The organism is Symbiobacterium turbinis (genome assembly GCF_055383075.1).
Genome location: NZ_AP042433.1, coordinates 3,317,239 through 3,372,538 on the forward strand (window position 1 = coordinate 3,317,239; position 55,300 = coordinate 3,372,538).

At 67.8% G+C, this 55,300-nt stretch carries 60 protein-coding genes, 1 pseudogene and 1 other annotated feature (1 of these 62 cut by a window edge); of the genes and pseudogenes, 37 read left to right on the forward strand and 24 right to left on the reverse strand.

Translation table 11 applies throughout. From position 1 onward, the window contains the following. Nucleotides 1–366, forward strand: the 3' portion of a protein-coding gene (locus ACZ45O_RS16015) for a DUF302 domain-containing protein (protein ID WP_464854354.1). Its footprint begins 24 nt before the window's first position; the window shows 366 of its 390 coding nt (coding positions 25–390); its start codon lies off the left edge, out of view; the stop codon is at nt 364–366. Nucleotides 367–438: 72 nt separating this feature from the next. Continuing rightward, on the forward strand, nt 439–810 hold the full coding sequence (locus ACZ45O_RS16020) for a hypothetical protein (protein ID WP_464854356.1): 372 nt from the start codon (nt 439–441) through the stop codon (nt 808–810). Here ACZ45O_RS16020 and ACZ45O_RS16025 read toward each other — a convergent pair. Further along, nucleotides 807–1,724 (reverse strand): tetratricopeptide repeat protein, encoded by a 918-nt coding sequence (locus ACZ45O_RS16025; RefSeq protein ID WP_464854358.1) that lies wholly within the window; start codon nt 1,722–1,724, stop codon nt 807–809. The two genes, ACZ45O_RS16020 and ACZ45O_RS16025, sit on opposite strands and share 4 nt — an antisense overlap. Before the next feature lie 254 nt (nt 1,725–1,978). Here ACZ45O_RS16025 and ACZ45O_RS16030 point away from each other — a divergent pair, with 254 nt between their 5' ends. Then, nucleotides 1,979–2,524 carry an NADPH-dependent FMN reductase gene (locus ACZ45O_RS16030; RefSeq protein ID WP_464854360.1) on the forward strand — a complete coding sequence of 182 codons (546 nt, stop codon included), beginning with the start codon at nt 1,979–1,981 and terminating at the stop codon, nt 2,522–2,524. A gap of 65 nt (nt 2,525–2,589) precedes the next feature. Here ACZ45O_RS16030 and lgt read toward each other — a convergent pair whose 3' ends face one another. Together lgt and ACZ45O_RS16040 are read right to left on the reverse strand one after the other, a co-directional pair. Next, nucleotides 2,590–3,414 carry a prolipoprotein diacylglyceryl transferase gene (lgt, locus tag ACZ45O_RS16035; RefSeq protein WP_464854362.1) on the reverse strand — a complete coding sequence of 275 codons (825 nt, stop codon included), beginning with the start codon at nt 3,412–3,414 and terminating at the stop codon, nt 2,590–2,592. 116 nt (nt 3,415–3,530) lie between these two features. Further along, nucleotides 3,531–3,857, reverse strand: a complete 327-nt coding sequence (locus ACZ45O_RS16040) for an ArsR/SmtB family transcription factor (RefSeq protein WP_464854364.1) — start codon at nt 3,855–3,857, stop codon at nt 3,531–3,533. Nucleotides 3,858–4,152: 295 nt separating this feature from the next. Between ACZ45O_RS16040 and pdhA the strand changes: the two genes are divergently transcribed. From pdhA to ACZ45O_RS16105, 13 genes are all read left to right on the forward strand, one after another. Next, nucleotides 4,153–5,259, forward strand: coding sequence for a pyruvate dehydrogenase (acetyl-transferring) E1 component subunit alpha (gene pdhA / locus ACZ45O_RS16045; RefSeq protein ID WP_464854365.1), 1,107 nt, complete (start codon nt 4,153–4,155; stop codon nt 5,257–5,259). Next, a complete protein-coding gene (locus tag ACZ45O_RS16050) occupies nt 5,252–6,232 on the forward strand; it encodes an alpha-ketoacid dehydrogenase subunit beta (protein WP_464854367.1) in 981 nt (326 codons plus the stop codon). The genes pdhA and ACZ45O_RS16050 overlap by 8 nt, the downstream gene beginning before the upstream one ends. 23 nt (nt 6,233–6,255) lie before the next feature. After that, complete coding sequence (locus ACZ45O_RS16055) at nt 6,256–7,584, forward strand: dihydrolipoamide acetyltransferase family protein (RefSeq protein WP_464854369.1); 1,329 nt, start codon at nt 6,256–6,258, stop codon at nt 7,582–7,584. Between the two features lie 9 nt (nt 7,585–7,593). Continuing rightward, complete coding sequence (gene lpdA / locus ACZ45O_RS16060) at nt 7,594–9,006, forward strand: dihydrolipoyl dehydrogenase (RefSeq protein ID WP_464854371.1); 1,413 nt, start codon at nt 7,594–7,596, stop codon at nt 9,004–9,006. Nucleotides 9,007–9,121: 115 nt separating this feature from the next. Beyond that, a complete protein-coding gene (locus tag ACZ45O_RS16065) occupies nt 9,122–9,808 on the forward strand; it encodes a response regulator transcription factor (protein WP_464854373.1) in 687 nt (228 codons plus the stop codon). A gap of 7 nt (nt 9,809–9,815) precedes the next feature. Beyond that, complete coding sequence (locus ACZ45O_RS16070) at nt 9,816–11,192, forward strand: sensor histidine kinase (RefSeq protein WP_464854375.1); 1,377 nt, start codon at nt 9,816–9,818, stop codon at nt 11,190–11,192. 97 nt (nt 11,193–11,289) lie between these two features. Next, nucleotides 11,290–12,630 (forward strand): S1C family serine protease, encoded by a 1,341-nt coding sequence (locus ACZ45O_RS16075; RefSeq protein ID WP_464854377.1) that lies wholly within the window; start codon nt 11,290–11,292, stop codon nt 12,628–12,630. 81 nt (nt 12,631–12,711) lie between these two features. Beyond that, a complete protein-coding gene (locus ACZ45O_RS16080; protein WP_464854378.1) occupies nt 12,712–12,900 on the forward strand; it encodes a hypothetical protein in 189 nt (62 codons plus the stop codon). A gap of 73 nt (nt 12,901–12,973) precedes the next feature. Next, nucleotides 12,974–13,258 carry a YkuS family protein gene (locus ACZ45O_RS16085; protein WP_464854379.1) on the forward strand — a complete coding sequence of 95 codons (285 nt, stop codon included), beginning with the start codon at nt 12,974–12,976 and terminating at the stop codon, nt 13,256–13,258. Nucleotides 13,259–13,551: 293 nt separating this feature from the next. Beyond that, on the forward strand, nt 13,552–15,336 hold the full coding sequence (locus tag ACZ45O_RS16090; protein WP_464854380.1) for an L-lactate permease: 1,785 nt from the start codon (nt 13,552–13,554) through the stop codon (nt 15,334–15,336). Between the two features lie 13 nt (nt 15,337–15,349). Then, complete coding sequence (locus ACZ45O_RS16095; protein ID WP_464854381.1) at nt 15,350–16,081, forward strand: (Fe-S)-binding protein; 732 nt, start codon at nt 15,350–15,352, stop codon at nt 16,079–16,081. Beyond that, a complete protein-coding gene (locus ACZ45O_RS16100) occupies nt 16,078–17,658 on the forward strand; it encodes a LutB/LldF family L-lactate oxidation iron-sulfur protein (RefSeq protein WP_464854383.1) in 1,581 nt (526 codons plus the stop codon). Before ACZ45O_RS16095 ends, ACZ45O_RS16100 begins: the two co-directional genes overlap by 4 nt. Further along, complete coding sequence (locus ACZ45O_RS16105; protein WP_464854385.1) at nt 17,655–18,443, forward strand: LutC/YkgG family protein; 789 nt, start codon at nt 17,655–17,657, stop codon at nt 18,441–18,443. The genes ACZ45O_RS16100 and ACZ45O_RS16105 overlap by 4 nt, the downstream gene beginning before the upstream one ends. Nucleotides 18,444–18,635: 192 nt before the next feature. Here the strand turns inward: ACZ45O_RS16105 and ACZ45O_RS16110 are convergent, their stop codons facing one another. Together ACZ45O_RS16110 and ACZ45O_RS16115 are read right to left on the reverse strand one after the other, a co-directional pair. Continuing rightward, nucleotides 18,636–18,833 carry a small, acid-soluble spore protein, alpha/beta type gene (locus ACZ45O_RS16110; protein ID WP_464854386.1) on the reverse strand — a complete coding sequence of 66 codons (198 nt, stop codon included), beginning with the start codon at nt 18,831–18,833 and terminating at the stop codon, nt 18,636–18,638. Between the two features lie 28 nt (nt 18,834–18,861). Next, complete coding sequence (locus tag ACZ45O_RS16115) at nt 18,862–19,095, reverse strand: DUF1540 domain-containing protein (RefSeq protein ID WP_464854388.1); 234 nt, start codon at nt 19,093–19,095, stop codon at nt 18,862–18,864. A gap of 425 nt (nt 19,096–19,520) precedes the next feature. Here ACZ45O_RS16115 and speD point away from each other — a divergent pair, with 425 nt between their 5' ends. The 6 genes and pseudogenes from speD to ACZ45O_RS16145 all read left to right on the forward strand — a co-directional run bounded on the left by speD (nt 19,521) and on the right by ACZ45O_RS16145 (nt 26,019). Beyond that, nucleotides 19,521–19,922: an adenosylmethionine decarboxylase gene (speD, locus tag ACZ45O_RS16120; protein WP_464854390.1), complete on the forward strand. Its 402-nt coding sequence runs from the start codon at nt 19,521–19,523 to the stop codon at nt 19,920–19,922. A 198-nt stretch (nt 19,923–20,120) separates the two neighbouring features. Further along, a complete protein-coding gene (locus ACZ45O_RS16125; protein WP_464854392.1) occupies nt 20,121–20,963 on the forward strand; it encodes a M50 family metallopeptidase in 843 nt (280 codons plus the stop codon). 82 nt (nt 20,964–21,045) lie between these two features. Then, entirely contained in the window at nt 21,046–22,956 is a 1,911-nt protein-coding gene (locus ACZ45O_RS16130) for a TIGR03960 family B12-binding radical SAM protein (RefSeq protein WP_464854394.1), read from the forward strand. Then, nucleotides 22,931–23,611, forward strand: a complete 681-nt coding sequence (locus ACZ45O_RS16135) for a TIGR03936 family radical SAM-associated protein (protein ID WP_464854395.1) — start codon at nt 22,931–22,933, stop codon at nt 23,609–23,611. The genes ACZ45O_RS16130 and ACZ45O_RS16135 overlap by 26 nt, the downstream gene beginning before the upstream one ends. A 156-nt stretch (nt 23,612–23,767) precedes the next feature. Next, nucleotides 23,768–24,154, forward strand: coding sequence for a DUF4342 domain-containing protein (locus ACZ45O_RS16140; protein ID WP_464854396.1), 387 nt, complete (start codon nt 23,768–23,770; stop codon nt 24,152–24,154). 161 nt (nt 24,155–24,315) lie between these two features. Then, nucleotides 24,316–26,019, forward strand: a pseudogene (locus ACZ45O_RS16145) (Rne/Rng family ribonuclease). Here ACZ45O_RS16145 and ACZ45O_RS16150 read toward each other — a convergent pair. From ACZ45O_RS16150 to ACZ45O_RS16240, 19 genes are all read right to left on the reverse strand, one after another. Continuing rightward, nucleotides 26,006–27,625 carry a glycerol-3-phosphate dehydrogenase/oxidase gene (locus ACZ45O_RS16150; RefSeq protein WP_464854397.1) on the reverse strand — a complete coding sequence of 540 codons (1,620 nt, stop codon included), beginning with the start codon at nt 27,623–27,625 and terminating at the stop codon, nt 26,006–26,008. The pseudogene ACZ45O_RS16145 and the gene ACZ45O_RS16150 overlap by 14 nt on opposite strands. Before the next feature lie 158 nt (nt 27,626–27,783). Next, entirely contained in the window at nt 27,784–28,452 is a 669-nt protein-coding gene (locus ACZ45O_RS16155) for an ABC transporter ATP-binding protein (protein WP_464854398.1), read from the reverse strand. 1 nt (nt 28,453) lies between these two features. Next, the gene (locus ACZ45O_RS16160) at nt 28,454–29,509 is read right to left on the reverse strand and encodes an ABC transporter permease (RefSeq protein ID WP_464854399.1); all 1,056 of its coding nucleotides are present in this window, start codon (nt 29,507–29,509) and stop codon (nt 28,454–28,456) included. Between the two features lie 76 nt (nt 29,510–29,585). Continuing rightward, nucleotides 29,586–29,831, reverse strand: coding sequence for a hypothetical protein (locus ACZ45O_RS16165; RefSeq protein ID WP_464854400.1), 246 nt, complete (start codon nt 29,829–29,831; stop codon nt 29,586–29,588). A gap of 28 nt (nt 29,832–29,859) precedes the next feature. Then, nucleotides 29,860–30,801 carry a hypothetical protein gene (locus ACZ45O_RS16170; RefSeq protein WP_464854402.1) on the reverse strand — a complete coding sequence of 314 codons (942 nt, stop codon included), beginning with the start codon at nt 30,799–30,801 and terminating at the stop codon, nt 29,860–29,862. Continuing rightward, on the reverse strand, nt 30,791–32,023 hold the full coding sequence (locus ACZ45O_RS16175; RefSeq protein WP_464854404.1) for a zinc metalloprotease: 1,233 nt from the start codon (nt 32,021–32,023) through the stop codon (nt 30,791–30,793). The genes ACZ45O_RS16170 and ACZ45O_RS16175 overlap by 11 nt, the downstream gene beginning before the upstream one ends. A 76-nt stretch (nt 32,024–32,099) precedes the next feature. Next, the gene (locus tag ACZ45O_RS16180; RefSeq protein ID WP_464854406.1) at nt 32,100–32,252 is read right to left on the reverse strand and encodes a hypothetical protein; all 153 of its coding nucleotides are present in this window, start codon (nt 32,250–32,252) and stop codon (nt 32,100–32,102) included. Nucleotides 32,253–32,300: 48 nt separating this feature from the next. Then, entirely contained in the window at nt 32,301–32,447 is a 147-nt protein-coding gene (locus ACZ45O_RS16185; protein WP_464854407.1) for a hypothetical protein, read from the reverse strand. A gap of 92 nt (nt 32,448–32,539) precedes the next feature. Beyond that, complete coding sequence (locus tag ACZ45O_RS16190; RefSeq protein ID WP_464854409.1) at nt 32,540–33,937, reverse strand: radical SAM protein; 1,398 nt, start codon at nt 33,935–33,937, stop codon at nt 32,540–32,542. Nucleotides 33,938–34,078: 141 nt separating this feature from the next. Beyond that, nucleotides 34,079–34,798, reverse strand: coding sequence for an ABC transporter permease (locus ACZ45O_RS16195; protein ID WP_464854411.1), 720 nt, complete (start codon nt 34,796–34,798; stop codon nt 34,079–34,081). Continuing rightward, nucleotides 34,795–35,697, reverse strand: a complete 903-nt coding sequence (locus ACZ45O_RS16200; protein ID WP_464854413.1) for an ABC transporter ATP-binding protein — start codon at nt 35,695–35,697, stop codon at nt 34,795–34,797. Before ACZ45O_RS16200 ends, ACZ45O_RS16195 begins: the two co-directional genes overlap by 4 nt. Further along, complete coding sequence (locus ACZ45O_RS16205) at nt 35,694–36,053, reverse strand: PqqD family protein (RefSeq protein WP_464854415.1); 360 nt, start codon at nt 36,051–36,053, stop codon at nt 35,694–35,696. Before ACZ45O_RS16205 ends, ACZ45O_RS16200 begins: the two co-directional genes overlap by 4 nt. After that, entirely contained in the window at nt 36,043–37,386 is a 1,344-nt protein-coding gene (locus ACZ45O_RS16210; protein ID WP_464854416.1) for a B12-binding domain-containing radical SAM protein, read from the reverse strand. Before ACZ45O_RS16210 ends, ACZ45O_RS16205 begins: the two co-directional genes overlap by 11 nt. Beyond that, a complete protein-coding gene (locus ACZ45O_RS16215) occupies nt 37,379–37,783 on the reverse strand; it encodes a PqqD family protein (protein WP_464854418.1) in 405 nt (134 codons plus the stop codon). Before ACZ45O_RS16215 ends, ACZ45O_RS16210 begins: the two co-directional genes overlap by 8 nt. 1 nt (nt 37,784) lies before the next feature. After that, the gene (locus ACZ45O_RS16220; protein ID WP_464854420.1) at nt 37,785–37,934 is read right to left on the reverse strand and encodes a hypothetical protein; all 150 of its coding nucleotides are present in this window, start codon (nt 37,932–37,934) and stop codon (nt 37,785–37,787) included. Nucleotides 37,935–37,938: 4 nt separating this feature from the next. Further along, entirely contained in the window at nt 37,939–39,312 is a 1,374-nt protein-coding gene (locus ACZ45O_RS16225) for a PqqD family peptide modification chaperone (RefSeq protein ID WP_464854421.1), read from the reverse strand. A gap of 64 nt (nt 39,313–39,376) precedes the next feature. Next, the gene (locus tag ACZ45O_RS16230; protein ID WP_464854422.1) at nt 39,377–39,532 is read right to left on the reverse strand and encodes a hypothetical protein; all 156 of its coding nucleotides are present in this window, start codon (nt 39,530–39,532) and stop codon (nt 39,377–39,379) included. After that, on the reverse strand, nt 39,501–40,133 hold the full coding sequence (locus tag ACZ45O_RS16235) for a hypothetical protein (RefSeq protein WP_464854423.1): 633 nt from the start codon (nt 40,131–40,133) through the stop codon (nt 39,501–39,503). The genes ACZ45O_RS16230 and ACZ45O_RS16235 overlap by 32 nt, the downstream gene beginning before the upstream one ends. Beyond that, nucleotides 40,130–40,753, reverse strand: coding sequence for a methyltransferase family protein (locus ACZ45O_RS16240; protein ID WP_464857813.1), 624 nt, complete (start codon nt 40,751–40,753; stop codon nt 40,130–40,132). The genes ACZ45O_RS16235 and ACZ45O_RS16240 overlap by 4 nt, the downstream gene beginning before the upstream one ends. A 245-nt stretch (nt 40,754–40,998) precedes the next feature. Then, nucleotides 40,999–41,077: a sequence feature (ribosomal protein L21 leader region), on the forward strand. A gap of 11 nt (nt 41,078–41,088) precedes the next feature. On the opposite strand from ACZ45O_RS16240, the gene rplU reads away from it, so the two are divergent. The 15 genes from rplU (at nt 41,089) to ACZ45O_RS16315 (ending at nt 55,294) form a co-directional block, all read left to right on the forward strand. Further along, nucleotides 41,089–41,403 (forward strand): 50S ribosomal protein L21, encoded by a 315-nt coding sequence (gene rplU / locus ACZ45O_RS16245; protein WP_464854425.1) that lies wholly within the window; start codon nt 41,089–41,091, stop codon nt 41,401–41,403. Nucleotides 41,404–41,407: 4 nt separating this feature from the next. Continuing rightward, nucleotides 41,408–41,737, forward strand: a complete 330-nt coding sequence (locus ACZ45O_RS16250; protein WP_464854426.1) for a ribosomal-processing cysteine protease Prp — start codon at nt 41,408–41,410, stop codon at nt 41,735–41,737. Between the two features lie 3 nt (nt 41,738–41,740). Next, a complete protein-coding gene (rpmA, locus tag ACZ45O_RS16255) occupies nt 41,741–42,028 on the forward strand; it encodes a 50S ribosomal protein L27 (RefSeq protein WP_464854428.1) in 288 nt (95 codons plus the stop codon). Between the two features lie 122 nt (nt 42,029–42,150). Continuing rightward, nucleotides 42,151–43,428, forward strand: coding sequence for a GTPase ObgE (gene obgE, locus ACZ45O_RS16260; protein ID WP_464854429.1), 1,278 nt, complete (start codon nt 42,151–42,153; stop codon nt 43,426–43,428). Between the two features lie 39 nt (nt 43,429–43,467). After that, nucleotides 43,468–43,764, forward strand: coding sequence for a YhbY family RNA-binding protein (locus tag ACZ45O_RS16265; RefSeq protein WP_464854430.1), 297 nt, complete (start codon nt 43,468–43,470; stop codon nt 43,762–43,764). Between the two features lie 14 nt (nt 43,765–43,778). Beyond that, a complete protein-coding gene (nadD, locus tag ACZ45O_RS16270) occupies nt 43,779–44,399 on the forward strand; it encodes a nicotinate-nucleotide adenylyltransferase (protein WP_464854432.1) in 621 nt (206 codons plus the stop codon). Next, nucleotides 44,392–44,970 carry a bis(5'-nucleosyl)-tetraphosphatase (symmetrical) YqeK gene (gene yqeK / locus ACZ45O_RS16275; RefSeq protein ID WP_464854434.1) on the forward strand — a complete coding sequence of 193 codons (579 nt, stop codon included), beginning with the start codon at nt 44,392–44,394 and terminating at the stop codon, nt 44,968–44,970. The genes nadD and yqeK overlap by 8 nt, the downstream gene beginning before the upstream one ends. Then, complete coding sequence (locus ACZ45O_RS16280; RefSeq protein ID WP_464854436.1) at nt 44,967–46,202, forward strand: LCP family protein; 1,236 nt, start codon at nt 44,967–44,969, stop codon at nt 46,200–46,202. Before yqeK ends, ACZ45O_RS16280 begins: the two co-directional genes overlap by 4 nt. 91 nt (nt 46,203–46,293) lie before the next feature. Continuing rightward, a complete protein-coding gene (gene rsfS, locus ACZ45O_RS16285) occupies nt 46,294–46,635 on the forward strand; it encodes a ribosome silencing factor (RefSeq protein ID WP_464854438.1) in 342 nt (113 codons plus the stop codon). 93 nt (nt 46,636–46,728) lie between these two features. Further along, a complete protein-coding gene (locus ACZ45O_RS16290) occupies nt 46,729–49,110 on the forward strand; it encodes a transglycosylase domain-containing protein (RefSeq protein WP_464854440.1) in 2,382 nt (793 codons plus the stop codon). A 61-nt stretch (nt 49,111–49,171) separates the two neighbouring features. Continuing rightward, nucleotides 49,172–50,548: a sigma-54 interaction domain-containing protein gene (locus ACZ45O_RS16295; RefSeq protein ID WP_464854442.1), complete on the forward strand. Its 1,377-nt coding sequence runs from the start codon at nt 49,172–49,174 to the stop codon at nt 50,546–50,548. Nucleotides 50,549–50,702: 154 nt separating this feature from the next. Further along, nucleotides 50,703–52,067: a tryptophanase gene (locus ACZ45O_RS16300; protein ID WP_464854444.1), complete on the forward strand. Its 1,365-nt coding sequence runs from the start codon at nt 50,703–50,705 to the stop codon at nt 52,065–52,067. A 129-nt stretch (nt 52,068–52,196) separates the two neighbouring features. Continuing rightward, the gene (locus tag ACZ45O_RS16305; protein WP_464854446.1) at nt 52,197–53,561 is read left to right on the forward strand and encodes a tryptophanase; all 1,365 of its coding nucleotides are present in this window, start codon (nt 52,197–52,199) and stop codon (nt 53,559–53,561) included. Nucleotides 53,562–53,663: 102 nt separating this feature from the next. Then, nucleotides 53,664–55,169, forward strand: coding sequence for a sodium-dependent transporter (locus ACZ45O_RS16310; protein WP_464854447.1), 1,506 nt, complete (start codon nt 53,664–53,666; stop codon nt 55,167–55,169). A gap of 2 nt (nt 55,170–55,171) precedes the next feature. Further along, nucleotides 55,172–55,294, forward strand: a complete 123-nt coding sequence (locus ACZ45O_RS16315; RefSeq protein WP_464854449.1) for a MetS family NSS transporter small subunit — start codon at nt 55,172–55,174, stop codon at nt 55,292–55,294. Nucleotides 55,295–55,300: the final 6 nt, after the last annotated feature.

Sequence of the window (55,300 nt, forward strand, 5' to 3'; positions counted from 1 at the left end):
ACGGGGAAGAGCGTTGACGAGGCCGTGGCCGCCGTTCAGGAGAAGCTCGGGGAGAAGCAGTTCAGCGTCCTCTGGGAGCTGAACGTCAACCAGACGCTGAAGTCGAAGGGGTTTGACCTGGCGCACGAGGTGCGCATCCTGGAGGTGTGCAGCGCGCCCAAGGCCAAGGGGGCCCTCGAGACCAACCCGATGGTGGCCTACTTCCTGCCCTGCAAGATCGTGGTGAAGCGGGTGGAGGGGCAGACGACCATCGGGCTCACCCGGCCTGCGGCCCTGATGGGGCTGATGGGTGACGAGCGGTTCGACGACCTGGCGAAGCAGGTGGAGGCCGACCTGTCGGCGGTTGTGGACGCGGCGGCGCAATAGATGATCTGGCTCGAAAGGAAAGAAACCCGCTCTTGCAGAACCTTCCGATGCGGAAGGGGGCTTGAGCGGGTTATGATTTGGCTTCAGATCAAGCAGTTCTTCGTCATCGCCCTGGCCGCCGTGAACCTGGCGCTCCTCGTCTGGGCCCTGCTGGCCGCCAGGCAGCGGCGGATCCTGCCCGCGGGATACTACCGGCTGGTGCCCGCGTCCATCGCCATCGGCGCCGTGCAACTGGGCATCGGGGCATTCTTCCTCATTCAGGGGCGGCAGCCCCACCTGCAGCACCTGCTGTACGGGGGCCTGGTGGGGGTCGGGGCGCTGCTGCAGTTTCTGCTGCGCCCGGGAACCGTGCTGGGAGAGCGGTACCGGAACAGGCCGCTGGTCCACGGGGTTCTGGCGCTTTTCGTCGCCCTGGTCGGCATTCGCTCCTGGATGACGGGCTAAATCCGCCGGAGCGCGGCCCGCAGGAGCCGGCCGGCCGCGGCGCCGCCCAGCAGCCAGATGGCCGTGACGGCCAGCAGCGCGCGGCCCACGGGCAGCATGACGGCGAAGTACTTCCAGAGGAACTCCAGCAGGCGGAAGAGCAGGTAGTAGAGGAAGGCGACGATCAGCCACCCGGTCACGGTAAGCCGCGACAGGTGGATCAGGTGAATGAGCGTGCGGTGGAGCAGACGGCTGCGGCCGACGGTCTCGGCCAGCCGCTCCTCGGCCTCCACCAGATCCGGCATTTCCCTGAGGGCCCGCTGCAGCGCGCGGCGGGCCTCAGCCGTGCGCCCGGCCTTCGTCTGCAGGTCCGCCTCGGCCAGGTAGGCGGCCGGGTCCTGCGGCTCGGCCGCCTGGGCCTGCCGGAAATGGTCCAGGGCGCCGGCATCGTCTCCCTGCGCCGCCAGGGCCAGTCCCAGCTCGTGCAGGGCGCCCGCGTGGCGCGGGGCTGCTGACAGCGCCTGGCGGGCCGTCGCGGCGGCGCCCGCAAGGTCGCCGCTTTCCCGCCGGCAGGCGGCCAGGGTCGCCAGGTAGTCGGGCTGGCCGGGCATGAGGCGGCAGGCCGCCTGTGCGGCCTCCAGGGCCCGTGCGGGGTCGCCCAGGCGCAGCTCGGCCCGGCTCAAAACGTGGTGGAGCCAGGCCTTGCGGGGGCTCTGCGCGGCCGCGTGCCGCGCGGCTTTCACCGCCTCCTCGCTGCGCTCCAGGGCCAGCAGACTGGCCGCGGCCAGCCCGAGCACGTCGGGTGAGAGCGGGCCGGACTTGGACTGCTGGTCGACTTCGGCCAGGACGGCGGTGTGCTCCCCCTTCCGGTAGATCTCCAGCAAGGCGAGCGCTGCGGGTTCCAGTTGCTGGGTCTCGGCAGGCGACATGATCATCGGCTGGTGGTTCCTCCCCCGGAATGTTTGGGGAGTCAGATTCGTCACGCTTGGCGAAAGACCCTTCTCTGATTTGATCTGCCCGGCCTTCAAGCACGTATCGGCGGCGGGGGCAACGCAGTCATAAGTAGCGCGTGCTGCAATTTCGCCATCGCGAACATACACCCGCTAGTGCACGGGCCCGGGTCCGGCCCCGGCCACATCGCGAGCCGCAGCGCGGGACAAGATATCACCGGAACGAGAAGGGGCGATGAATGTTGCGCATTGCCATGCTGGTGGGGAGCTTGCGGGCGGAGTCCTACAACATGCAGCTGGCGCACACGATGAGGGAGCGGTATAAGGACAAGATGTCCGTGGAGATCCTCGACATCCGCTCGCTGCCGCATTTTGACCAGGATGCCGAGCAGGATCCGCCTCAGGTGGTGGCGGACTTCAAGCGGAAGATCGCTGGAGCCCAGGGCGTGATCATCATCACCCCGGAGTACAACTGGTCGGTTCCCGGCGTGCTGAAAAATGCCCTCGACTGGGCCTCGCGGGTCGACAAGGTCTTCATCGGGAAGCCGGTGATGACCCTGGGGGCCACGCCGGGCATACTGGGTACCGTACGGGCGCAGCTTCACCTGCGGGAAATCCTCTCGAGTCCCGGCATGCAGGCGAAGGTGCTGCCGCCGGGCGGCAACGAGGTGCTGATCAGTCTGGCGCCCCAGAAGTTTGCCGGCGGGCGGCTGGTGGATGAAGGCACGCTCGCCTTCCTCGACAGCGTGGTGGACAAGTTCATCGCGTTTGTACAAGCAGAGTGACCCGCCCGGAACGGCGAAGCGCCCCGAGAGCCTTCTCTCGGGGCGCTTTATAATCTGGGCCATCATTAACTGTCCGCGGACTCGGGGGGCTGCTGGGCATCCGGCGGGGCCGCATCCCGCCGCAGGTGGTAGAGCAGCAGCGCGAGGCCGAGCAGCGCCAGGAGGACCGCGGCCAGCTGGGCCACGCGGATCCTCCCGAAGATGAAGGAAGAGTCCTGCCGAATCGACTCGATGGCGAAGCGCCCGGCGTTGTAGAGGATCAGGTAGAGGCTGAAGACGACCCCGGGCTTCTGGCGCCGCCGGTAAGCCAGGTGGAGGAGGCCGAAGGTCACGAGGTTCCACAGCGACTCATACAGGAAGGTCGGGTGCATGACGGTGCCGTGGATGGTCATGCCCTCGCGCAGCCAGCCCGGCATGAGGCGGACGAGCCCGGCCGGGGCAGGATCGCCGTAGGCCTCCTGGTTGAAGAAGTTGCCCCAGCGCCCGATGGCCTGCGCCAGCGGCAGGACCACGCCGGCCACGTCGGCCCACGGCCAGAAGGGCTGCCGCCGGCGGGGCAGGTAGATGGCCGCGGCGATCGCCCCGCCCAGCACGGCCCCGTGAATCGCGAGGCCGCCCTCCCAGATCTTCAGGATCTGCCCCGGGTGCTGGCTGTAGTACGGCCACTGCAGGAAGAAGACCTCGTACAGGCGTGCGCCCAGGATGCCCGCCGGCACCAGGACCATGGCCAGATCGGAGACGAACTCGGGGTCAAGCCCGCGATCCCTGGCATAATGGCCTGCCAGCCAGATGGCCAGCGCGATGGCCGATACGATGATGATCCCGTACCAGCGGATGGCCAGCGGGCCGATCTGGATGGCCACAGGGTTGATGAATGCGATAGGCGGCATGATGGCCCTCCTCCATGCGTGTGCGTCCCAACATCCCCATTATGCCAGCCAACACGAAGATAGGGAAGACCGGATGCCTGGCGGGGCACCCGGTCTTGTCGCGTTGCGAGCAGGGACTACTTCACCTGTTCCAGGAGCTTTGACTGCTTGGCCAGTTGCTCAACCAGCACCTTGCGCACCGAAGCCAGGGTCTCGAGAATCTGTTCGGAGGCGACCCGATAGTACATGTTGAGCCCTTCCTTGCGGGACTCAACCAGTCCGTGCTGTTTCATCAGAGAAAGATGCTGCGACAGATTGGGCATTGTAACGTCGACGGCCTTGGCGAGGTCACCCGCAGTCATCTCTTTGTCCTTCAAGGTGTAAAGGATCTCGAGACGCTTCGGGCTTGCCAGCACCTGGCAGAGGCGGGCCTGCATCTCGTAAATGCGCCGATCCTGCTCCACGGAATCCCACCCCCAGTATAACAGACACTTAAATAGAAATTTATCACCCGTTGCAATTATCATCGCGAAGATTGATCCACTTGTCAATCAGAGTCGAACCATGTCGAATCAAATTTTCCAATACCCGTATCGCTGAGGCCAAGATATGAAACAAACATTATAGGAATGTGTTCCTACAGTGTCAACGCATTCCCGGTGAAATGCAGTCCTGCGGCGGTATTAATCGCTTTTCGGGCGGCAAGATACATCACATGCACCACAACACACATGCACCACGACAGAAGGAGGTCTTCGTGTGAAGGTAGAGACCGCTCTGACCCGGGGGGAACAGCTCTTTCCCGTGCGGCGGGTTCTGCAGGCCGACGGCACGCTGCTGGAACCGCTGCCGGATTTCCTGAGCCACGACGTGTTGAAGGACGTCTACCGCAAGATGGTCTTCCTACGGGTGTACGACCAGCGGTGCCTCAATCTGCAGCGCCAGGGGCGCATGGGCACCTTCGCCCCGTTCAGCGGGCAGGAGGCCAGCCAGGTGGGTTCGGCGTATCTGCTGCGGCCCGATCGGGACTGGATTTTCCCCACCTACCGCGACCACGGCGCGATGCACGTGATGGGCGTTCCGCTGGTCAACATCCTGCGCTACTTCATGGGCGACGAGCAGGGCAGCCGCGCCCCTGAAGGCGTGAACGCCTTCCCCATCTCCATTCCCATCGCGACCCAGCTCCTGCACGCGGTGGGGGCCGCCTGGGCCGGGAAGCTGAGGGGGGAGGACACCGTGGCCGTCGGCTACGCCGGCGACGGCGGCACCTCGCCCGGCGACTTCCACGAGGCGCTGAACTTCGCTTCCGTATTTAACGTCGGGGCCATCTTCTTCATCCAGAACAACCGGTACGCGATCTCCACGCCGATCAGCCGCCAGTTCAAGGCGCCCACCATCGCCCAGCGGGCCCTGGCCTACGACATCGCCGGCGTCCGGGTGGACGGGCAGGACGTGCTGGCGGTGCTGACCGTGATGCACGAGGCCATCGAGCGCGCCAGGTCCGGCGGTGGGCCGACCCTCATCGAATCGGTGACCTTCCGCTACGGGCCGCACACCACGAGCGACGACCCCAAGCGCTACCGCGCCCAGGAAGAGCTGGAGGAGTGGCAGGCGAAGGATCCCATCGAGCGGCTGCGGCGCTACCTGGCGGCACAGGGCAACTGGTCGGACAGCGACGATGAGGCGCTCTGGAGCGCGGCGCGGGAGCGGGTGGCGGCGGCGGTCGCCGAGGCGGAGGCCATGCCGCGCCCGTCGGTCGACGAGCTGTTCGACTACCTCTACGCGGAGCCGACGCCGAACCTGCTGCGCCAGAAGGAAGAACTGAAGGCCTACCTGGCCAGGAAGGAGGGCGGGGCCCGTGGCTAAGCTGACCCTGATCCAGGCGATCAACGACGCCCTGCGCGTCGCCATGCGGCAGGACAGCAGCGTGGTCCTGCTGGGTGAGGACATCGGCATCAACGGCGGCGTCTTCCGCGCCACTGACAAGCTCATCGATGAGTTCGGGCCCGACCGGGTGATCGACTGCCCCCTGGCGGAGTCGGGCTTCATGGGCGCCGCCATCGGCATGGCCGTCAATGGCCTGAAGCCGGTCGTGGAGGTTCAGTTTGACGGTTTCCTGGCGCCGGCGCACGAGCAGGTGGCCAACCACCTGTCCCGCATCCGCCACCGCAGCCGGGGCCGCTTCACCTGCCCCATGGTGGTGCGTGTTCCATCGTGGGGCGGCATCAAGGCGCTGGAGCACCATTCTGAGTCCATCGAAAACTGGTACCTGAATATTCCTGGTCTGAAGATGGTGGCCCCGTCGAATCCGTACGACGCGAAGGGGCTGCTGCTGGCCGCCATCGAGGACCCCGACCCGGTCCTCTTCATGGAGCCCAAGCGGCTGTACCGGGCGTTCCGGGCCGAAGTGCCCGAGGGACACTACACCGTGCCCCTGGGCCAGGCGGCCGTCGTCCGGGAGGGAAGCGACATGACGGTGCTCACCTACGGCGTGCACGTGCACACGGCGCTGGAGGCGGCCGAGCAGGCGGCTGCCCAGCACGGCTGGCAGGCTGAGGTCATCGACCTGCGGTCGCTGAACCCGCTGGACCTGGACACCATCATCGGCTCGGTGAAGAAGACCGGCCGCGCCGTGGTGGTCAGCGAGGCCCCCCGGACCGGCGGCTTCCACAGCGAGCTGATCGCCCTGATCAACGACCACGCGCTGGAGTACCTGGAGGCGCCGGTGGCCCGGGTGAGCGGCTTCGACGTCCCGATGCCCTACCTGCTGAGCGAAGACCTGTACATCCCCGACGCCGGCCGGGTTCTCGACGCGATGCAAGCGGTCAGGACCTACTAGCAGCGAGAGGAGCACACGGAACCATGGCATTCGAGTTCAAACTGCCCGACGTGGGCGAGGGGCTGCACGAAGCCGAGCTGTTGCGCTGGCTGGTGAAGGAGGGCGACACCGTCACCGAAGACCAGCCGATCATGGAGGTGCAGACCGACAAGGCCGCGGTGGAGATTACGTCGCCGGTGAACGGCAAGGTGGTCAAGCTCTTCGGCCAGCCCGGCGACATCCTGAAGGTCCACAGCGTGGTGGTGATCTTCGACGACGGGTCGCCGGGCGGCATGCCCACCGCCGAGGAGGTTTCCGCGGGCGTGGCCGCCGCAGCGCCGGGCGGGGACCAGCCGCAGGCGTCTTTGGACGTGCCGGCGCCCGCCGCAGCCGCGGCGCAGGCCCCTGCGGCGGCCTCGGCGCCGGCTCCCGCGGCTCAACCGGCGCCGGTACGCCGCGCCCTGGCCGCCCCGGCCACCCGGCGGCTGGCCCGGGAGCTGGGGGTCGACATCAACCAGGTGCCGGGCACCGGCCCCGGCGGCCGTGTGACCAGCGACGACGTGCGCGCGTTTGCCAGCGGCCAGATCGCCCCCGCGCAGGCCCAGCCGGGCGCGGCCGCGCCCGCAGCGGCGGAGGCCGGCGCGCCCTCCCCCGCGGCCGAAGCCGCCGCAGGCGATGAGCGCCTCCCGCTGAGAGGGATCCGGAAGGTCATCGCCGAAAGGATGGTGAAGTCGAAATATACAGCTCCGCACGTTACAGCAGTGGAAGAGGTGGACATGACGGATCTGCTGGCCTTCCGCGCGCAGGTGAAGGAGCTGGCCGCGCGGAAGGGCATCAAGCTGTCGTTCATGCCCTTCGTCATCAAGGCGGTCGTCGTGGCCCTGCGGGAGTTCCCCTACCTGAACGCCTCCATCGACGATGAGGCGCAGGAGATCGTGCTGCACAGGTCGTACCACATCGGGTTCGCGCTTGATACCGATGCCGGCCTGCTGGTGCCCGTCATCAAAGACGCCGACCGCAAGTCGGTCTTCACCATCGCCGCGGAGATGAACGACCTGATCGCCCGCGGCCGCGAGGGGAAGCTGAAGCCGGAGGAGATGCGGGGCTCCACGTTCACGATCTCCAACCAGGGCTCCATCGGCGGGCTATTCTTCACCCCGGTCATCAACCACCCCGAGGTGGCGATTCTGGGTATCGGGAAGACCGCGGACCGGCCGGTGGTGCGCGGCCGCGAGATCGCAATCCGCAAGATCGCGCACCTGGCGCTCTCCTTCGACCACCGCCTGATCGACGGCGGCATGGCCACCCGGTTCCTCCTGCGCATCGCGGAGCTGCTGAGCGACCCAACCCTGCTCATGATGGAGGCGATGTAAACCGTGGTGATGGGTTCCATCAAGACAGGCACCGACGTGGTGGTCATTGGCGCGGGCCCCGGCGGCTATGTGGCCGCGCAGCGGGCTTCGCAGCTGGGCCTGGACGTGACCCTGATCGAGAGCGAGGAACTGGGCGGGACGTGCCTGAACCATGGCTGCATCCCGTCCAAGGCCCTGATCTCGGTGGGAGACCTGCTGCACAAGGTGGGCAACGCCGGGGATATGGGGCTGGTGGTGAAGGGCAGCGTAGAGGTCGACTTCGCCAAGACACAGGAGTGGAAGCAGAACCGGGTGATCAAGCGGCTGACCGCCGGCGTGGCCTCATTGATGAAGACCGGTCAGGTGGAGGTCGTGCGCGGCAAGGCGCGCTTCACCGACCCCCACTCGCTGGAGGTGGAGCTGAACGAGGGCGGCACGGCCGCCTACGGCTTCAAGCACGCCATCATCGCCACGGGCTCCACGGCCATCAACCCGCCGTTCTTCCCCCTGGACGGGGAGAACGTCGTCGATGCCCGGGGCGCCCTGGCCTTCCGGGAGATTCCTGCCCGGTTCGTGGTCGTGGGCGGCGGCTACATCGGCGTGGAGCTGGGGATCGCCTACGCCAAGCTGGGGTCGAAGGTGACCATCATCGAGGCGACCGGCCAGCTCCTGCCCGGCACCGACCCCGACCTGGTGAACGTGCTGATGCGCCGCCTTCGGCGGCTCGGGGTGACCGTCATGCTGAACTCCCGGGCGTCGGGGGGCCTGCAGAACGGCAAGGTGAAGGTGCAGGACGGCGAGGGCCGGGAGCAGGAGATCGAGGCGGACAAGGTGCTCGTCTCCGTCGGCCGGGCGCCGTACACCGAGGGGCTGCAGCTGGACAAGGCCGGGGTGAAGGTGGACGAGAAGGGCTTCATCCCCGTCGATGAGCAGATGCGGACCAACGTCCCCCACATCTACGCCATCGGGGATGTCTGCTCGCCGGTGATGCTGGCGCACAAGGCCAGCGCCCAGGGCCGGGTGGCCGCCGAGGCCATCGCCGGCAAGCCGGCGGCGGCTGACTGGCAGACGGTGCCGGCGGTGATCTTCACCGATCCGGAGATCGCCTACGTGGGCCTCACGGAGGCGCAGGCGAAGGAGCAGGGCTACGACCCCGTCGTCTCCCGGTACAACTTCGCCGCCGTGGGCCGCGCGCTGACCATGGGCGAGTCCGACGGCATGGTCAAGCTGGTGGGCGATCGTCAGACCGGGCTCCTGCTGGGGGCGCAGATGGTCGGTCCCGAGGTGTCGGAGCTGATCGGCGAGATCGCCCTGGCCCTGGAGATGGGGGCTCAGGTGGAGGACGTGGCGCTCACGCCCCATTACCACCCGACGCTCTCGGAGGGAATTCTGGAGGCGGCGCTCTCCTGGATGCACAGCATCGAGAAAGCCGGGCGCAAGTAGCCACAAACGGGGCCTGAGGGAAGCAGCCCTCCGGCCCCGTTTTCGCGTCCCCTTTCGCAGCGGTGAACGGTTCCCCTATACTAAAGATGAAATGCGCGCAAAGGGGTGATTCCGCATGCCGCTCCGTGTTCTCGTGGTGGACGACGATCCCAAGATCACCGCCTTCCTGCGTAGGAGCCTGGCGCTGGAGGGATACGACGTCACCGTCGCCAACAGCGGCACGGAGGCCTTGCGCATCGTCGGCGCCTCGCCGCCGGATCTGATGGTGCTCGACATCATGATGCCGGATGTCGACGGGCTCGAGGTCTGCCGGCGCATCCGGGCGGCCGGCGAGACGTTTCCCATCCTGATGCTGACCGCCCGCGATGCGGTGAGCGACCGGGTGAAGGGGCTCGATCTGGGCGCCGACGACTACCTGGTCAAGCCGTTCGCCCTGGAGGAGCTGCTGGCCCGGCTGCGGGCCCTGAGCCGCCGCGGCGCCGCCGCCCAGGGGGAGGACGGCCACCGCGTGCTGCAGTACGCCGACCTCCGGCTCGACACTGCCACCCGCGAGGCGTTCCGCGGCGACCGGCAGATCTCGCTCACGGCCAAGGAGTACGAGCTCCTGCACCTCTTTCTCTCGCACCCGCGCCAGGTGCTCACCCGCGACACCCTCATGGAGAAGGTGTGGGGTTACGACTACTCCGGCGAGTCCAACGTGCTGGAGGTTTACGTTGCCTACCTGCGGTCGAAGCTCGAAGCCGGGGGAGAGCCGCGGCTGATCCAGACGGTGCGGGGCGTCGGATACGTCCTGAAGGAGTGAGCCACACGTGTCGCTTCGGCTCAGGCTCGCCTTGTTCTACACGGCCCAGCTGACGGCCGCCCTGCTGCTGTTCAGCTTCCTCACGTACGGCGCGCTGCAGTGGAACTACATCCGCGAGGTGGATGCCTCGCTCCACTCCGTGGCGTGGCGGGTGGCGGAGAACATGCAGCGATTCTGGCGCATCCCCCCGCTGCGGAGCCTTGCGGACCGGTCGACCTTCATCCTGGTGCGCACCGATGAGCTGGTCATCGCGCAGTCCAGCGATTTCGGCACCTTCCCCGTGCCGGCGGAGGCGCGGGGGGGCAGGGCCACCTACACCACCGAACGGGATGTCAACGGTGAGCCGTACCGCCTGTACACCCTGCCCGTCTACGTGAACGAGCAGCCGGTCTTCTGGGTGCAGGTGGCGCAGCCGCTGCGCCTGCTGGAGCGGGTGCTCACGAGCCTGCGGCCCATCCTGGGCGCGGGAATGGCCGGCTTCGCCCTGCTGACGGGCGCCGTGGCCTGGTGGCTGGCGGGACGGGCGATCGCGCCGGTGCAGCGCGTGGCCGGCGCGGCGGAGTCCATCGGGCAGTCGGCGGACCTCAGCCTCCGGGTTCCGTACAGCGGTCCCCGCGATGAAGTGGGCCGCCTGGTGCACACCTTCAACGGCATGCTGGACCAGCTGCAGGAGCTGTACGGGCGCCTGGCGGCCGCGGTGGACGCCCAGAAGCGGTTCGTCGCCGATGCCTCTCACGAGCTCCGCACGCCGCTCACGATCATCCGCGGCAACATCGACTACCTGGAGCGGGCGGGCACGCTGGACCCCGAAGCCCTCTCCGACATGAAGGCGGAGGCCGCCCGCATGTCGGAGCTGCTGGAGGAGCTGCTCGCCATGGCCCGGGCAGACGCCGGCCAGAAGCCGGAACTGGAGCCGCTCTCCCTGGGCCTCCTGGTGCGCGACGTCTGCCACAAGGCCGAGGCCCTGCCGCACCAGGTTGAGTTCCGCCTGGAGCTTCCCCCGGCGCTGGACCGCGTGATGGTGCTGGGCCACGAAGCGTGGCTGCGCAGGGCCCTCCTGATCCTGCTGGACAACGCCTTCAAGTACACCACCAGCGGGTCGGTGACCGTGCGGGCCGGCCGGCAGGGCGACGGCGTCGTCCTGCAGGTGATCGACACCGGCCCGGGCATCGCGCCGGAAGATCTGCCCCGGGTGTTCGACCGGTTCTTCCGCGCCGATCCGGCCCGGTCGCGGGGCGGCAGCGGGCTGGGGCTGGCCATCGCTTCGTGGGTGGCCGGGCTCCACGGCGGCCGGCTGACGGCGGAGAGCACGGTGGGCGAGGGCTCCACGTTCAGCCTGTGGCTGCCCATCTACCGGCCGGCCGTCCCGCAGACAAATTCTTAGCTTCCCTTAAGAAACCGTTCAGTTCCCTTTCAGCAGGGCGTCCTAAGATGAGAGTGCAGGCTATTGGACAATGGGGTGCATAAGGAGGACGCCGCCCATGTTTGACGATAAGTTTGATCCCAAACCCGACGCGAATCCGGAAGAGCCGGCAGCGGAGGGCGTTTCGGAGCAGCAGTCCGAATCCCGTCCGGAACTGGAACTGCCCGAGATTCCTGCACCTCAGCCGGCCGCGCCTCCGGCCGTGCTGTACGACCCGCCTCGGTTCGAGCCGCGGGCGAGGGAGAAGCAGAGCGGCCGGGGCCGGGGGTGGAAGCTTGTCGCCGGCGCCGTGGCCCTGGTGATGCTTTCGGCCGCTGTCAGCAGCGGTTCCACCTACTATCTGATGAAGCAGCATCTCGCCGCGCAGCCGGCGAACTACCAGCAGACCGCGCCGATCACCTCCATCCAGCCGGTCAGCCAGACGGTGGCTGAGGTCGGGGCCAGCGTCATTCCCGAGATCTACCGGCGGGTGGCCCCGGCGGTGGTTTCGGTGGATGTGGAGGGCGGCTTCGGCTATTACCGCACCCGGGGCAGCGGGTCAGGCTTCGTGGTGGACCCGGAGGGGTACATTCTGACCAACTACCACGTCATCGAGAACGCCCGGCGCATCACGGTGGAGTTCCTCGACGGCACCACCTTGCAGGCCCAGGTGGTCGGTACGGACCGCACCAGCGACCTCGCGGTGCTCAAGGTGGATCCCGGCGATAAGGCGCTGGTGGCCGTGACCCTGGGCGATTCCGACGAGGTGCAGGTGGGCGAGCTGGCCATCGCCATCGGCAACCCCTACGGCCACGACTTCACCGTGACGGCCGGCATCATCTCCGCGCTGGGACGCGAGATCGTTGAGCGGACGACGTCCATTCCCGGCGCCATTCAGACCGATGCGGCCATCAACCCGGGGAACTCCGGCGGGCCCCTGCTCAACAGCCGGGGCGAGGTCATCGGTGTGAACACGGCCATCGAGGCGCCGTCGCAGTTCTCGGGCAACGTCGGTCTCGGCTTCGCGGTGCCCATCAACACCGCCAAGGCGATTCTGCCCACGCTGATGGCTGGCGAGACCGTTGAGCGGCCCTATCTGGGCGTCTACCTGGGCGACGTGGACGAGTGGTACGCCCGGGTGCTGGGTCTGGAGGCGGCCGAGGGCGCCGTGGTCCTGTCGGTGGTTCCGGGCACGGCGGCCGAGGAGGCCGGCCTGCGTTCGGCGGAGTATGACCGGCTCGACCGCCTGATCAGCGCCGACGTCATCGTCGCCGTGGACGGGCAGAAGGTGACCGACAGCAGCGCCCTGGTGGCCCGCATTCTGCAGTACAAGGTGGGCGATGAGGTTGAACTGACGGTCGTGCGCGACGGCGAGCGGCTGACGATGAAGGCGACGCTGGGCGCCCGGCCCGAAGAATAGCCCCGGTATGCGCCGATTTCTCCCGGGAGCGGGCAGACTAAGCCTGCGGGACCGCTGCCCGCAAGAAGGAGGAATCGGACCGTGGCGAAGAAGAAACGCCAGAGGATGCAGGCAGGCAGCCGCGGCGACGCGGCGCAGTCGATGGGCCTGGACCATGGATCCCCGTCGCTGGTGGCGATGGACAGCCCTGACGACCCGCAGCTCGGGGCGCCGGCCGGGCAGGTAAGCCGGAACCGGGCCAGGACGTCCGGCCGCGAAGGCGGCCGCTGAGCCGGCAGCCAGATCCTGCCGCCCGGCGGCGGGCATGGAAACGGGCCCCCCGCGCAGACTATGTTCTGGCCTCGTGACTCTGCGAGCAGACCAGACCTGTGCGGAGGTGGTGTCGATGCGCATCGCCGTGGAAGACGGCCTTGAGAATGTGAAGCAGGCCCTGCGGGCCGAAGGGTACAAGATCACCAAGCTGTCTCCCGGGAAGATGGAGGGTGTCGGCGCGGCCGTGGTCACCGGCATGTCCAACAACTTCATGGGCATTCACGACACCAACGGCAATCGCTTCCCGGTGATCGACGCCACGGGCAAGACCGTCGACGAGGTGGTCCGGCAGGTGAGGGAGCGGGGCCTGCAATAGCGTTCACCAAGGAAAGGAAGGGGGGCCTGTCGCCCCCCTTTCTTACATGTGGTACGCCTCCCAGCCTACGTGCCCGGGGGGTTCAGCCCCTATTCTATCGTGCCGGGCAAGGAAGCTTCCGGCGGAACTTTGATGTGATAAGAATAACAATAAGAAAAAGGAGGAATTCGGCGGAGACTGGCCAATATAGATGGACCGATGGTCTGACCATCTGACCAGGTGGCTGCCGGGGGCGCGCGCACGGCCGTCCACGGGTCTGAGGGTCGGGCCGAGCAAGGGGGGGGGCGTCTCTGGTGTCGTCTGGCGTACTTGCGTTGCTGGCCGTCAGTCCCATTGTCACCGTATTCCTGTTCCTGGTCATCCTGCGCTGGCCGGCGAGCCGGGCCATGCCCCTGGCGCTGGTCGTGACGGCCGTGGTGGCCGTGACGGTGTGGAAGGTGAGCGTCCTGCGCGTGGCCGGCTCCATCGCGCAGGGGGTCGTGGTGGCCCTGGACATCCTGTTCATCGTGTTCGGCGCGCTGCTCTTGCTGGCCACGCTGCGGGAGAGCGGCGCCGTGGCCACCATCCGCCGGGGGTTCATGGATATCAGCCCCGACCGGCGCATTCAGGCCATTATCGTGGGCTGGCTCTTCGGCAGCTTCATCGAGGGCGCGGCCGGTTTCGGCACGCCCGCCGCGGTGGCCGGGCCGCTGATGCTGGCCCTGGGCTTTCCGGCGTCGGCTGCCGTCATGGTGGGCCTGATCATCCAGTCGACCCCCGTGACCTTCGGCGCCATCGGGACGCCGATTCTGGTGGGGGTCAGCACCGGGCTGACCACGGAGATGGTGCAGAGCTACGTGGCGGCGGGCGGCTTCGGGCAGTGGACCGACTACCTCTGGCAGATTGCCTGGCGGGCGGCGGTGCTGCACGCGGCGGCCGGCACCCTGATTCCGCTCATCATCAGCAGCTTCCTCACCGGTTTCTATGGCGAGCGCCGCTCCTTCGCTGAGGGCCTGAAGGCATGGAAGTTCGCGCTCTTCGCCGCCTTCGCCATGACCGCTCCCTACCTGCTGGTGGCCTACTTCCTGGGGCCGGAGTTCCCCTCCCTCATCGGCGGGCTCGTGGGCCTGGCCATCGTGGTGACCGCTGCGCGGAAGGGCTTCCTGGTGCCCGACGAGGTCTTCGACTTCCCGCAGCGGACCCGGTGGGAGAAGGACTGGATGGGCACGATGGAAGGCGAGGCGGGCGAGGAGCGGCCCGGTATGACCCTGCTCAAGGCCTGGATGCCCTACGTGCTGGTGGCGGCGCTGCTGGTGCTGACGCGGATTCCCCAGGTGGGGCTGAAGGCGCCGCTGAGCAACATCGTGATTGGCTGGAGCGACATTTTCGGCACCGGCCTCTCAGCCTCGGTGACGCCGCTCTACTCGCCGGGCTTCATTTTCATCCTTGTCTCGCTGGCGGTGGTGGCGCTCCACGGCATGAACCGGCCTGCGGTGGGGCGGGCCTGGTCTTCGGCCTTCAAGCAGGTGCTCGGGGCGGCGCCGGCGCTGCTCTTCGCCGTGCCGATGGTGCGGGTCTTCATCAACTCTGACGGCGGCGCCGCAGGCTTGGCGTCGATGCCCCTCACCCTGGCCACCGCCGCCGCCAACGCCGCAGGGGCCGCGTGGCCGTTCTTTGCCCCCTGGATCGGGGCGCTCGGGGCGTTCGTCGCCGGCTCCAACACCGTTTCCAACATGATGTTCGCGCTCTTCCAGTGGGGCGTGGCCGACCAGATCGGGGCCATCCGAGAGGTGGTGGTGGCGGCACAGGCGGTGGGCGGCGCCGCGGGCAACATGATCACCGTCCACAACGTGGTTGCGGCGTCCGCGGTGGTGGGCCTTGCCGGCAGGGAGGGGGCGATGATCCGCAAGACCATCATCCCCATGACCTACTATGTATTGCTGGCCGGCTCGCTGGCTTACATCTGGAACTACGGCCTCGGGCTAAACCTCGGCACCATCGTGCTGGCCGGACTGCTGCTGGTGGGGCTCGGCATCCTCGTGCGCGCCCGCGCCAGCGCGGCGTCCGTGTCGCAGGCGGGCCGCGCCTCGGGGATGTAGGGGGATGGGCGGAATGCGCGTCTCCCTCTTCATCACCTGCCTGGCCGACCAGCTCTTCCCTGAGGTGGGGATGGCCACCGTGCGGCTGCTGCGCCACCTGGGAGTGCAGGTGGACTTCCCTGAGGGGCAGACCTGCTGCGGCCAGGCGATGTGGAACAGCGGCTTCCACGCCGAGGCGAAGGCCCTGGCTCGCACGCACCTCGCGGCGTTCGCCGACAGCGAATGCATCGTGGCCCCGTCGGGCTCGTGCGCCGGCATGGTGCGAGGCCACTACGCAGAGCTTTTCCGGGAGGAACCCGCGCTGCTGGAGCGGGCCCGGCAGGTGGCGGCGCGGACCTATGAACTCTCCGAGTTCCTGGTGGAGGTGCTGGGGGTGGAGGACCTGGGCGCTGCATACCGCGGCCGGGCGGTCTACCACAACGGCTGCCACATGGCCCGGGTGCTGGGGGTGACCGAGCCGCCGCTGCGCCTTCTGCGGCGGGTGCGGGGGCTCGAGCTGGCGGAGATGGCGCGGCAGGACCTGTGCTGCGGCTTCGGGGGCACCTTCAGCATCAAGCAGCCGGAGATCTCCGTGGCGATGGCGGACGAGAAGATCGAGCACCTGCACGCCACCGGCGCCGACCTGCTGGTGGGGACTGACGCGGCATGCCTGATGCAGCTGGAGGGCCGCCTGCGCCGCCTGGGCTCCCGGGTGCGGGTGCTGCACCTGGCGAACCTGCTGGCCGAGGGGGTGGGCCTGGGATGAACAAGCCGGGTGCGGGCGCGACTGAACCCGCTGGCGGCCTGGGTGGGAAGACATTTGATGAGCGGGTCTCCCGCGCCCTAGCCGATGGCCGCTTGCGAGGGGCCCTGCGCTTTACCACCGACCGGCTCTTCCGCATGCGCCGCCAGGCGATGGAGGCGCTGCGGGCCTCCGCCGAGGAGGGGCTCGCCCTGGGCGACTTCGAGGAGGTCCGGGCCCGGGCGGCGGCCATCCGGCAGCATGCGGTGGCTCATCTGGACTTTTACCTGGGCCAGGCGGCCGAGCAGATCCGACGGCGTGGCGGGCAGGTCCACTTTGCCCGCACGGCAGACGACGTGGGGCGGGTGGTCCTCGAGATCGCCCGCCGGCGCGGCGCCGATCTGGTGGTCAAATCCAAGTCGATGGCCTCTGAGGAGGTGCACCTGAACCAGGTCCTGGCCCGGGCCGGCATCGAGGCGGTGGAGAGCGACCTGGGCGAGTACATCGTCCAGCTGGCCGGCGAGACGCCGTCGCACATCATCATCCCCGCCATTCACAAGACCCGGGAGCAGGTGGCGGAGCTCTTCGGCCGTGTGATCGGGCAGGAGCTGCCCACCGACACGCCGACGCTGACGGCCGTGGCCCGCCGGGTGCTGCGGGAGAAGTTCCTGCGCACCGAGATCGGTGTGAGCGGCGCCAACTTCGTGGTGGCGGAGAGCGGCACGCTGGTGCTGGTGACCAACGAGGGAAACGGCCGGCTGGTCACCTCGGCGCCGCCGGTCCACGTGGCCATCGTGGGCATCGAGAAGGTCATCCCCACGCTGGCGGACCTCTCGCCCCTGCTGGCGTTGCTGGCCCGCAGCGCCACCGGGCAGCAGATCACCACCTACACCCACCTGATCACGGGCCCGCGGCGGCCTGGCGAGCTCGACGGCCCGGAGGAGCTCCACGTGATCTTCCTGGACAACGGGCGCTCGCAGCTTCTCGGCAGCGCGTACGAGCAGGTGCTCACCTGCATCCGCTGCGGGGCCTGCCTCAACGTCTGCCCGGTCTACCGGCAGATCGGCGGGCACGCCTACGGCGGGGTCTACAGCGGCCCCATCGGCGCGGTGATCACCCCGCTGCTGGCCGGCCGGGCCGAGTGGTCTGACCTGCCGATGGCCAGCAGCCTCTGCGCCGCCTGCGACGAGGTCTGCCCTGTGGGCATTCCCCTGCACGACATGCTGGTGCGCCTGCGGGAGGAGCACGTGGCCGCGGGCCGCAGCGGCGCCGGGGAGCGGCTGGCGATGCGGCTGGTGGCCTGGGCCTGGCGCCGCCCGTGGACCTACCGGCTGAGCGGCCGGCTCGCCCGGTGGCTGCAGCGGGGCCAGTTCGGCGGCGACGGCCACTGGTCAGAGCGGGGCCCCGGCCCCCTCGCCGCCTGGGCCGCTGGCCGGCAGGTTCCTGTGCTGGCCCGGCGCTCCTTCCGGGAGCGTTGGCGGGACCTGGCCGCTGAGCCCACCCGGCGTGTAGCGGGGTCGTCCCGGCCGGCGGAAGCACGGTCCCGGACGGCGGAGGCGCAGGGGCCGGATCAGCCCGGGAGGGAGGTGGGGCGCGGATGACGGAGCAGGAGTTCCTGACAGCCCTGGCCCGCCGCAAAGGGCGGGATCGGCCCATGACCGGGCGCGCGGGCTGGGCGAGTGCCCGGTCGCTGCCTCCTGTCTGTCCCGACTGGGGGGTGGACGCCCTCTGGGAGCGGTTCGCCCGGGAGCTGGAAAAGCTGGGCGGCACCGCCTACCGGGCCGGTTCGCGGGCGGATGCCGGCGAGTACGTGGTGCGCGTTGCGGCCACGTTGGCCGGGCTGCCGGAGGACCGGGGGGCAAGGGGCGGAGGCGCGGAGGCCGAGGTCGCCGGAGCTGGTGCTCCGGCCCCCGGCGGGGATCGCCCGGTGGTGGTGGCCTGGGACGCCCCGGTGGTCGCAGCGCTGGGGTTGCGTGACGCACTGGAGGCCGCCGGCCTGGACCTGGCGATCTGGGGGCAGAGCGCGCCGGAGGCTGGGCAGCAGGCCACGCCGGGCTGGAATGCGAAACAGTTGGCGGCCCGCGCCCTTGCGGGGATCACGGGGGTCAACTGGGCGGTCGCGGAGACGGGCACGCTGCTGCTCAGCTCCGGACCCGGCCGGGGGCGCCTGGTCAGCCTGCTGCCCCCCGTGCACATCGCCCTGATCCGCCCGGACCAGTTGCTGCCCTCGCTGGCGGAAGCCGTGAGGCGGGTCGGGGAGGCGGGGGAGCTGCCCTCATCGCTGGTGCTGATCACCGGCCCCAGCCGCAGCGCAGACATTGAGAACGACCTGAGCATCGGCGTCCACGGACCCGGCAGCCTCCACGCCGTGCTACTGCCCGAGTAGGCCGTTTCTGCCCGCAGGTCAACCCCACCACTCGGGGGCTGCGGGGCGGGACCTGACCGAAGTGTCATCGCGTGCGGGCCCCGACCGCCGTTCGTTCCGCTGCCGGGGAGCAGCGCCGGCGAGGGCGAACGGGAGCGGGGCCTGCACTGGCGTTCACCAAGGAAAGGAAGGGGGACTGTCGCCCCCCTTCCTTCATGTGCTGCGTGAAGGATCCGGAGTCTGGCCGGCCAGCGCCTGCTGGGCTGCCATGATGGCGTACTTGACCATGTTCCCTGCTTCCCTGGAGGTAAGCTGACCGTAGTCGCCTGGCTGCACCCGGTCGCCGGCGCCCTGCAGACGTGCGAGGTACATCTTGGTCTCGTCGGAGAGCAGTGAGCGTCTGCGTGCCATGGCAAATCCCCCCCCCGTCTGGCTGGCGTTACCGCTCGATGCGGCGGATGCCCGGCTTAGGTCCCCGCTCCTGGGGAATGAAGGTTTCGCACAGGGTGTGGTTGGATGTCCGCGCCTCAACGCCCATGGCGCCAACTTCCATGTTGGCGTTTCCGAGCGTGGCGGGGTTGCTGCGGACCATGATCTCCTCGGCCACGCAGTTGTCGCCGGCGCCGTAGTAGTAGCAGCTGCTGACGGTGCAGCGGATCTGCTGACTGGCCATCGCGTTCACCTCCCCAACTAGTCTCGGCGCATCGGCGACCGTTCATACAGGCAAACGCTGCACCGCTCGCGCGAATCGCGGAGAATTTGTCTCCTTGACCCTTGCGGGCGGGGGCGGAACGCGATATATTGTGATAGGTTGCCACTCCAACTGGTGGGGTGACGACTCAGATGAGACGGCGTGGCGATTTCTGGCCTTGACATTCTGCGGTTTGTGCTTTACAATCCGTGCTATTGCACGGGCCTGACAGGCCGGGCCACGTTGATCTGGAGGTTGAGATCGTCTCAACACAGGATTGTGGAACCGTAGGAACCTAGCACGCCTTAAAGGGTTGGGGCTGTGCCCGACTTTTCCCCCGTTGGCGTGACGATGGTCCCGTCTAGCTTGAGAGGGCTAGAAATGATTGCCGAAGGGGGAGTTCTACCATGGCCTACTCGACCTATGGCCGCCACGTCACCATGGATCTGCGCGAGGTTGCCTTCGAGAAGCTGAACGACATCGAGTTCTTGAAGGAAATCATGTACGAAGCCGCAGCCAAGTGCGGAGCCACGGTGGTCGGTGAGAGTTTCGTCCAGTTCAGCCCTCAGGGCGTCACTGGCGTCCTGGTCCTTTCAGAATCGCACCTTTCGATTCACACCTATCCTGAAGAGGGCTTTGCTGCGATCGATTGCTACACTTGCGGCTACACCGTCGATCCGGCGGTCGCCTGCGAGTACATGAAGGCGGCGTTGGGAGGTCGGGTAGCGGGTTATCGTGCCCTCCGCCGTGGTAGCGGAGCAATCGAGGACCTGAACACGAACACGTTGCACCTGGCCGCAGCCAACTAAAGAGCAGAAGAGACGAAAACTGCGCGTTTTTGCGAGGCTTCCGCACGGGGGGCCTCGCTTTTGTCTGTCCGGAGCCAGCATGAAGGGCGGGGCCCGTCCATAGACTCCGGGGGGAGGGGTGGAGATGGGCGGGCAAGCACAGTGTGTGGAGGGAATCCGTCCCTGAGGATCGGCAGTGTGGCAGGGGTGCGGGTTGAGGTGCACTGGCTGTTTCTGCTGGCCCTGCTCATCGCCGCGGTGAGTGGGTACTACCTGGAGGCCTTGATTCTGCTCGGCTCGCTGGCAGCGCACGAGCTGGCCCACCTCATCGTGGCGTGGCTCCTGGGGGTGGACATCGACTCGCTGGTGCTGACGCCCTTCGGCGGCATGGCCCGGCTCGATCCGTCCCTGGAGACCGATCCCCAGTCTGAGGTCTCCGTCGCCCTGGCCGGGCCGGCGCAGTCGTTTCTGCTGGCCGGCCTGGCCAGCTTCCTGATGGGCGACGCCCTGTTCGACCCCTCGCTGGTGCGCTTCTTCTTTCAGGTGAATGCCAACCTGGCCTTCTTCAACCTGATTCCCGCCCTGCCCCTGGACGGCGGGCGCGCCCTGCGCGGCCTCCTGGCCCAGCGCTGGGGGTACCGGCCTACCACGGTGTGGATGGCACGCCTCGGCCTGTTCTCGGGCGCGGCCATGCTGGCCGCCGCGCTCGGGGTGCTGGCGTCCGCCGGGCAGGTGTTCCTGACGCCCCTGGTGGGCGGCCTGTTTCTCGCGCTGGGCGCGGTGGCGGAAGGGGATGAGACGGTGTTCCGTTCGTACCGGCAGTTTCTGCACAAGCGGCGGTGGATGGCCCGGCAGCGGCTCATTCCGGGCGGCACCCTCGTGGTCGTGGAGGGAACCCGCATCGGCGAGGTGCTGGAGCGGCTCTCCGCCCGACGGTACCACCTGGTCCTGGTGGTGGACCGGTCGCTGCTGCCTGTGGGCACCCTGCACGAGGCGGAGATCATGGACGCGTTTCAGGCCCTGGGGCCCCGGGCGACGGTGGAGGAGGTGCTGGATCTGTAACCCCGCCGTTTACTTACTCGCCGCTTTCGCGTAACATCTAGCTTAGGTGACCGCAATCACAGACGAGAAAAGGGGTGACGGCATGACAGAGGCCCTGCGCGAGCGCATCGAGCGCGTGCTCCCCCGGGTCTCCAAGCCCGCCCGCTACACCGGCGGCGAGTGGAACGCCGTGGTGAAGGATCACGACAAGATAGACGTCAAGGTCGCCTGGACCTTCCCCGACGCATACGAGGTGGGCATGTCTCACCTGGGGTCGCTCATCATGTACCACCAGATCAACCGGCGGGACGACGCCTGCTGCGAGCGGGCGTACGCCCCGTGGACCGATATGGAAGCGGAGATGCGGGCCGAGGGGATCCCGCTCTTCACGCTGGAGAGCTGGACGCCCGTGGGCGAGTTCGACATCATCGCCTTCCCGCTGCTCTATGAGCTGACCTACACCAACCTGCTGACCTGCCTGGACCTGGCGGGGGTGCCCCTGTTGGCTGCGGAGCGCACCGCCGAGCACCCGCTGGTCATCGCCGGCGGCCCCTGCGCCTTCAACTGCGAGCCGCTGGCCCCGTTCCTGGACGTGGCGGTGCTGGGCGACGGCGAGGAGGTCATCCACGAGATCCTCGACACCTACAAGGCCTGGCGGGACGAGGGGCGCAGGGACCGGCGGGAGCTGCTCCGGCGCATGGCGGGCATTACCGGCTGCTACGTGCCGGGCTTCTATGAGGTGTCCTACAATCCCGACGGCACGATCAGGGAGTACCGTCCCACCGAGCCCGGGGTGCCCGAGGTCGTGGACCGGGCAACGGTGAAGGATCTGGACAGCATCGACTACCCCACCCGCCCCGTGGTGCCCAACACGCAGATCGTCTTCGACCGGGCGCAGGTGGAGGTCTTCCGGGGCTGCACGCGCGGCTGCCGCTTCTGCCACGCGGGCTACATCACGCGCCCGGTGCGGGAGCGCTCGCCCGAGGAAGTGCAGCGGCTGGCCCGGGAGATCGTGCGCAACACCGGGTACAGCGAGCTCTCGCTGGTCTCGCTCTCCACGGCCGACTACACCGACGTGCAGCAGACGGTGGGCCGGCTGTCGGACGAGCTCCGGTGCGACGGCGTGAACGTCACCCTGCCCTCCACCCGGGTGGACGCCTTCTCGGTGGCCGTGGCCGACGCGGTGAGCAAGGTGCGGAAGGGCTCGATCACCCTCGCACCCGAAGGGGGCTCAGCCCGCATCCGCCGGGTCATCAACAAGACCGTCTCAGACCGGGACATCCGCGACGCCATGCGGGCGGCCTTCCAGAGCGGCTACCGGGCGGTGAAGCTCTACTTCATCCTCGGCCTGCCCACCGAGACCGATGCCGACCTGGAGGCGATCGCCGAGAAGGGACACTGGGCCCTGGAGATCGCGGAGGAGGAACTGGGCCGCCAGGAGGCCCGCAAGGTGCGGGTGACCATCTCGGTCTCCGTCTTCGTGCCCAAGCCGCACACGCCGTTTCAGTTCGAGCCGCAGGTGACCCTGGAGGAGGCCAAGCGGCGGCAGCAGTATATCAAGCGCTTCCTTAAGGACCGGCGCATTGAGTACAAGTACCACGATCCCGATGTCAGCCACATCGAGGCGCTGCTCTCGCTGGGCGACCGGCGGGTGGCCGATGCCGTGCTGCGGGCCTGGCAGATGGGGGCCCGGTTCGACGGCTGGAACGAGCAGTTCGATTACGACCTGTGGCTCCGGGCGTGCGCCGAGAGCGGCGTCGACGTGGACTTCTACACCTACCGCAAGAAGGGCTACGGGGAGCGGTTCGCCTGGGACCACCTTTCGCCCGGCATCAGCCGGGAGTGGCTGATCGACGACCACCGGCGGGCCATGTCTGAGCTGGAGGTGGAGGACTGCCGGTGGGAGAACTGCGACCTGTGCGGCGTCTGCATGCGCTACGACGTGCTGCCGACTTTGAAGCCCGCGGGCTTTGTGGGAGAGGACGAACTTGAGGTTACGGATTCGACTGGCTAAACTGGGGCTGGCCCGGTTCCTGTCGCACCTGGACCTGCAGCGGGTCGTGGAGCGGGGGCTGCGGCGGGCCGAACTGCCGCTGGCCTTCACCCAGGGTTTCAACCCGCACCCGCGCATCAGCTACGCATCTGCCCTGGCCACGGGGACAAGCAGTGAGGGCGAGTTCATCGACGTGGACCTGACCGAGCCGGTGGAGCCGGAGGAGTTCCTGGCCCGGGCCAACGGGGCTCTGCCGGCAGACGTGCGGCTGCTGGAAGCCCGCCCCGCTCCCGAAAGCGGCGAGTCGCTGATGGCGCAGATCAACGCGGCAGCGTACCGCCTGACGCTGGAGGGCGCCGACGAGGCGGCCCTGCAGGCGGCCGTGGCGCGGCTTCTGGAGGCTGAAGAGGTCGTGGTGACCCGGGAGGGCCGCACCGGCCCGCGCCCGGTCAACATCCGCCCCCAGGTGTACGCGCTGGCGGTGGAGGGGCCCGGCGAGCTGCGGGCGCTGGTGCAGACCGGCTCCAAGGGCAACCTGCGGCCCGAGGAGGTGGTGGCGGGGCTGGCGCAGCTCTCGCCCGACCTGGCGGGGGTCGCGTTGGTGCGCGCCCACCGGCTCATGCTCTACCGGCGCGACCCCGAGACCGGGGAGTGCGTGGAGCCCTGGTCGCTGTAGGCAGGCAGACGTGACAGCGCCCGTCTCCGTCGGAGGCGGGCGCTGCTGGCTGTGGGCCGAAAGGTGGAGGCTGACTGAAGGAACCAGCCGGGAACCGACGTCTTACCCATTGGGTTCGGCGATCTGGATCAGACGCCAGAGAGGAGGGATCGGCTCATGGAGGAACGGGAGAAGCTCGAGAAGATGGACCTACTGCGCAACCGCTTCAACATCTCCTACGCCCGGGCCCGGGAGGTTCTCGAGGCCAACGGCTGGGACGCGGTGGCGGCGGCGATCCAGCTGGAGGAGGAGCAGGCGCCCAGGGGCTACTTCACCGAGGAGATGAAGGTGAGCGGCAGGGACCTGGTGGAGACTCTGAAGCGCATCCTGCACGAGGGGAACGTCAACCGCATCATCGTGCGGGACCCGAAGGGCTACGAGATCCTCAACCTGCCGGTGGGCGGCGCGGTGGTCTTCGCCCTGATCCTGCCGGTGCTCACCGCCCTCAGCGCGGCGGTGATCCTGGCGCTGGATTACACCGTCGTGGTGGAGCGGAGTTACTAGACAATACGAACGGGCACAGCCCGCCGGGGAGGGCCGGAGGGCTGTGCCCGTTCCTCAGCCGCCTTCGTGCAGGAGTCAGCGGCCCGGGAGAAGAAATCCCAATACATTTGGGATACTATCCCCCAGAGGCAGCCATCCCCAAGAGAGAAGGGGCTTTTTTCATGCGCAAGGAGATACTCGTCACGGTCGACATCGATCAGACCCGCGCCGCCGTGCTGGAAGACGGCCAGCTGGTTGAACTCTACATCGAGCAGCCCGTTCACCAGCGCCTGGTGGGCAACATCTACAAGGGCAAGGTCGAGAACGTGCTGCCGGGCATGCAGGCAGCTTTTGTCGACATTGGCCTGGAACGCAACGCGTTCCTCTACGTGGACGACGCCCAGCCCGGCCGGGAGGACCCGGAAGGGGAGGAAGGCTCGCCCCGCGCCGGGAGGCGGCCGACGATCAAGGAGCTGGTGCGGACCGGTCAGGACATCCTCGTGCAGGTGGCCAAGGAGCCCATCGGCACCAAGGGGGCCCGGGTCACCCGCAACATCACCCTGCCGGGGCGCTTCCTGGTCCTGATGCCGCAGGTGGACTACATCGGGATCAGCCGGCGCATCACCGACGAGCAGGAGCGGGAGCGGCTGAAGCGGATCGCCCAGGCGGTCAAGCCCGAGGGCATGGGGCTGATCGTGCGCACGGTGGCGGAAGGCGCCGGCGAGGACGAGCTGGCCCACGACGCCGCGTTCCTGGCGCGCCACTGGCAGTAGATCGCGGCCCGGGCCCGGGAGGCGAAGGCGCCTGCGCTGGTTCACCACGACCAGGGCCTGATCCACCGGCTGGTGCGCGATGTGCTGGACGACACGGTGAGCCTGTTCCTGGTGGATCAGCGGGAGGCGTACGACACCGCCGCCGAGGTGGTGGAGCTGCACGCGCCGGCCCTGCGGGACCGGATCAAGCTGTACACCCGCGGCGACCAGACCCTCTTCGACTACTACGGCGTCGAGATGGAGATCGAGAAGGCCATGCGCAAGCGGGTCTGGCTGAAGAGCGGGGGCTACATCATCATCGACCAGACCGAGGCGCTGACCGCCATCGACGTCAACACCGGGAAGTTCGTGGGCTCCACCAACCTGGCCGATACCGTCTTCAAGACCAACCTGGAGGCCGCCCGGGAGATCGCCCGGCAGCTGCGCCTGCGGGACATCGGCGGCATCATCATCATCGACTTCATTGACATGGACCGGGCCGACCACCAGCAGCAGGTGATTCAGGCCCTGGAGGAGGAGCTGAAGCGGGACCGCACCCGGGCCAACATCCTGGGCCTCACCCAGCTGGGGTTGCTGGAGATGACCCGCAAGAAGTCGCGCCAGAACCTCGACGAGGCGCTCACCCGGCCCTGCCCCCACTGCGAGGGCAGGGGGAAGGTGTTCAGCGAGGAGACCATGGCCCACCGGGTGCGGGCGGAGATCCGGCGGATTATGAAGCAGTCCTCCAGCGAGGCCCTGCTGATGGAGGTGCACCCCACGGTGGCCGCCCTGCTCATCGGCCCCGGCGGGGCCAACCTGCGGGCCCTCGAGGAGGAGCTGGCCCGCACGATCTACATCCGCGGCAACAGCGCCATTCACCCGGAAACCTGGAGCCTGAAGGCCCTGGGCACCCGCGAGGAGGTGGAGGCCAAGGCCCTGCCGGTCTCCGCGGGCCAGGTGCTGCAGGTGCGCATCGACGAGCCCCACGCCACCAACGCGGCAGACGGCATCGCCCGGGTGGACGGCTACGTCATCGACGTGGCTGAGGCCGGTCACCTGGCGGGCCAGGTCGTGTCGGTGGAGATCGTGAAGGTGTTCCGCACCTACGCCAGGGGCCGGCTCATCGAGCGCTGACCTGCTTCCAGGCGAACATGGCATCCATCTCCCGCTCGGCGGCGGCGATCTCCGCCTGTTTCCGCTCCTCCGTCCACCCCAGCAGGGCGCCCATCTCGTCGGCCAGGGCCGGCAGGTAGGGGCGCCCGTTGTGCTTCGTGAAGAGCATGAGGTCGGTGCGCCGCCGCACGACGTCGAGCAGGTGTACGGCCATCTCGGCCTTCACCGCGTGGCGGGCCTGGGCCAGGCGCCAGCGCAGTTCCGGGTCGGGAGACGCGATGCTGCGGGCCTCGGCGGCCACCTGGGCCAGGGCGGCCCCGTACCGGTCGGCCAGCAGGTCCACCAGGTCGCCGGCCCCGCCGATCTCCGCGGCCAGCCGGCCCTTCAGTTGCTCGTCAGGCAGCCCGCCCTGCGCGCCGGGCAGCGGGGCCGTGCTGGCGGCCAGATGCGCGCTGCTCCGGGTGGCGGGGAAGACCTCGTTGACGATGTGGCTGGCCATGGAGCGGAAGGCGGTGAGCTTGCCGCCGCCCACGGTCACCAGCCCGGAGGGGCTGTGGAAGAGCTTGTAGTCGCGGGAGGCGGCCGAGGGGTCCGCCTCCTGTTCAGGTTTCAGGAGCGGCCGGAAGCCCGACCAGCCGGCGATGATGTCCTCGCTCGTCAGCCCCGTCTCCGGGAAGAGCCGGCGGGCGGCGTCCACCACGTAGTCCACGTCCTCAGGGGTGATGGAGAACGCGGCGGGGTCGCCGCTGTGGTCGGTGTCGGTGGTGCCGATGTAGGTGCAGTTGCCGGAGGGAACGGCGAACATCATGCGGCCGTCCCGGCCCCGCATGACCACCGCATGCTGAATGGGCAGCCGGCTGTGGGGCACCACCAGGTGGATTCCCTTGGTGAGGCGCAGCAGGGCAGGGGCGCCGGGATCATCCAGGCGGCGCACCGCGTCGGCCCACGGGCCGGCCGCGGCCACCACGCGGGACGCCCGCACGTCGAAGGTGCTGCCGGTGAGCTGGTCCTGCACCGTCGCACCGACGATCCGGCCGCTGCCGTCCTTCCGGAACGCGGTCAGGCGGACGTAGTTGGCCACCGCGGCCCCGTGGCCGGCGGCGGACTGGATCACCTCGAGGGTGAGGCGGCCGTCGTCGGTGCGGCAGTCCGCGTAGAGGGCCCCGCCCTTCAGCTGGTCGGCACGCAGCCAGGGCTCCCGCTCTCGCAGCGGTCCGGGTTTCAGCATCCTGTGCGGAATCGGGTTGCTCCTGCCGGCGAACCAGTCGTAGAGGGTCAGCCCGATGTGCAGCATCCAGAGCGGGTCGGGATCGCCCTCGTAGACCGGGAACAGGAAGGTGGTGGCCTTGACCAGGTGGGGGGCCATGACGAGCAGGTTCTGCCGCTCCACCACAGAATCCCGCACCAGGCGGAACTCGAAGTTCTTCAGGTAGCGCAGGCCGCCGTGGATGAGCTTGGTGGACCGGCTGCTGGTGGCGTAGGCGAAGTCGTTGGCCTCCACGAGACCGACCTTCAGCCCCCGCAGAGCGGCCTCGCGGGCGATGCCGGCACCGGTAATGCCGCCGCCGACCACGAGCAGATCGAAGGTCTCTGAGGCCAGGCGCTGGATCATGTCAGTTCGGTTCATGACGCACCCCCTCACGACAATGGAAAAAGGAGAGACCACAGGCGAACCGGAGGGGCCGCCGAGCGCGCGGCTCCTCCAGGCTGCCGATGGCTCTCCTTCTCTCCACCATCGAGCTTTCTAACCATATTGTAGCCGTTTGTTTTGCCATGGGTCAAGAGCTAGCTGACCCGCTTGGCCACCTGGCGCAGCTTCCCATCGATCAGCTCGACCGTGCGGTCGAACTGGTCCAGGAGGCGTGTGTCGTGGGTGACCATGATCAGGGCCGTCTCGCCCCGCACTTCCCGCAGCAGCTGCATGAGGTTCGCGCTGGAGTCGGGGTCCAGCGAAGCGGTGGGCTCATCGGCAAAGAGGATGGCCGGGCGGTTGACCAGGGCACGGGCCAGGGCGACCCGCTGGCGCTGCCCGCCCGAGAGCTCCGCCGGGAAGCGGTGTTCCAGCCCCCCGAGTCCCAGCCGCTCCACCAGGTTCCGGGCATAGGCCAGCGTGTCGCGGTTGGGCTTGTGGGCGGAGACGAAGATGTTCTCCATGACGGTGAGGTGCTTGACCAGGAAGTGCTGCTGGAAGACGAACCCGAAGTCCCGGGCACGCAGCCGGGCCCGCTCCTTGCTGCTCATCGCCTCCAGGGGCCGGCCGCGGAAGAGGACGCTGCCGCTGGCCGGCACCCGCAGTCCGGCGAGCAGGTAGAGCAGGGTGGACTTCCCCGAGCCCGACGGGCCGACGATGCACAGGCTCTTCCCCGCCTGCAGGCTGAGCGAGACCCCGTCCAGCACCCTCAGCCGCTGCGAGCCGTCCTTGTACTCATAGACCAGGTTCTTCGCTTCGAGCATCTCAGTTCCGCCCCTCAATCACGGAGATGTAGTCCAGCCGGGACAGCATGAGCGTCAGCACGATTGCCAACACCAGCGTGATCATCACCGGGCTGGGGAGTGTGTGCAGCACGATGGTCGGGTTGAAGACGGTGAAGGCCAGGCCCCGCGGGTCAAAGAACGACTGCTTGACCCACCAGAAGAGGCCCGTCGTGCAGGCCATGCCGAAGGCCCAGCCCAGGAAGAGCACGGCCGAGGTCTCGGTAAGGGCGCGCAGAATCACCCGCCCGAGCGGCTGGCCCAGGGCCAGGTATAGGGCGAACTCTGGCCGGCGCTGCGAGATGAAGATGTACGCCAGGAGCGTCGTCACCACCGTGTTGGTGATGGTGACGATGGCGGTCAGCAGGGCGAGGATCAGGCTGAACGCCCCCATCTCGTCCTGCAGCGTCTCGTCGAGCGACCGCTTCGTCAGCGCGCCGATCTTGTTCTCCACGGCGATCGCGCTCTCCAGCCAGGCGTCCACCTCTGCCCGCCGGTCCGGCCTGGCAAACACCGCATAGCCGGGAACGCCGTCGCCCTCGCGGTACGTCGTCGCCAGGGCGATGTAGGGGTCATCCCCCAGCAGCCCCACCACCTCGAAGCGCCCCCGTGGCGACTGGCCCTCGTTCACCTCGCTGCCCACGACGTCGCCCACCTGCCACCCCTTGCCGACGGCCATCTGGCGGGAGACGGCGATCTCACCCGCCGCGGCGGGCAGCCGCCCCTCCAGCACGGTCACGTTCAGGTCGCCGGCAAACTCCGCCAGGTCGCCGGCGTCCAGCGTGAAGAGCGGGACGCTGGTCGTGCCGACCAGGAGCGGCGCCTGGATCGTCAGCTGGCTCACGGGATAGACCGCGGTGACGTCCGGGTGCGACCGCATGGCCTCGACCTTCTCTTCCGGTATCCCTTCCGGCGTGAGGGCGTCGACCACTGAGAAGCGGGAGATGAAGGACTGGGCGAGCCGCACGTTTTCATCGACGCTGCTGATCATGCCGGCCACGAAGGCGATCACCAGCATGGAGAGGATCAGACCCGCCATTAAGGCGAGGCTTTTCCGCTTGTGGCGGAGGAAGTAGTGGCGTATGGAGAAAGGCTGGGGCACGGTCGTACTCCTCCTATCGCTTTGGCGTCCGTCTGCGGCGGAAATAGTAAATCGCGCCGGCCGCAGCGGCTACGCCGGCCACCGGCAGCGCCACGGCCCGCTCGTCGCAGGGGATCGAGTTCTCGCCCTCGTTGATGGTACAGCAGAAGTTGATCGTACAGTGGTAGAGCACCTGGCCTTCAAGCTCCTCGGCCAGCAGGTCCGGATCCCACGGTTCGTTGACCGGAAGGATCTTTCGGGTAACCGGACGCAGCGACAATCTGCTCTCCTCCTTCAACCGGGGCTCTTCACACGCTCCCCGCGGCGAGGCCGGCTTCCTGCAGGCGCCGGCGCACCCTGCGCATCGCCGCGAGGCGGCCCGTCAGTTTGTTGCCCAGCGCGGAGACCGCCCAGCTCCAGCCCGGTGCGCCCAGGCGAGCCGCTCGGTCAACCAGCGCTTCAACGAGCTGCGTGCCGAACGCTGCAAACGCCTCGTAGTACCCCTGCATGAAGATGACTTCGGCCACTTCCTGTTCCGTGACCGCCTCAGGGTCTCTGGCGGCACACCGCTCCAGCGCGCCGGTGAGGAAGTGGCTGTACCGCCGGTTCCGCAGGTCGACCCGCCAGTCATCGAGGTCGTCGACCATCTGGTCGATGACGGCGAACAGGTCCTGCGCCTCGTGGAGGGCGGCCAGCAGCGCCCGCTGCCCCGCCAGGGTCGCCAGGGCGGAGGTGATCAGCTTCGCGGGGGCGAAGATGCCGGCCGTGGTCTGGAAGAACTCCTCCCGGGGATACGGGATGGGGCGGCCGGTGTGGCGGCGCTCCCGGGCCATGGCGGCGTAGTAGCTCCGCCAGATCGCGGTGTGGTCGGCCCAGAACGGCGAGTCCGGCGGGAAGAGGCGCTGAAGCCGGCGGTTCGCCTCCTGCAGCAGCCACTGTGCAGCCAGCCAGTGCTCGCGGCGCGCCGCCACGTCGCCGTCGAGCAGCTGGTCAACGAGGATGACCTGGGAGAGGTAGATGCGGGCGATGATGCCCAGCTCCCGGAAGGCTGTCAGATCGACCTCGGGGAAGCAGCCGTGGAACAGGTAGGGGTAGAGCATGTAGCCGCCCTCGGTGGGGCCGGCGTTGGGCACCAGGTCCGGGCCGATCCCCATCGCCCGGAGTTCGCCCAGGACCTCCTCCCGGTACCGGCGCTCCACGATGTCGGGCTCCCGGGTGAGCCCCGCGGGTTCCAACCACTCACGCCACATGGCGCGCCACCTGCCTTCGCAGCATCGGCCTCAGCCACCTGTACAGCCGGCGGCCGACGTTTACCATCAGCACCGACCAGATCACGGCCTGGAACAGCGCCCCGGCGTCTTCACCGGTGAATCCTTCGGTCATCGCCCGTGCCACATTCCGCGGCAGTGTGTTGAGGAGGAGGCCCGACCAGCGAATCAGGCCCCAGGTGAAGGCGGCGATGAACGCCGCGTTGGCCAGCCCGTAGGCGGCGACGACCAGGCGCTGCACGGGGCCGTATGCGCGGAGGAAGCTGTCGCACACCCGGCCCAGGGTGATCCACTCCACCAACTGCCCCCAGCCGCGCCTGGCCAGGTTGACGATGCCGAAGAGGTGTGACAGCATCCAGTAGCCGTCGAAACGGAGGAAGGGCTGGAAGTTGTAGGCGACCGACAGGTCATTGCCCAGTGCGAGCAGGGCCGCCGGAATGCTCGGTTTCAACAAGTAAAAGCCCCACATGAGAGTGCCGGCCAGGAACTGAAAGTAGATGCCGCCGGCGCTGATGACGAAGCGCTGCTGACGGCTGCCTGCCCATATGTTGTCAACTTTCGTGTAGCAAATCGGGTAGATGATATGCAGGCCAACGCCGATCTCGCGCGCGTGCATGCGCACCGCGTGCGCCGCCGATGCGTGGCCCAGCTCGTGCAGGAGCCCGACGGCGAACGCGAGCGATCCCAGCACGGCCACCTGCATGGGGGTGACCACCGACCACGGGTTGTGGATGCGCTCGAGGAGCCCCATGTGGCGGATGGCTCCGTACGGCGCCAGGCGCACCGCGGCGGAGAGAAGCAGCAGCGGGACCACCCACCTCCGCCGGAAGAGGAAGGTCAGCCGGGTCGCCGCGGCGGCGAGTGCGGGGCCGCTGAACAGCGGCAGGCGAGCCTGGCCGAATCCGCGGCCGAGTGGAGGCTCGGGCATCTCTGAGGCCGCGACCCCCTCGATGAGCCCATGGGCGGCCAGCCACCGAATGACCTTCTCGGCCGCTTCCGTGGTCACGGGAGAATGCATGGCCTCGGCGGCGAGGCGCGCGAGCTCGGCCGGCGTGCGGGTGCCGTCCGCGTGGACGGCGACGTGGTAGAGAAGGGGCCTGACCAGCCACTCCCGGCCGGCAGGGCTCACCAGCCGGTAGGCAGGCAAGCCCTGGTGATCGAGCTGCTGCAGGGTGACACCCCGTGTCAGGGTCGGCCGTTCCATGGACCTCCCCCCTTTGCGGGAGCGGCGGACTTGCGGCGTGCCAGGGGCCGCCGCAAGCCCGTCGCTCCGGCTGCGGTCAGCGCTTGCCGGTGTTGTCGTCGCAGTAGTAGTTGATAAAGCAGCCGAAGAGGTCCTGCTCTTCCATCTCCTCAGCCAGCATGGCCTCCAGCGCCTCCAGGCTGAGGTTGTTCAGCTGCTGTTTGTTGGTCGAGTGCCCCCGACCCTCCATGTTGTCACCCCCCCTTCCGTGTGCGTCGAAGCGCGCGGCTGCGGTCGCCTAGTCCTTGTTGGTGCGACAGAAGTAATTGATGCCGCAGCCGAAGAGGTCCTGCTCTTCCATCTCCTCAGCCAGCATGGCCTCCAGCGCTTCGAGGCTCAGGTCGTTCAGGTGCCGCTTGCTGGTCAACTGCTCCCGGCCTTCCACGTTGTCACCTCCTCTCGTCTGAGCGGATGGCACAACTTGCGACGTTGCGCCGCACGGCGCCCGTCGCAAGGTTGTCGGCAGGACGGGCGGATTCAGACGCCGGAGTAGCCCAGCTCCTGGTGGATGGGCACGCCCTCCAGGTCGTCCAGCTGCGCAATCGCCTGTTCCACGTGGCCGCGAAACAGCTCCGCGAAGCCGTTGCAGTAGGAGCTGAAGAACTCATCATTGTGCTCCAAGGCATGGATCCCGCAGCCGCCGCCGCAGAAGAACATGTAGCGGCACTTCTGGCAGGCGGGGATGTTCAGGCTGTGACGCTCAAACCAGCGGCTGAGGCTCTCCTCATCCAGCTCCAGGCAGGGCCAGAAGCGCCCCACCCTGGCGGAGGGCACGCCGATGCCCTCCCAGCAGGTGTAGATGTCTCCGTCCGCCGAGAAGACGAACATGTTCAGGTGTGCGCCGCAGTATGCGGGTGTGAGCGCCGAGACCGGTTGCTCCGCGAGGAGCCGTGAGATCTTCGTTCGCACGACGCCGCCGGAAATGGCGACCACGTCGCGACCGTAGCGGGGGCGGTAGGCGGCGTTCATCTCCCTGACCAGCCGGATGACGGCTCGCTGTAGCCTGGTGGACTCCTGCTGTCCACCCTCCCCGCGGATGGGGGCGCAGTAGGGGTGGAACTGCCCGTGCCTGAGCCATCCGTACCGGTCGAACTCCGCCACCAGTTCCCGAATGGCCTCGCGGTTTTGCCAGCCCACGTTCATGCGCAGCGAGACCGCGACGCCTTGTTCCAGCGCCATGTCGATGTTGCGCTTGATCTGCCAGTACGTGCCCTGCCCGTTGCGGGCCCAGCGCTGCCGGTCGTGGACCTCTTGCGGGCCGTCGAGGGTGATCTGCACCCACTCCAGCTTCCCGGGGCCCAGGTAGTCCCGGTAGTGGTGCAGTTCGGTGCCGTTGGTCACGGCCTCGTACCGGTAGCCGAGTTCCGCTCCCTTCCGGAAGAAGTGCTCGAGCACCGGGCGGTTCTCCGCGAGCAGCGGCTCGCCGCCGAACAGCAGGATGCGATCGACCCTGGCCCCCCGGCGGGCCTGCAGTTCAGCCATCGCCGCGAAGGCGGCGTCCACCATCCGGGTATCCACCGACGGCGTGTCCGCCCCGTCGGTGCGCAGGAAGTTCTGGAAGCAGTAGTCGCACCCGAGGTTGCACTTGATGGTGGGCATCAGTATGAAGCTGGCGCTGCGCATGGCCTTCTCGCGCAGGCGGCGGCCGATGCGGATGGCGGTTTCCCGTTCTTCCTCGACGGTCTTCTCCGTGATGTAGCCGCGGCGCATCATGTCGGCCAGGTCCTGCTCCGAGAAGAGGTCCCACCGCATGGCCCGCATGTTCCGCGCCCACTCGTTGCTGACCCGGTCGACTGCGCCCGAGATGCCGTGGACCAGAACGGTTTCACCCGTGCGCTCCATGGGGACAAAGATGACGTAGCTGCTGAGCCTCATCACATCAGCCTCCATCAGGCATAACCATCCCGATGGCTATGTTTTATATTACAATTAGTTTAGACAGAATGTCCAGATCAGTCGGGCGACTCTGAATCGACCGATCGGGGGTTATCAACCTCCGGCGTCGTCCCCCGGAGCCTAGCGCAGAAACTTGGCCCGGAACCAGGTGATGGCGGCCGAGACCAGCGCCAGGCCGATGGCCAGATTGACGGCGATGGGCGCCCACTGGCCGGGGCCCGGGGAGAAGGAGGGGGCGAGGACGGCATCCAGGAAGAACCGCGCATTCAGGATGGGCAGCCAGCTCAGCGCCTGCTGCAGCGCGTCGGGCAGCCTGTCGAATGGCAGCATGAGCACGAGGAGCAGCCCCATGATGACGCCGGTGCCGACCTGTTCCACCTGCTTCACGGTGGCGGAAAATGTCGAGATCATGACGGCCACGGCCGCGAAGAGCAGCGCCGTCATGAGCGCCACCCCGGTCACCACGGCGAGCCGGCCGGGTTCGATCAGCGCGGGGATGTTGCGTGCGGCCAGGTAGGTGATGGCGAGGGTCGTGAGCAGGGAGAAGCCCACTGAGACGGCCGCCTTGGTGGCCAGCACGAGGCGCAGGTCCAGCGGCGTCACCGCCATGGCCGTGAGCGTGCCCGTCTCCCGTTCATGCACGATTGAGAGGCTCGTGTTCATGACGGTGATGATGTAGATATTGAACAGGAGGAAGAGGTTGACCAGGCTGGGGCTGTCGGGGAAGAGCAGAAAGATGACGAATGCGGCGGTAACGGGGCTCAGGAGCAGCACGATCAGGGTCGGGCTTGCAAAGACCTTCGTGACCTCCAGGGAGAGGCTGCGCACGACGATGTTCACGGACCGTTCACCACCCGAATGTAGACCTCTTCCAATGAAGGACCGGCGGCATGCACCTCTTTAATCCCCTGCGCATCAGGGTCCCGGCTGAGCAACTGGCGCAGTGCGGTCCACACCTGGGCCGGGGCGCCGGCCAGCTGCGCGGAGTCGCCCGAATGGTGGACGACCCGCAGACCCAGCTGCGCGGCCTCGTCCAGCACGGGCTTCGGGTTGCCCCGCACCTTCAGCACCAGCTCGCTGGCAAACTGATCCCGCAGCTCGGAGACGGATCCCATCACGGCGATCCGGCCGTCCTTGATGATGGCGACCCGCGAGCAGAGCTGCTCCACCTCCTGCATGATGTGGCTGATGAGGAGCAGGGTCTTGCCGGACCGGTACAGGTCGGCGAGGATGCCCCGCACCTCCTGGGCCACGTCGGGATCCAGGCCCGTGGTGGGCTCGTCGAGGATGATCAGCTCCGGGTTGTGGATGATGGCTCGTGCGATGGCGGTCCGCTGCTTGAGCCCCTTGGAGAGGTGGCGGACCTTCTTGTTGCGGTGCGGCCCCAGGCCGAACTGTTCGATGACCTCGTCAACCCGGGAGCGGGGCGCGCCGAAGGAGGCGGCGGCGTACTGCAGGTTGCCGACCACCGTGATCTCATCGTAGAGGTTGGCGCTGTCGAAGACGACGCCGATGCGGCGGTACAGCTCACGCGGCATCCGGGTGACCCTCTGGCCGAACAGGCTGATCGAGCCGCCGTCGGCCTGTGTGAGGCACAGGAGCATGCGCGCGATCGTGGTCTTGCCCGCGCCGTTGGGGCCCAGCAGGCCGAAGCACTCGCCCGGCCTGACCTCGAGGCTGACCCCCTTCACGGCCTCGACGGCGCCGTAAGCCTTTCGTACATCCTGCAGGCGAATCACTGCATCAACACCGCCCTCACGTGTTCCTTGCGGATCATGACGTTCAGGAAGGCGCGCACGTCTTCCGCAACCGCTTCGGGTTCGACGCCGTATTCCTCGGCAAACAGGTCGATGAGCTCCGCCAGGGTCGGATGGTCCTCCATGGCCATCCAGAGGAAGGAACCCGCGGCGTTCAGCCGGTAGGTGCAGAGGTAGTCGGGCTCGCGGCAGATGATCTCCACCAGGCCGTCGTCGGGGTTCTGCCGCCAGACCCGGAGCATGGGCATGCACCTGACGCGGTCCGCCGGCAGTTCGGGCGGAATCTGTCCGATGAAGAAGTTCTCTCTGCTCCGGTGAATGGAGCCGTCATCCAACATGACGATCCTCCTTCCACGGTGCCTGCTCATTCATCTTGCTGAGGGCCGCCTCGTAGTACAGATTGCGAATCTCGGCGGCCGACAGGTTGGGCGTGTCCATGACCGGCGTGATGAAGTTGTACTTGTGCCACCTGGTGTGGTGAATCTTCAGGCCGAGCAGCTCGGCCTGCACGTACAGGTCGGTGCCGGGCAGCGGGGTCGCCACGGAGAAGTCGGTGCGGACCTGGTTTTCGTACTTGGCCAGCTTCCGCAGCTCGGCCGCAAACTCGATCGTGTCCCGGATCGTGTCCCGGGTGTCGGTCGGGTGGCCGATGATGATGCTGCAGGCCACCTTCATCCCGGCCTCCACGGCGAGCTTCACCGCGCGTTCTGTCTTGGCCCGCGACGTGAACTTCTTGATGTCCCGCAGCACCTGGTCGTTGCCCGATTCCACGCCAAACTGGACGCTGTAGCACCCGGCCCGCGCCATGGCCTCGAGCACATCGGGGTCCACGGTGTCCACCCGGCTCTCGCAGCTCCACTCGACCTTGAAGGGCAGCGCTTCCAGGGCCTTCGACACCTCGACGGCGCGGCGCCGGTTGGCGGTGAACAGGTCGTCGGCGATGAAGAACCTGGTGATGCCGTGCTGTTCTTTCAGATGCACGACCTCTGCGATGAAATTGTCGGTGCTGCGGGCCCGGTACTTCCGGTCGGAGAGCGGGCCGGCGGCGCAGAAGATGCAGTGGCAGGGGCAGCCCCGGGCGCTGAGGATGACGCCGGGCGTCGGGTAGTTGCTCAGGTCCACCAGATGCCGGGCCGGCAGCGGCAGGGCGTCCAGGTCGGTGATCAGGGGGGCCCTGGAGTTGACCACCGGCTCTCCGTCCCGCTTGTAGCCGATGCCCCGCAGCTCCTCGACCCTGCCCTTGCCCCGCAGCAGGCATTCGGCCAGATCGCCCATCGTGTACTCGGCCTCGCCGCCCACCACGTAGTCGACGCAGGGCTCCAGCAGGGTCTCACGCATCATGGCGCTCACGTGGGGTCCGCCGAAGACGATGGGGAGCTTCGGGTCGTCCCGCTTGATCGCCGCGGCGATCTCGAGCGCATTCTCGTACCCGATGGTGCAGCAGCCGAACCCGACCAGGGCGGGGCTGAACGTGTTCAGCAGCTCGGCCAGCTCACGGCGGGTGCCGTAGGCCTGATCCCAGACGCGCACCTCGAACCCGCGCTGCTCCAGGGCAGCGGCCACATACAGAAGGCCGATGGGCGGCACGGGGTTCAGCACCCCTCTCAGGTCGCGGTCCATCAAGTTGAAGTAGGCGGGCATCGGGAAGATGAACAGGATTCGATTACCCAACGGACTCCCTCCCCAGGACGTTGTGGATGAGCCGGAAGTACCAGGTCAGCCCGGCCTGAAGCCACCTGGTCACCGCCTGGGCGGCCGGGTGCCGCAGCGCCTGCTCGACGGCGGCACGGCGGGCCAGCGCCGCTCCACGCCTCCTCGTGGCCAGCAGCTGCTGCCGCTCCAGCTGCGTGAGCAGTTCCCGGATGTCGGCCTGCGCCCGGGCCGGGTCCACACCGAAGGCGCGGGCGTACTGTGCGGCGATCTCTTCCAGCCCGTCCCCCCTGAGCAGCGCAGCGATGATCAGCAGGCTGGCCTGGTTCAGCGAGAAGGTGCGATCGAGCCTGGTGTCGACCAATTTATCCCCTTCGAGGCGCACCCCGGCGCCCAGCTGCCACCGAGGGTTCGCCATGCTACCGCCCGCCCCGCACCCGGATGAACAGGGCAGCCACCGCGGCTGCGCTCGCGCCCAGAATCAAGTTCCCGCTGGCCACCAGCAGGAAAACGCCGATCGCGGACAGGATCAGTCCGATGATCCCCATGGGGCTCCACCCTCTGCGCACGCCGCTACTCCTCCAACCCGAGCAGTTTCACCAGTCCGTCGATGTCGGTTCCGGCCTCCTCGGCGGCGTGGGCGAACAGCTGCCGGCGCCACAGACACTCCTCGGATGCGGGCGGCCCGGTGAACCTGCCGTTCTGGAAGTAGGCGAGAGCGCGGCAGCCGCCGCCGCAGAGGTGCCTGATCTTGCACTGGCTGCAGACCTCGCAGTCGTTCTTGGAGAGCGCCCGCAGCATCTGATGCAGCGGCGAGTGGTTCCAGATGTCGAAGAGCGGCTGCTTCCGGATGTTGCCCGTGACCAGCTCGGGGCGTTCCATCAGCGTGCAGGGCACGGTGTCGCCGTTGGGCAGGAGGGCGAGGCTCCCCCGAATCGCCGGACAGAGGTCGGGGTATTCCCGGCCGTTCTGCGAGAGCGCGGCCGGAGCCGCATATTCATCCAGCTCCCCCACGAGGATCTCGGTTTCGGTGAGGCGCCTCTTGAAGAGCCACTTCTTGAACTCGGCGACCTCCTCAGGGCCGAGGAGCACGTCGCTGTCGGCGGCCCGCCCCTGGTCGATCGCCTCCTGCATGGCGATGCGCCCCACCCCCAGCTGCTTGGCCAGCTCGACCATCGCGTCCAGTTCATGCTTGTTCTGCCGGGTAACCACCACGTTGAGGTAAACCGGCAGTCCGTGCGCGACCATGCGCCGGACGGCTGCGGTGGCGCGGCGGAAGGTGCCGTTGCCGCGGATGGCGTCGTTGGTCTGCGGGGAGGCGCCGTCGAGGCTGACGTAAATCTCCTTGATGCCCAGTTCCCTGAGGCGTTCACAGGCCTCGTCGTCGATCAGCAGCCCGTTCGTCAGCACGGTGACGCTGAAGTGCCGGCGCGCGTAGGCCAGGAGGTCCCAGATGCGGGGGTGGTAGAAGGGCTCTCCGCCGCTGATGGTCACCTCGAAGGCGCCCATGGCCTTCAGCTGATCCATGAAATCCGTCAGCTCTTCGAATGTAAGTTCGTCCTGCATTTCTGGGCCGGAAGAGTTATAACAATGGATGCATCGCAGGTTGCACCGCTTGGAAAGGTGAATGTGGGCCGATTCCAGGGGCACGCCCCTGCGGCTGTTGATGACGGGCAGCTCGTCGGGCGTCTCTTCGATGTAGCCCAGGGCCTGGAGCTGGTCCAGCAGTTCGCTGACGTCGAGGGCCACCTGCTGCTCCTCGTCGGTCTCCCAGAGCCGCATGCAGGTGCGGACGATCTCGCGTGAACTCCGTGAACCGTCGCAGAGACCAACCACGTTGGCGGCCGTTTTGTTCAGCCACCGTCGGGTGTTGGCCTTGATGTCGATCAGCAGGCCTCCATAGGAAGTCTCCTTGAAGGCCACGTGGCTTGCGAGTCTCCAGGCCATGTCACCGCCTCGCTTCCACAAAGAAATCGCTGAGAAAAAGTATCGAAAACGGGGGGGCTCCAGATTAGCAGTACTTGGCGAAGACAGCCGAGGCGATGATCGCGACGCCCGTGATGATGGGCGCCACATCGGCCGGGTCGGCCTTGTCAGCTTCGGTGTCGGTGTTGTCCAGGATCAGCGCGGGCTTCTCATAGGGCTTCTTCATCAGCTCCTTCTCCATGGTCAGCACCCCCTTTCATGGCGGAGTGATCTGAATGGACCTTGAACACAGACGCCCCCCCGATTCCGACAGCTAATCGGCCGCGCAGACCTTGCCAGAGCAGCCAGCCATCGGTGGGCCCTGTCGCGGCCGTGCGAAACGGAACCAGATTGAGACCTGCGGTGAGCAGGTGCAAGAAGATGTAGTACATCGCCCACGTGCCCAACCTGGGGTGGAGGGCAAGCAGAGTGCCGGCGAGCAGAAGGTTGGCCGCCGCCCCGCCCAGCATCATGCGCACCCATCGGGGCGACCCGGCCGCAGGCTCAGGGGAGAACCGGATCCGCACCGTGGCCATGCCTGGGGTCGTGGTAATGGCGCTGATCCGCACCCCCGGGCCTGCAGCCGCCCAGTGCCCCAGCTCGTGCAGGATCCCCGATGAGAGCACGCTGCCCAGGATGTGCAGAGACTCGCCCACCGAGGCGCCCCCGGGGTTGAACACGATGCGGGTAAGGGTGAGCAGGCCGGCCGAAAAGAGAGAGAAGGGCAGGAACACGAGCACGAGGGCAGTCAGCACACGCCAGGTCGCGGTGCCTTCGGGCACGGAGAAGAGCCGGAACCTCATGAGCGGCGCACCCTCAGGGTCATCCGCATCAGCGCCCGCCACGGAATAATGGCGTCGGTACGATTCATGTAGTCGCGATACTGATCGCCGAAGATTTCAATGCACCGCTGCTCTTCCACCCGGGCATGGATGAAAGCGAGGTAGATGTGCAGGCAGGCCGCTGAAACCAGGGCGACCTGCAGGGCGGTGAGCAGGGCGAGCCCGTAGAGCATCAGGATCTGGCCGAGGTAGGTCGGGTGGCGCAGAATGCTGTAGATGCCCGTATCCACCAGCTGCTCCCGGCGCTCGGTCTTGAACTTGGGCTTGGACCACCAGCGATCGGATGACAGGGTGCGCACGCCGATCCAGGTGATCAGCACGCCCGCAGCCACGAGAACGGCGCCCAGCCAGAATCCCCAGCGAGGCACGCCGATGGCGTTGGTTCCCCAGGAACGGAGAACGTGCAGGTACTTGGCAAAGAAGGGCACGAAGCCCAGGAAGATCAGGAAGTTGCCCGCGTAGTACCCCATCCGGTCTCCCATCCGCCTGGCCAGCGACTGACCGAGCCGGTAGATCACGGCAAGCTCCAGCAGGCCGCCGAGGGCGATGAGGGCAAAGAGGACGGAGATGTCCAGGATCATGGCTCTCACTCCTTGTCGCTCCTGGCAGATTGTCCACCCGACGGGCGAGGTCTTCATGCGGCGCAGGATCACCAGGAGGAAAATGACTGTGTTGAGCGATTTTACGCTCTATTTTGTAAACACGCAATACTCCGTCTTAATTTTATCTCAGGGCGAAACCCCAGGCCCGTGCATTGACACATGTGGCCAACGCGTGCTAACATTACATGTCGCCTCCGCGCGGCCGCCGGAGTGAGCTCCGGGGCCAGTGGTGGCAACCGCACGGGGCGGGTTCCGCAAAACGCCGAGAGGCGTACCTGGCCGCCGGCGAGTCTACATCATCGGAGGTGTTCCGTTTGACCTACGCGATCGTGGAGACGGGTGGCAAGCAGTACCGCGTGCAGGAGGGTGACACCCTGCAGGTCGAGAAGCTGGCGGCCGGCGAGGGCGAGAGCGTCGTCTTCGACAAGGTTCTGGCGATCAGTCGCGACGGCCAGGTGACCGTCGGCACTCCGTACCTGGAGGGCGCAAAGGTGACCGCCAAGGTCACCGCACACGGCAAGGCGCCGAAGATCATCGTCTTCAAGTACCGGGCCAAGAAGAACTACCGGAAGAAGACCGGCCACCGGCAGCCGTTCACCGCGGTGACCATCGAATCCATCGAGGGGTAGTCCGGTGATCACGGTTCGGGTGGGCCGGGCGGAAGACGGCTCGGTGGTCTCGCTGGTGACCGAGGGGCACGCGGGCTACGCCGACCCCGGGGAGGACATCGTCTGCGCCGGGGTGACTGCGCTGGTGGTCACGGCGCTCATCGGGCTGAAGCGCGTCGCGGGGCACCCGCACGAGGGACGGGCCGTCAGCGGCCGGGCCTGGTGCAGGCTGCTGCCGGGCGGTACGCCTGAGTCCCGCCTGAAGGCCCAGGCCATCCTGGAGACCACGGTACTCGGACTGAAGGATATTGCGAAGGATTATGAGGATTTTGTCCGCGTGACGGAGGGAGGCTGACCCATGTTTCTTCAGCTTTTTGCGAGCAAGAAGGGCGTCGGTTCGACCAAGAACGGTCGTGACTCCAACCCAAAGTATCTGGGCGTGAAGAAGGGCGACGGCTCGATCGTCACCGTCGGTCAGATCATCGTGCGCCAGCGGGGCACCAAGATTCATCCCGGTGCGAACGTCGGCCGCGGCAAGGACGACACCCTGTTCGCGCTGGCGGACGGCATCGTGCGGTTCGGCCGCAAGGGCGCCAACCGGAAGCAGGTTTCGGTCGTGCCCATTCAGGTGGCCGTCGAGGCGTAAGGTGGATGACGGAGGCCCCAGCACCCGACGGTGCTGGGGCCTCTTCCACGGCGCTGCCGGTACATAGGGGCCGGCAGGCGGGCGAAGGCTAGCGACGAGAAACCGGTCTGGGACGTGATGCCATGTTCGTGGATGTCACCCGCATTTATGTGAAGGGCGGCGACGGCGGCCGGGGCTCCAACTCGGTGCGCCGGGAGAAGTTCGTGCCGCAGGGCGGCCCCTGGGGCGGCGACGGCGGCCGCGGCGGCGACGTCGTGTTCGTCGTCGACCCGGGGCTGAACACCCTGATCGACTTCAAGTATCAGAAGCACTTCAAGGCCCAGCGGGGTGAGCACGGTAAGTCAAAGGGCATGCACGGCCGCAAGGGCGAGGACCTGGTGGTCAAGGTGCCCCCGGGGACGGTGGTGAAGGACGACGACACAGGCGAGGTGCTCTTCGACCTGGTGGAGCCCGGCCAGCGCGCGGTGGTGGCGCGCGGGGGCCGCGGCGGGCGGGGCAACATGCGCTTCGCCACCCCCACCAACAAGTGCCCCACCTTCTACGAGAAGGGCGAGCCCGGCGAGGAGCGCTGGCTGCTCCTGGAACTGAAGGTGGTGGCCGACGTGGGGCTGGTCGGCTTCCCCAACGCCGGCAAGTCCACCTTCCTCTCCGCCGTCAGCGCGGCCCGGCCGAAGATCGCCAACTACCCGTTCACCACCCTGACGCCCGTCCTCGGGGTCGTCGACCTGGGCGAGGGGCGTTCGTTCGTCATCGCCGACATCCCCGGCCTCATCGAGGGCGCGCACCAGGGGGTGGGCCTCGGCCACGAGTTCCTGCGCCACGTGGAGCGGACGAAGGCGCTGATTCACGTGCTGGACGGCGCCGGCACCGAGGGGCGCGACCCGCTGGACGACTTCGAGGTCATCCAGAACGAGCTGCGCCTCTACAACCCGGAGCTGGCCGAGCGGCCGACCCTCGTGGCCTTCAACAAGATGGACCTGCCCGACGCGCAGGAGAACCTGCCGCGGGTCCGCGAGGCCCTGGAAGCGCGGGGCTACCGCGTCTTCCCGATCTCCGGCGCCACGCGGGAGGGCTTCCGCCCGCTCCTCTCGGCGGCGTACGACCTGATCGGGCAGTGGGTGCCGCCCGAGCCCGAGGAGCCCGAGGTTGAGAAGGTCTACCGCCCGAAGGAAGAGGGCTGGCGGGTCTACCGCCACGGCGGGCTCTGGCATGTGGAGGGCGAGGAGATCGAGCGGCTGGTGGCCATGACGATGTGGGAGAACGACGAGGCCGTCGCCCGTTTCCTCCGTATCCTCAGGCTGAAGGGCGTGGAACAGGCCCTGCGGGAGGCCGGCGCCGAGGACGGCGACACGGTGCGGATATGCGATATTGAGTTTGAGCTGATGGCTGACCCCGTCTGACCGGCCGGGTCTGCCTGCGCGGGAGGAGAGGAGATTCCCATGGAGCTCAGGGGCAAGCAGAAGCGCTTCCTGCGGGCGATGGGCGTGACGATGGATCCCATTCTGACCATCGGCAAGGAGGGCGTGACGGAGAACGTCATCCGCCAGGCCGACGGGGCGCTCACGGCCCGGGAGCTGATCAAGGGCCGGGTGCTGCAGACCGCCCCGGCGGAGCCCGCAGCCGTGGCGGCGGAGGTGGCCGAGCGCACCGGCGCCGCCCTGGTGCAGGTGCTCGGCCGGAACTTCCTGCTGTACCGGCGGAGCCCGAAGGAGCCCCGGATCACCTTGCCGGACTGACGGGGGGCGATTGCATGGCGCGCGTCGCCATCCTCGGCGGCACCTTCGACCCCATCCACCTGGGGCATCTGGCCGCCGCCCAGGGTGTGCTGCACCTGACCGACGTGGAGCAGGTCGTCTTCCTGCCCAACCGGCAGCCGCCGCACAAGGAGGGGCTGCCGGTGACCCCGGCGGAGCACCGGGCCGAGATGGTGCGGCTGGCCATTGCCGACAACCCCCGCTTCGCCTTTTCGGACCTGGAGCTGCGCCGCCCCGGCCCGTCGTACACCATCGAGACGGTCCGGGCGCTGGCGGCGGAGCGGCCCGACTGGGAGGCGGCCTTCATCGTCGGCCTGGACAGCCTGTTGCAGATCCGCACCTGGCGGGAGTGGGAGACCCTGCTGAGGAGCATCGACTTGTTCGCGGTCACCAGGCCCGGGTACGACCTGGCCGCGGCGCACCGGCTGCTGGCGGAGCTGGGGCCGCGCCTTTCCGCGCGCGTGCGGCTCCTGGAGATTCCGGGCGTCGCCGTCGCCTCTGCCGACCTGCGCCGCCTGGCAGCCGCGGGGTACCCGCTCCGCTACCTGGTCCCCGACCCGGTGGCCCGGTACATCGCCGCGAACGGACTCTACCGGCGGGGCGAGGCCGATGGCTGACTGGAACGCGCTGGAGGCCCTGCTGCGGCAGCAGGTGACCGGGGAGCGGCTGGCGCACACGTACCGGGTGCTGGAGTTCGCCCGCCGGCTGGGGCGGATCCACGGCGCCGACGAGGCCCGGGTGGCGGTGGCGGCCCTGATGCACGACTACGCCAAGCCGCTGTCCCCTGAGGCGCTGCTCCGGGAGGCGGAGCGGCTGCGACTCGCCATACACCCGGTGGAACGGGCCGAGCCGCACCTCCTGCACGGCCCCGTGGCGGCCGGTCTCCTGGCCGAGCAGGGGCTGGTGACCGACCGTGAGGTGCTGCAGGCCATCGCCACCCACACCACCGGCCGGGCGGGGATGAGCCTCCTGGAGAAGGTGCTGTTCGTCGCGGACTACGCGGAGCCCGGCCGCCGCTTCCCCGGCGCGGAAGCGGTGCGCGCCGCGGCGGAGGAGGATCTGGACCGGGCCCTGCTGCAGGGGCTCGACAACTCGCTGGTCTACCTGGTCGGGCGGGGATGGCTGATCCACCCCGCATCGGTGGAGGCGCGGAACTGGCTGCTGCAAAGGAGGCATGGGCCCGGATGAGGTGGGCCAGGTGGGTCGCCCTGATCGCAGTGCTGCTGCTGACCGCCGGCGCCGTCTACGTGGTGGCCTCTCTGCGCACGGCGGTGGACCGGAGCTACGTACCCCACACCCCCGACGCGGCCCCCGAGATGCGGGCGGCGCCGGTTCAGCCCGGCGAGCGCATCAACGTCCTCGTGATGGCCCTCGACCGGGAGGCGGTCAGGACCGACGTGCTGATCCTGTTCTCGCTGGACCTGGAGGAGAAGCGCATCGGCGCCATCCAGATCCCGCGCGATACCCGGGCTTTCCTGGCCGGGGAGGGCACCATCGAGAAGGTGAACCACGCGTACGCCTACGGGGTGCGCGACGGCGACCCCGCCTTTCCGCCCAACCTCCGCGCCCTGAAGACCGTCGAAGGGCTGCTGGGCGTGCGCATCCACCACACGGTCGTCGTTGACATGGAGGCCTTCGTGCGGGCGATCGACGAGATCGGCGGGGTGGAGGTCGACATTCCTTTCAAGATGGAATATGACGACCCATATCAGGACCTGCATATCCATTTTGAGCCTGGACGACAAGTACTTAACGGGCAGCAGGCCCTTGAATATGTGCGCTGGCGGCATAACAATGATGGTACAGGGTATCCCGACGAGGACCTGGGCCGGATTCGCACCCAGCAGGCGTTCATGCGGACGGTGCTGGCGAAGGTGACCAGCCCGGGCAACCTCGTGAGGTTGCCCTCGCTGGCGCAGACCCTGGCGGGCTACGTGGAGTCCACCATCGAGCCCTCCCGCCTGCCGGGCCTGGTGTCGCTGTTCGCGGGCCTGGAGCCGGGTGCGGTGGAGATGACCACGCTGCCGGGCGTGAGCGCCAGCCTGTACGACGAGGGGTTCGGCCAGTACGTCAGCTACTACCTGCATGACCCGGTGGAGACCCGCCGGCTGGTGGACCGGCTCGTGAACGGCATCGACCCCGGTGAGGCGGCCGCCATCCGGGTGGAGGTGGCGGCAGGGGCCGACGACCCCCGGGCCGGGGCCATCATCAGCCGCATGGCCGAGCAGGGGTTTCAGGTCAGCCGCACCGCGCCGCCGGACAGCCCGCCTCCCGCCGTGCGGGTGGTGCCCGCCGGGCCGGACGGGGCAGGGGGGCTCCTGGTGGCCCGGTCGCTGATGGCGCAGGGCTACCCCGTGGATATGGTCTCGGAAGTGGCCGAGGCCACCGGCGTGGTGCGTGTGCTGCTTCCCGCTCCGTAGGCAGGAACCTGTGGATGCAGGGCGAATACGGTGACCTATCGATAGACAATTGGCACGAAAGGGGAATGCCGGATTGACTGATTCCGCCGAGTTGGCCCAGTGGGCTGCCATCGCTGCAGAGGAAAAGAAGGCCCGGGAGGTCCGCATTCTGGACATTCGCGGCATCACTGTGGTGGCCGACTACTTCGTCATCTGCTCGGGCACCAGCGGAACCCATGTGCGGGCGATTGCCGATCACGTGGAGGAGCAGCTCGAGCGCCGGGGGTACAGGCCTCACCATGTGGAGGGCTACCGCGGCGGCCGGTGGGTGCTGCTCGACTTCGGTGAGCTGGTCATCCATGTGATGCAGGAGGATGAGCGCTCTTTCTACAACCTGGAGCGGCTTTGGGGCGACGCGGTGGAGGTTGCGGTCAGAACTCCGGCTGCCGGATAGGATCGTTGGGGATTTGAGGGACGGCGAGAGGCCGTCCCTTTTTTCGTACACACTATATGTCACAGTCGAGGACGGTGAAGGGGGCGGAGGAGGATGCGGCGGCGTTGGCGGTATGTCTTGTTCACCCTTCTGGCGCTCTTCGTCATCGCCGGTGCCGGCATCGCCGTATTCGTCGTGCAGGCCATCGCCGGTGCGCCTGAACTGAGCCAGATCAACTGGGCGACCAGCACGGTCATCTACGATCGCGACGGAAACGAGGTCTTCCTCCTGCACAGCGGCGAGAACCGCACCCCGGTCAGGATCAGCCAGATTCCGGAGCACGTGCAGAAGGCCTTCATCGCCGTGGAGGACCCGCGCTTCCGGTCGCACTTCGGCATCGACCTGCGCGGCCTTGCCCGGGCCGCCTGGCGCACGGGCCTCTACCTGCTCAATCTGCCGGGCGGCCGGGTGGAGGGCGGCTCCACCATCAGCCAGCAGCTGGCCCGCAGCGGCTGGCTCACGCAGGAAGTGACCCTCCGGCGGAAGCTGCAGGAGGCCTGGATCGCCATCCAGCTGGAGCGGAAGTTCTCGAAGGACCAGATTCTGGAGATGTACCTCAACCAGATCTACTTCGGCCAGGGCGCCTACGGCATCCAGGCGGCGGCCCGGACCTTCTTCGGCAAGGACGTCGGCGACCTGAACATCGCGGAGGCCGCCCAGCTGGCCGGCATGGTCAACGGGCCTTCCATCTACGACCCGTACCTGGACATGGAGAGCTCCCTGGCCCGGCGCGAGGTGGTGCTGGAGGCGATGCTGCGTGAGGGGGTGATCACCCAGGCGGAGTACGAGGAAGCCATGGCGTTCCGGCCCACCCTGGTGAACACCTTCACGGCGGACGAGCGGCCCCGGGAGGGCAACGACTTCATCGACTACGTCATCAGCATCCTCACCGACGCGCAGCCCGGCCTGGCGGAGCGGTACGGGATCCGGCTACGGGACCCGCAGTCGGTGGCCCGGGCGGGCCTGAAGGTGTACACCACCCTGGACTCAAAGCTGCAGACCCTGGTGGAGCAGGCGGTCGTCGAGCAGATGGCGGCCGCGGACGAGGCCTACGGCATCGCGGCGGAGGGGCCTCGCCCCGAGGCCGCGGCGGTGGTGATGAACCCCCGCACCGGCGAGGTGCTGGCCCTGGTGGGCGGCCGCACCCGGGAGGGGATGCTGGAGTTCAACCGGGCGACGGACGCCCTCAGGCAGCCGGGCTCGGCGATCAAGCCCATCGTGGCCTACCTGCCGGCGCTGGAGGCCGGGCTGTCGCCGGCGACCATCCTCGACGACGCGCCCGTGCGGCTCTCCAACGACGGCACCACGGTGTGGCCGCAGAACTACGACTTTCGGTACCAGGGGCTGAAGCCCGCCCGCTGGGGCGTGGAGCAGTCGGTGAACCCCATGGCCGTGCGGGCGATGCAGCTGGGCGGCGGGCCGTGGGAGGGGGCCGCGCTGGCCCGGAAGCTGGGGCTGACGACGATCCTGCCGGAGGACGAGAACCTGGCCCTGGCCCTGGGGGGCATCCAGAAGGGCGTGACCGTGCTGGACCTCACGGCGGCCTTCGGCGCGATCGCCAACATGGGGGTGAAGGTCGACCCGGTGGTCATCACCAAGATCGTTGACCCCACCGGCGAGGTGCTGTTCGAGGCCCGCCCGCGGCAGGAGCGGGTGGTCAGCCCCGGCGCCGCGTACCTGATGATCGACATGATGAAGGACGTCGTCCGCAGGGGCACCGCCTACGCCTTCACGGGCGGCTTCCGCGGCTGGCCCGCGGCCGGCAAGACGGGCACGACCGAGGAAAACCGCGACGCCTGGTTCATCGGCTTCACGCCCGACCTCGTCACCGCGGTCTGGAACGGCTACGACGACCCCGACAACCACCTGCCCTGGACCGGGGCGTACGTGCCGGTGCAGATCTGGAACCGCATCATGACGCAGGCCGTCACCGAGCCTCCGGAGGACTGGCCGCGCCCGGCGGAGGTGGTGGACGTCACGGTCTGCCGGCTGACGGGCATGCTGCCCGACGCCAACTGCCCCCCCGACCAGGTGGTGCAGGAGCTGTTCCTGGCGGGGCACGAGCCCCGGGGCCCCGGCAACCTGCTGGTGAAGGCGAAGGCGGTGCAGGTCACCGTGCCCGCGCAGGACGGCCGGCCCGCCTACACCCAGTGGCAGCTGTGGCAGCCGGGGTGCTCCGGCAAGCCGGTGGAGCGGCTGTTCATCCGCCGGCCCGAGCCGCTGGTGCGCCACCCCACCGAACCGTGGAACCCCCGCTACCTGCCGTCCGACTGGGCCGACGAGCTGCCCACCGTCACCTGCCAGCCCAGCCAGCCTCGGACCCTCTGGAACTGGCTGACGCTGCCCGGCGACTGGTGGGGGCCGCGGGACGGCGACGATCGGCCGGACGTTGATGGCACGCCGGACGTCGACGCGGTGGAGGAACCGCTGTGGTAAGCGTGGAAGTCACCTCCTGGCGGCCCCGGGGCACTGCAGGGGTCGCTGGGAGGGAGCTTTCGTGGACAGCGCCATCCTGCGCAACGCGATCCAGGTGCTGGACAGCCTGCACGACGGCGTCGTCGCCGTCGACAGCGCGGGCATCGTCGTCTACGCCAACGAGGCCAACACCCGCATCACCGGGCTGACCCGGGAGCAGGTGATCGGCCGCCACGTGAGCGAGGTCGTGCCCGACTCGCACATCCTGGACGTGCTCGCCGCGCGGGAGCCCCTCATTGGTGTGCAGACGCGGGTCTCGGATCACGTGGTGGTCTCCAACATCGTGCCGGTCTTCGACCAGGGGCGCATGGTGGGCGCGGTGTCGGTCTTCCGGGACGTGACCGAGGTCCTGGCGCTCTCCCGTCAGCTTGAGGAAGCCCGCAACACCATCGACCTGCTGCGGTCCAACCTGACGGCAGTGCCCATCGCTGAGGACGGCATCATCATCGGGCAGAGCCCGGCGGCGCAGCGCCTCTACGTCACCGCCCGCAAGGCGGCCACCGTGGACTCGCCGGTGCTCATCGAGGGCGAGAGCGGCACGGGCAAGGAGATCATCGCCAGGCTGATCCACAACCGCAGCCCTCGCCGGGAGCAGCCCCTGATCGCCGTGAACTGCGCCGCGATTCCCGGCACGCTCCTGGAGAGCGAGCTCTTCGGCTACGAGGAGGGGGCCTTCACAGGCTCCCGCAAGGGCGGCCGGCCGGGACTCTTCCAGCTGGCCGACGGCGGGACCCTCTTCCTGGATGAGATCGGCGACATGGACCCGGGGCTGCAGGCCAAGCTGCTGCGCGCGCTGCAGAGCGGCGAGATCCGGCGGGTGGGCGGCACGACCGTGCAGAAGGTGAACGTGCGCATCATCTCAGCGACCAACCGGAACCTGGCGCAGCTGGTGCGGGAGAAGCGGTTCCGGGAGGACCTGTACTACCGGCTCCGGGTCATCCGACTGGTGCTGCCGCCCCTGCGGGAGCGGCGGGCCGACCTGCCCCTGTTCCTTGACCATGCCATGCGCCGGGTCTGCGAGCGGCTGGGCCGGCGCCCCGCGACGTTCACGCCGGCCGCGATGCGCGCTCTCCTGGCCTACCCATTCCCCGGCAACATCCGGGAGCTGGAGAACGTGGTGGAGCAGGCGGTGGTGCTGGCGGAGGGAGACGTGATCGACGTGGGCGACCTGCCGCCCGACGTGGTCGGGGCCGACCCGGCTGTGGCGCAGGGCGAGCGGAGTGCGGGCGACTGTCTGGACCTCACCGCCGCCGGCGGGTTTCCCACCCTGGAGGAGGTGGAGCGCCGGGTGCTGGAGGCGGGGCTCCGCGCATTCGACTCCAAGGCCGCCCTCGCCCGCCACCTGGGGGTGGCGCGGGCGACGCTCTACCGGAAGCTGGCGAAGTACGGGCTGGGTTGACGTTTCAAAATGGTACATATTGAGACAGGGCGTGTCTCGTTTTGATGCAAATCCGGGCCGGGAGACTGCTCCCGGCCCTTCGTTCTTCGCTGGTACGGAACTTGCTCTGGAGTTGGATGCACGCGCACTCGCTATAGAGGAGGAGGAACCCGTCATGCCCAAGGGCGAGCCCTTCAAGATCAAGATGGTGGAGCCGATCCGGCTGATCCCGCGGGAGGAGCGCAAGGCGGCGATGAAGGCCGCGCACTACAACCCCTTTCTGCTCCGGTCGCGCGACGTCTACATCGACCTGCTCACTGACTCCGGCACCGGCGCGATGAGCCACAACCAGTGGTCCGCGATGATGCTGGGCGACGAGTCGTACGCCGGCGCCAGCAGCTACTACAAGCTGAAGGAGACGGTCACCGACATCACCGGATACGAGTACGTCATCCCGACGCACCAGGGCCGGGGCGCCGAGAAGAGCGCCTTCGCGCAGCTGATCACCCGGCCCGGCATGTACGTGCTCTCCAACACGTTCTTCGACACGACCCGCGGCCACGTGCAGCTGGCCGGCGGGCGCCCGGTCGACTTCCTGCTGGACATCCCCACGGACGAGTTTCACCCGTTCAAGGGCAACATGGACACCGAGAGGCTCGAGGCGTTCATCCAGCAGCACGGCCCCGAGAACATCGCCTGCATCGTCATGACCGTCACCAACAACTCGGCCGGCGGCCAGCCCGTCTCCATGGCGAACATCCGCGAGACGTACCGGATCGCCAGGAAGTATGGCCTGCTGGTGCTCTTCGACGTGGCCCGTTATGCGGAGAACTGCCACTTCATCCGCATGCGTGAGGAAGGCTACGCGGACAAGGCGCCCATCGAGATCGCCCGGGAGATGTTCTCCTACGGCGACGGCCTCATGATGAGCGCCAAGAAGGACGCCCTGGTGAACATCGGCGGCCTGCTCGCGTTCCGGGACGAGGAGCTGTACACCCGGGTGGGCGGCGTGGTCGTGCCCTTCGAGGGTTTCCTGACCTACGGCGGCCTGGCCGGCAGGGACCTGGAGGCGATGGCCGTGGGTCTTCGGGAAGCGCTGGACCCGGACTATCTGGCGTACCGGGTCGGACAGGCGCAGTACCTGGGCGAGATGCTGCGCAGCGCCGGAATCCCGATTCAGTGGCCCGTGGGCGGGCACGCGGTCTTCATCGACGCGGCGAAGTTCCTGCCGCACATCCCGTGGGACCAGTTCCCCGGCCACGCGCTTACGGTGGCGCTTTACCTGGAGGGCGGCGTGCGCGCCGTGGAGGTGGGCTCCTTGATGATGGGCCGCGACCCCGACACCGGCGAGAACGTGCGCAGCCCCTTCGAGTTCACCCGGCTGGCGATTCCACGCCGGGTGTACACCAACCTGCACATGGAGGACGTGGCCGAGGCCGTGGTCAGCGCCTACAAGCGGCGTGAGGAGATCCGCGGCGTCAGGTTCATCCGGGAGCCGAAGGTCCTGCGCCACTTCACGGCGCACTTCGATCTGGTCTAGCGGCGGTTCGTCAGCAACGGGTTTACACAATTTAACACCGCGTTCAGAGGGCTCGCCAGACATAAGGTCACGATGCATGTTCCATCCTAAGACCGGACACCGGTCCACACTGGCAAAGGAGGAGTGCAAGTGCCCAAGGGCGAGCCCTTCAAGATCAAGATGGTGGAGCCGATCCGGCTGATCCCCCGGGAGGACCGGGAGAGGGCGCTTAAGGCTGCGCACTACAACCCGTTCTTCCTGCGCTCGTCCGACGTGTATATCGACCTGCTCACCGACTCCGGCACGGGCGCGATGAGCCACTTCCAGTGGTCTGCGATGATGCTGGGCGACGAGTCGTACGCCGGCGCCAGCAGCTACTACAAGCTGAAGGAGACGGTCACCGACATCACCGGGTACGAGTACGTCATTCCGACGCACCAGGGCCGCGGCGCCGAAAAGGTCGCCTTCTCGCAGCTGATCACCCGGCCCGGCATGTACGTGCTCTCCAACATGTTCTTTGACACCACCCGCGGCCACGTCCAGCTGGCCGGCGGCCGGCCTGTGGACCTGCTGTTGGAGGTCCCCACCGAGGAATTCCACCCCTTCAAGGGCAACATGGACACGGCCAAGCTGGAGCGGTTCATCCAGGAGCACGGCGCCGAGAACATCGCGTGCATCGTCATGACCGTCACCAACAACTCGGCCGGCGGCCAGCCCGTCTCCATGGCTAACATCCGGGAGACCTACGAGGTCGCCAAGAAGCACGGCGTGCTGGTGCTCTTCGACGTCGCACGCTACGCCGAGAACTGCCACTTCATCCGCATGCGCGAGGAAGGCTACGCCGACAAGGCGCCCGTCGACATCGCCCGGGAGATGTTCTCCTACGGCGACGGCCTCATGATGAGCGCCAAGAAGGACGCGCTGGTGAACATCGGCGGCCTGCTGGCGTTCCGGGACGAGGAGCTGTTCACCAAGGTCGGCGCAGCGGTGGTCCCCTTTGAGGGCTTCCTGACCTACGGCGGCCTGGCCGGCCGGGACCTGGAGGCGATGGCCGTGGGTCTTCGGGAAGCGCTGGACCCGGACTATCTGGCGTACCGGGTCGGGCAGGTGCAGTACCTGGGCGAGATGCTGCGCAGCGCCGGCGTCCCGATCCAGTGGCCCGTGGGCGGCCATGCGGTGTTCATCGACGCGGCGAGGTTCCTGCCGCACATTCCGTGGGACCAGTTCCCCGGCCACGCGCTGACCCTGGCGCTGTACCTGGAGGGCGGCGTGCGCGCCGTGGAGGTCGGCTCGCTGATGATCGGCCGCGATCCCGAGACCGGCGAGAACGTGCGCGGCCCGTTCGAGTTCACCCGCCTGGCGATTCCGCGCCGGGTCTACACGAACCAGCACATGGAAGACGTGGCGGAGACCGTGGTGAACGCCTTCAAGCGGCGTGAGGAGATCCGCGGCGTCAAGTTCGCCATGGAGCCCAAGGTGCTGCGCCACTTCACGGCGTGGTTCGATCCCGCCTAGTCCCGGGTCTTCGGCACTCGTTTCCGCATGCGGCCCCGGCTGCGCCCGTATGAGTCGGGGCCGTAACCGTTCACCTCGTTGAGACAGAGGAGGCCGCATCACATGGAGGAACGGCGAGATCAGTGGACATCCCGGTCCGGCTTCATCTTCGCCACGATCGGCGCAGCCGTGGGGCTGGGGAATTTCTGGCGGTTCCCGTTCATGGCGTATCAGAACGGCGGCGGGGCCTTCCTGCTCCCGTACTTCGTGGCGCTGCTGACGGCGGGCGTGCCCCTGATGATCCTGGAGTTCGGCTTCGGCCACAAGATGCGCAGCGCCACCATTACCGCGTTCAAGAGCCTGAACCGGCGGTTCGAGTGGATCGGCTGGTGGCAGATCACCGTCCCTGTCGTGGTCGTAACGTTCTACAGCGTGATCATCTCCTGGTCCCTGCGCTACCTCATCTTCAGCTTTACCCAGGCCTGGGGCGAGGACCCCGGAACCTTCTTCAGCGGCGACTTCCTGGGGATCACGTCCGGCCCGCTGGAGCTGGGCGGCCTGCGCTGGGGGATTCTCGCCGCCGTCGCGGTGGTCTGGTTCGCGAACTACTACATCTCTGCCCAGGGCATTTCCGGCGGCATCGAGAAGGCCTGCAAGGTCATGACGCCTTTCCTCATTGTGGCCATGGTCATCTTCGTCATCCGCGGCGTCACGCTGCCGGGGGCCACCTACGGCCTGAACTACTTCCTCAACCCGGACTTCAGCAAGATCATGGACCCCGGCGTCTGGGTGGCTGCCTACAGCCAGGTCTTCTTCTCCACCACCCTGGCCGTGGGCGTGATGATCGCCTATGCCAGCTACCTGCCCCAGGACTCCGACCTCGCCAACAACGCCTTCATCACCGTCTTCTCCAACTCATCCTTCGACTTTATGGCCGGTCTGGCGGTCTTCTCTACCCTGGGCTACGCCGCGGTCAGGGCCGGCGTGCCGTTCGAGGAGATGGCCGTGGCGGGCCCCGGCGTGGCCTTCGTCGCCTTCCCGAAGGCCATCTCGATGCTGCCCGGCCCCGCCTGGCTGCAGTCGCTCTTCGGGATTCTGTTTTTCGCCGCGCTGCTCCTGGCCGGCATCTCGTCCTCCATCTCGCAGATGGAATCCTTCGCCTCGGCGGTCATCGACCGGTTCGGCGTGAACCGCCGGAAGCTGCTGGGCTGGTTCGCCCTCATCGGCTTCGCCTTCAGCGCTCTCTTTGCCACAGGCGCCGGCGTGCACATCCTCGACATCGTCGACCACTTCGTCGGCAGCTACGCCATCGCCATCCTCGGCCTGGTGGAGGCCATTGTGCTGGGCTACATCATGGGCACGGCAAGGATCCGGGAGCACGTGAACCTCACCTCCGACATCCGGGTGGGCCTGTGGTGGGACGTGCTGGTGAAGTTCGTCACCCCGGCGCTTCTGGGCTACAACATCCTGTCCAACTTCGTCAGCGAGTTCCGGGAGCCGTACGCCGGGTACCCGACCAGTGCCCTGATCCTCTTTGGCTGGGCGGTGGCGATTGCCATGTTCGGCACCGCGTTGTTCATGCAGTGGCGCTCGCAGCAGCTTGACCTGACGGGCGGGGAGGTGGGCTAGCCATGCCGCAGGCCGGTCTGCTGCCGGGTTCGGTCGCCATGATCGTCTTCGGCGCCGCACTGCTGTGGGGCGGACTCACCTTCTTCATCGTGACGGCGCTGCGGGCCGAACAGAAGAAGAGGTAGCCGCAC

What these genes read in the sequence shown, in the direction of transcription:
- ACZ45O_RS16020 (WP_464854356.1), top strand. Translation starts at nt 439, where the DNA reads ATGATTTGGCTTCAGATCAAGCAGTTCTTCGTCATCGCCCTGGCCGCC.
- ACZ45O_RS16025 (WP_464854358.1), bottom strand. Translation starts at nt 1,724, where the DNA reads ATGATCATGTCGCCTGCCGAGACCCAGCAACTGGAACCCGCAGCGCTC.
- ACZ45O_RS16030 (WP_464854360.1), top strand. Translation starts at nt 1,979, where the DNA reads ATGTTGCGCATTGCCATGCTGGTGGGGAGCTTGCGGGCGGAGTCCTAC.
- lgt (WP_464854362.1), bottom strand. Translation starts at nt 3,414, where the DNA reads ATGCCGCCTATCGCATTCATCAACCCTGTGGCCATCCAGATCGGCCCG.
- ACZ45O_RS16055 (WP_464854369.1), top strand. Translation starts at nt 6,256, where the DNA reads ATGGCATTCGAGTTCAAACTGCCCGACGTGGGCGAGGGGCTGCACGAA.
- lpdA (WP_464854371.1), top strand. Translation starts at nt 7,594, where the DNA reads ATGGGTTCCATCAAGACAGGCACCGACGTGGTGGTCATTGGCGCGGGC.
- ACZ45O_RS16065 (WP_464854373.1), top strand. Translation starts at nt 9,122, where the DNA reads ATGCCGCTCCGTGTTCTCGTGGTGGACGACGATCCCAAGATCACCGCC.
- ACZ45O_RS16075 (WP_464854377.1), top strand. Translation starts at nt 11,290, where the DNA reads ATGTTTGACGATAAGTTTGATCCCAAACCCGACGCGAATCCGGAAGAG.
- ACZ45O_RS16095 (WP_464854381.1), top strand. Translation starts at nt 15,350, where the DNA reads ATGCGCGTCTCCCTCTTCATCACCTGCCTGGCCGACCAGCTCTTCCCT.
- ACZ45O_RS16100 (WP_464854383.1), top strand. Translation starts at nt 16,078, where the DNA reads ATGAACAAGCCGGGTGCGGGCGCGACTGAACCCGCTGGCGGCCTGGGT.
- ACZ45O_RS16105 (WP_464854385.1), top strand. Translation starts at nt 17,655, where the DNA reads ATGACGGAGCAGGAGTTCCTGACAGCCCTGGCCCGCCGCAAAGGGCGG.
- ACZ45O_RS16110 (WP_464854386.1), bottom strand. Translation starts at nt 18,833, where the DNA reads ATGGCACGCAGACGCTCACTGCTCTCCGACGAGACCAAGATGTACCTC.
- ACZ45O_RS16115 (WP_464854388.1), bottom strand. Translation starts at nt 19,095, where the DNA reads ATGGCCAGTCAGCAGATCCGCTGCACCGTCAGCAGCTGCTACTACTAC.
- speD (WP_464854390.1), top strand. Translation starts at nt 19,521, where the DNA reads ATGGCCTACTCGACCTATGGCCGCCACGTCACCATGGATCTGCGCGAG.
- ACZ45O_RS16130 (WP_464854394.1), top strand. Translation starts at nt 21,046, where the DNA reads ATGACAGAGGCCCTGCGCGAGCGCATCGAGCGCGTGCTCCCCCGGGTC.
- ACZ45O_RS16140 (WP_464854396.1), top strand. Translation starts at nt 23,768, where the DNA reads ATGGAGGAACGGGAGAAGCTCGAGAAGATGGACCTACTGCGCAACCGC.
- ACZ45O_RS16150 (WP_464854397.1), bottom strand. Translation starts at nt 27,625, where the DNA reads ATGAACCGAACTGACATGATCCAGCGCCTGGCCTCAGAGACCTTCGAT.
- ACZ45O_RS16155 (WP_464854398.1), bottom strand. Translation starts at nt 28,452, where the DNA reads ATGCTCGAAGCGAAGAACCTGGTCTATGAGTACAAGGACGGCTCGCAG.
- ACZ45O_RS16160 (WP_464854399.1), bottom strand. Translation starts at nt 29,509, where the DNA reads ATGGCGGGTCTGATCCTCTCCATGCTGGTGATCGCCTTCGTGGCCGGC.
- ACZ45O_RS16170 (WP_464854402.1), bottom strand. Translation starts at nt 30,801, where the DNA reads ATGTGGCGTGAGTGGTTGGAACCCGCGGGGCTCACCCGGGAGCCCGAC.
- ACZ45O_RS16175 (WP_464854404.1), bottom strand. Translation starts at nt 32,023, where the DNA reads ATGGAACGGCCGACCCTGACACGGGGTGTCACCCTGCAGCAGCTCGAT.
- ACZ45O_RS16180 (WP_464854406.1), bottom strand. Translation starts at nt 32,252, where the DNA reads ATGGAGGGTCGGGGGCACTCGACCAACAAACAGCAGCTGAACAACCTC.
- ACZ45O_RS16190 (WP_464854409.1), bottom strand. Translation starts at nt 33,937, where the DNA reads ATGAGGCTCAGCAGCTACGTCATCTTTGTCCCCATGGAGCGCACGGGT.
- ACZ45O_RS16205 (WP_464854415.1), bottom strand. Translation starts at nt 36,053, where the DNA reads ATGTTGGATGACGGCTCCATTCACCGGAGCAGAGAGAACTTCTTCATC.
- ACZ45O_RS16215 (WP_464854418.1), bottom strand. Translation starts at nt 37,783, where the DNA reads ATGGCGAACCCTCGGTGGCAGCTGGGCGCCGGGGTGCGCCTCGAAGGG.
- ACZ45O_RS16225 (WP_464854421.1), bottom strand. Translation starts at nt 39,312, where the DNA reads ATGGCCTGGAGACTCGCAAGCCACGTGGCCTTCAAGGAGACTTCCTAT.
- ACZ45O_RS16230 (WP_464854422.1), bottom strand. Translation starts at nt 39,532, where the DNA reads ATGGAGAAGGAGCTGATGAAGAAGCCCTATGAGAAGCCCGCGCTGATC.
- ACZ45O_RS16235 (WP_464854423.1), bottom strand. Translation starts at nt 40,133, where the DNA reads ATGAGGTTCCGGCTCTTCTCCGTGCCCGAAGGCACCGCGACCTGGCGT.
- ACZ45O_RS16240 (WP_464857813.1), bottom strand. Translation starts at nt 40,753, where the DNA reads ATGATCCTGGACATCTCCGTCCTCTTTGCCCTCATCGCCCTCGGCGGC.
- rpmA (WP_464854428.1), top strand. Translation starts at nt 41,741, where the DNA reads ATGTTTCTTCAGCTTTTTGCGAGCAAGAAGGGCGTCGGTTCGACCAAG.
- obgE (WP_464854429.1), top strand. Translation starts at nt 42,151, where the DNA reads ATGTTCGTGGATGTCACCCGCATTTATGTGAAGGGCGGCGACGGCGGC.
- ACZ45O_RS16265 (WP_464854430.1), top strand. Translation starts at nt 43,468, where the DNA reads ATGGAGCTCAGGGGCAAGCAGAAGCGCTTCCTGCGGGCGATGGGCGTG.
- nadD (WP_464854432.1), top strand. Translation starts at nt 43,779, where the DNA reads ATGGCGCGCGTCGCCATCCTCGGCGGCACCTTCGACCCCATCCACCTG.
- yqeK (WP_464854434.1), top strand. Translation starts at nt 44,392, where the DNA reads ATGGCTGACTGGAACGCGCTGGAGGCCCTGCTGCGGCAGCAGGTGACC.
- ACZ45O_RS16280 (WP_464854436.1), top strand. Translation starts at nt 44,967, where the DNA reads ATGAGGTGGGCCAGGTGGGTCGCCCTGATCGCAGTGCTGCTGCTGACC.
- ACZ45O_RS16290 (WP_464854440.1), top strand. Translation starts at nt 46,729, where the DNA reads ATGCGGCGGCGTTGGCGGTATGTCTTGTTCACCCTTCTGGCGCTCTTC.
- ACZ45O_RS16300 (WP_464854444.1), top strand. Translation starts at nt 50,703, where the DNA reads ATGCCCAAGGGCGAGCCCTTCAAGATCAAGATGGTGGAGCCGATCCGG.
- ACZ45O_RS16310 (WP_464854447.1), top strand. Translation starts at nt 53,664, where the DNA reads ATGGAGGAACGGCGAGATCAGTGGACATCCCGGTCCGGCTTCATCTTC.
- ACZ45O_RS16315 (WP_464854449.1), top strand. Translation starts at nt 55,172, where the DNA reads ATGCCGCAGGCCGGTCTGCTGCCGGGTTCGGTCGCCATGATCGTCTTC.